The sequence below is a fragment of the Vibrio sp. MM46 genome (assembly GCF_027587135.1).
Lineage (GTDB): Bacteria > Pseudomonadota > Gammaproteobacteria > Enterobacterales > Vibrionaceae > Vibrio > Vibrio harveyi.
The window spans coordinates 115,344-173,014 of record NZ_JAPPTO010000011.1 but is presented as its reverse complement, the minus strand read 5'-3'; the positions used below and the strand labels follow the sequence as shown (position 1 = coordinate 173,014).

Sequence of the window (57,671 nt, the reverse complement as noted above, 5' to 3'; positions counted from 1 at the left end):
CGGATTCATTTATTTAAAAAGAAAAGTGACCAACCCTAAAGCTCGTCATTCTGAACAGCGAGGGACGAGCGTGATTCAGAATCTACCAACAAAAAAGTGCTGTGGCAGAGGTGTTTCCTCTCGCTTCACAGCACTTTGATAGTAGATTCCTGCTCTTGCCTAGGCTCGTCGGAATGACGGGGTCTTTCTTCCCGCGTTAAACAATAAAGCTTGCGCCTTCTTCTGCGCTCGAAACGCTCTGACGAATCACGCTAAAGAAACCACGACCCCATGTCTGTTGCTTGGCTTCAGTATCCATCTCCAACAATTCACGACCCGTAACGTCGCTGAGGTTATTCAGCTCGCCAGTTTGGCAATCAACGCGGATGATGTCGCCATTGCGCACCAAACCAATCGCGCCGCCACGAATTGCTTCTGGAGAAACGTGGATTGCTGATGGAATCTTACCGGATGCACCAGATAGTCGACCGTCCGTCACTAGCGCGACTTTAAAGCCCGCTTTCTGCACGTTGCCGAGGATTGGCATCAGTTTATGTAGCTCTGGCATGCCGTTCGCTGCAGGACCGTTGTGCGTCACGACCACGATGCAATCTTGGTTTAGCTCACCGCGTTTGTACGCCGCTTCCACTTCGTGTTGGCATTGGAATACGATCGCAGGCGCTTCGATGATGCGCTGATCTTCTTTCACCGCAGATACTTTCACTACCGCTTTACCCAAGTTACCGTTGAGTACGCGAGTACCACCGGTGTTTTGGAAAGCTTGCGTTGGCGCAGCAATCACTTCGCTGTCTTGGCTGCCACCACATGGTGTCCAAGTCAGTTTGCCGTCGACTAGGCTTGGTAGCGTCATTTGGTCTTCGAATTCGCCGAATACCGGTTTCACGTCACGATGAAGCAAGCCTGACTCGTTCAAACGATGTAATAGTGCAGGTACGCCACCCGCTTCTTGGAATGCGTTCATATCAGCTGGACCATTCGGGTAAACACGCGCCAATAGTGGCACCACTTCAGATAGATCACTGATGTCTTGCCATGTCAGAATCAAACCTGCTGCACGCGCCACTGCCAACATGTGGATAGTGTGGTTGGTGCTGCCGCCCGATGCCAACAGCGCGATAATGCCGTTGATGAGGCTCTTTTCGGTGACAACTTCAGACAATGGACGGAAGTTGGCTGAACCTGCATTCATTGCCGCAATTTTCAGCGCAGCGTGATCGGTCAGCGCCTTACGTAGCTCAGTATGTGGATGGATGAATGCCGAACCTGGTAGCATCAAACCCATTGCTTCAAACACAAGTTGGTTGGTGTTTGCGGTGCCGTAGAAGGTACACGTACCTGCTGAGTGGTAAGCGCGACACTCCATATCAAGTAGCGCGTCTTTGCCTACTTCGCCCGCTGCGTATTTTTGGCGAACGTCGACTTTCTCTTCATTGCTGATGCCTGTTGCCATCAAACCTGCTGGCACAAATGCCGTTGGTAGGTGTGCGTAAGACAGCGCGCCCATCAATTGTCCCGGTGCGATTTTATCGCAGATACCCAGAAGCAAGGTCGCATCGAATACGTTGTGGCTCAGTGAAAGCGCTGTTGATTGAGCAATTAAGTCACGAGAAAACAGTGACATGTCCATACCCGCTTGACCTTGAGTCACGCCATCACACATTGCCGGAACACAGCCAGCAACTTGCGCAGTGTGACCGTAACCAGACAGCACTTGTTTGATTTGATCAGGGTAGTGTTGGTACGGCTGGTGGGCACTTAACATATCGTTGTAAGCACTGATTAGCGCTACATTCGAATGAGTGAAATCCAGAATGCTTTTCTTTTCTGAAGAACATGATGCCGCAACAGCGTGAGCCAAGTTACCGCAAGACAGACCGACACGACCTTTGCCTGCTTCTGCTTGGACTTCAGTGCGAGCAAGAAACGCTGCACGCGCCTCTTGGCTGCGCTCAACTAAGCGTTGGGTAACGTCTAAAATTACTTGATGAGTCATGCCATTGCCTCGTCTTGCACTAGGATTAACTCAGCGGCATTCGACACAACGTCTTCGATGGTTGCATCAATGCTGACGAAAATGGTGCGAGGCTCATCTTCTGGGCGCTCTAGGGCTTCGAACTGGCTGTTGACCATGTTCTCTTTCATGAAGTGACCTTGGCGAGCACGCATACGCTCAAGGATCAGTTCTTTACTGCCATCTAGGAAAAGGAAGGTCACGTTCTCGTTGCCTTCGCGGATTTGGTCACGATAAATCTTTTTTAGTGCCGAGCAGACAATAATGCCGTGCTCGTTTTTGCTTTCTAAGCTATAAGCAGCGTCGCGGATACGTTCTAGCCAAGGTTTGCGGTCGTCGTCGTTCAGAGGCTGACCTGATGCCATCTTCTGAATGTTTGCTCGTGGGTGAAGATCATCACCATCAATGAATTTACGTCCCAGCTTTTTCGCCAAGTGCTCACCAATTGTGGTTTTGCCACTCGCACAAACGCCCATAACGACGACACTACTACCAGCCATAACTTATCCTCATAACAAATTTGCGCGTGATCTCAATTTTTGAATTCACTTTAAAATATGGGTTTATCTTATTCATGTTATCGGTAACATGTTACCGGTAACTCAAATAAATGTGAACCACAACACAAACAATAATTTTTAAAGGTGAACCCATGGAACAGCTAACCCAAGCTCCAGACCCTACGTTCCTATTAACGATTGCAGTCCTCGCGATTGCGGCGTTACTTGTATTGATTATTAAGCTAAAAGTGCACGCTTTTGCTTCCCTAACTATGGTGAGTTTAGGTACTGCGATTGCGACTGGCGTTTCTTCTGACCAAGTTGTCCCAACCATGATGAGTGGTTTCGGTGGCACACTGGCTTCAGTAGCATTGCTGGTTGGTCTTGGCGCAATGATCGGTAAGATTTTGGAAGTAACTGGCGGTGCGCAAGTGCTGGCAGATACTTTGATTGGACGCTTCGGTAAAGAGCGCGCACCATTTGCATTGGGTGTGGCTTCACTACTGTTCGGTTTCCCAATCTTCTTTGACGCTGGTCTAGTGGTCATGATGCCAATCATCCTAAGTGTGGCAGCACGCTTTGGTGGTTCGCCAATCAAATACGCACTACCAGCAGCGGGTGCGTTTGCAGTAATGCACGGCTTTGTTCCTCCGCACCCTGGTCCTGTTGCAGCAGCAGAATTCCTAGGCGCAAACATTGGTCTACTGCTTGTTGTTGGTATCCTAGTGGCTATCCCAACTTGGTACCTAGGCGCTTACCTATTTGGTCTGTACGCGGGCAAGAAATTCGATATCCCACTATCAAAAGCGTTCTTCAACGGTGAAACACAAGTTGACGAATCTAAGCTGCCAAAATTTGGCACAGTAATGACCATCCTAGTGCTGCCTGTACTGCTAATCTGTTTAGACACAGTACTGAACACGCTAGCAGTTGCGGGTGTGATTGATGGCAAAACAGCACTGGTTGAGTTCCTACGTATGCTAGGTAAAACGCCAGTAGCACTTCTGATTACTCTGCTAGTATCTCTTGCGGTATTCGCGAAAGACTACGGGATGGCAAAACTTGAGAAGCTGTGTGGCGATTCATTGGCTCCGATCTGTGGCGTTATCCTAGTAACAGGTGCGGGCGGCATGTTTGGTGGCGTACTGCGTGCAAGTGGTATCGGTGATGCACTAGCAGACGTTCTGACTGACACAGGTATGCCAGTGATCGTAGCTGCGTTTGTTATCTCTACCTGTCTGCGTGTTGCTCAAGGCTCAGCAACCGTGGCACTAACGACAACTGCAGCACTTATCGCGCCAGTAGTGGCAGCATCAACTGGTTTGAGCGAGCTAGACCTATGCTTTATCGTTATCGCGATTGCAGGTGGTGCAACAGTGCTTTCTCACTTCAACGACTCTGGTTTCTGGCTAGTATCTCGTCTACTAGAGATGGATGAGAAAACAACGCTAAAAACTTGGACGGTAATGGAAACTTTACTTGGTGGTATCGCATTTATTATCGTAGCAACATTAAGCTTTATTCTTTAGAGGTTACCCATGACAACACTTGAACAACGATTAAGAGAAATCAAAATCGTCCCAGTTATCGCAATCAACGATGTAGCACACGCTCTGCCACTGGCAAAAGTGTTGGTAGAAAACGGTTTACCATGTGCGGAAGTGACATTCCGCACTGAAGCGGCGGCTGAGTCGATCCGCATCATGCGTGAAGCGTACCCAGAATTGCTGATTGGTGCTGGTACAGTACTGACAACAGAGCAAGTGGACATCGCGATTGAAGCGGGTGTGGACTTTATCGTGAGCCCTGGTTTCAACCCAACGACAGTGAAATACTGTCAGCAACGCAACGTGACAATCGTACCGGGTGTGAACAACCCAAGCTTGGTTGAGCAAGCAATGGAAATGGGTCTACGTACCCTGAAGTTCTTCCCTGCTGAGCCTTCAGGCGGCGTAAACATGCTTAAAGCACTAACGGCAGTTTACCCAGTGGAATTCATGCCGACAGGTGGTGTAAGTCCATCTAACGTGGAAGATTACCTAGCGCTGAAATCGGTTGTAGCGTGTGGCGGTACCTGGATGGTGCCAACCGCTATGATGGACAACGGCGATTGGGATGGTATTGCTGAATTGGTTCGCGCAGTTAAGTAAAACGCGCAAACGGCTCCGAAATCCCCCCGAACGTTTTAAAACGTGAATAGAAAAAGGGTCATCAAGTAATTGATGACCCTTTTTGTTTATCTGCTTAAATCAACAAAGCGATTCATGCGTGATTAACGCATCGTTGTAAGATACCAACACAAGTGGTTTCTGAACTAAATCTGGAAAGTTATGTGTGATAAGGCTTTTCAGTGTTTTCCAGAAAAACAATATTTTCTTGTTGTTCTGCCCAAAAATTGAGTATTAACAGTATCATTTTTCAGAATGTCACACACATCCTTTAACCTAAATTATACTCATTAAGTTGAGTATTTCTGGCTTGTTTACCTTGTTTTTGAGCATATCATCCCCATAGATTTGTTAGGGATTTATTTATGGAGCTTGTATGACTGTCTCAACAGATTTTAAAACTTTGCTAAATAACCTACAAATTAAAAATAGAGGGCAGATAGGAAAGCGATATCGAAGTATAACCCGTGCTCTAAACCTTAAGTTTCGCGGTAATGACTCCAAAACTTCTTATTCAAAACAAGTTGGTTCTTACGGTCGAAAAAGTGGAATTCATGGGATTTCTGATTTAGATATGCTTTATGAGCTTCACAGTGATGATTGGAAACGTTTTGAACACAATCCATCGTATCTTTTGCAAGTAGTTCGTGGCGCTATACGCGAGGTCTACAAAAAAACAGAAGTTAGAGGTGATGGGCAGGTCGTTGTCGTTACTTTCAAAGATAAGGCTAAATTTGAAATCTGCCCTGTTTTTCGTCAAGACGATGGACGGTATAAATATCCAGACTCTAATAAAGGTGGTTCTTGGCCAAAATGCAATGCAGACGCAGAACTTTTGGCATTTCGGGAGCTTAACACTCTACGTAAAGGGCACCTTCGTCGCTTATCTAAGATGGTACGAGCTTGGAAAGAACGAAATGATGTTTCAATGAGTGGCTTTTTGATTGATACTCTTTGTTATAAGTTTTTTAAAAACAACTCTGATTTTGATGAGAAGAGTTATGCAAGTTATGATCAGTTGTCGCTAGATTTTTTTTCATTTTTGGAAAAGGAAGGAACGCCTGACTACTACAGAGCTTTCGGTAGCATGTCTAAAGTTCCAGTAAAAAAACCTTTCCATCGAGTAGCAAAAGCTGCGCGAGAAATGTGTGAAATTGCTATGCAGGCATCATCAGAAACTGAAATGCGGAAAGAATGGAAAAAAGTGTATGGAAAACCATTCCCTAGCCACTCAGTAAATGAAAACCTTCCTGCGGCTAAGGGGGAACAATTTATTGAACATACCTATCCAGACTCTGAGCTTAAGTATGAAATTTCAATAGAATGCGATGTGAGAAAGGATACGATTACACATAAACTGTCTAGGCTACTTGGCTCAGACTCTCCTTTGAACAAAGGCTTTAATCTGAACTTTCATGTTGATTATCATAATATCCCTGATCCTTTTGAACTGAAGTGGAAGGTTAAGAATGAGGGAGAACAAGCTCTTAAACAAGGTTGTCTAAGAGGAGAAATCACTGATGATGATGGTAGTTTAAGTCGAACAGAATCAACCTCATTCGAGGGTGATCATTATGTTGAATGCTATGCGATTCAGAATAAGAAAGTTGTTGCCCGTGATCGCATTTTGGTTCCAATAGCCTGAGGGTAGAGGTAATCACATTTGAGGTTGGTATGTCACAAATAAATCAAGTTCTTTTAGATCAGATTCGAGAGTGTTATGGACGTGTAGTGTGGACTCATAAAATACATGAAAAGTGTAAAGATATCCTGGATGACAAAAATAACGCAATAAAGCTTGCTCAGATTATTCTTTCAGCGATTACTACAACAGGTATTTTTGCCGCAGTTTTTGGGAACAACACTATGGTTGGATATGCATCAGCAGTCATCTCGTTGTTGTTAACCATTATTAATGCATATGTAAAGAAATATGATCTGGGCGGTCTTTCTCAGCAACACTTAGGTGCAGCGAGTTCTCTTTGGAACATACGTGAATCATACCTTTCCCTAATTACAGATATGCATTCAGGGGTGATTTCTGATGATGAGGTTCGTCAAATTAGAGACTCATTACAAGAGAAGCTAAATAAACTCTATAAAGGCTCACCTTCTACCAATGTTGGAGATGCCTATCAAAAAGCATCTAAAGCGCTTAAAAACAATGAAGAACTGACGTTTAGTGATGAGGAGATAGATATGTTTTTACCTAAGTCACTGCGAAAAATTAGCAAGTAGGTTTTTACATATTGTATGTTGCTATAAACAAACGCTCGAACCGAGCGTTTGTCTATATGTGTACTATTTATTGTGTATGGCTGTGATATTACTTCTTTTAATTCTAGCAATCTCTTCGCATAGTTCAGCCTTCTCATACTCCAAAGCATCCACACGGGCTAATGCTTGAATTAACTTATCATTCAAGTGGTGCTGTGCAGCCGCAAACAGGGCTAGTTTTTCTCGTTCTGCTTCGTACTTGGCTTTGTAGTTATCCTTGATGCGCTTTTGTTCTTTGAGCTTGGAGCGTACAGTCTGGATCTCAGGTTGGACGATTTCACCTTTGCTTTCTGCAATATCAGCTTTGGTTTGTTTAACCTTTTCTACAATCTCAGGGTAGTAATAGCCACTGCCGTTACCTAGATTTGCCTCTTCCTCAACCGCTCTCACACTAAGTTTACGGTGAGCGGGAATACGTTTAGGTTTTCCCTGTTTAATGCGCTCTAGAGCTGCCTCTAATACTAATAGTGTGTTTTCGCTCTTGCTCATAAGTTAGCTACCTTCAAATCAGGTTCAAAAGGAGTAAAGGGCATATCAAAGTCAGCCATGACTTTTTCTGCGGCTCTTATTTGAGTTAGATAGTGGCTATGTTCACTTACCGAAATATCTTCACCAGATTCTATGTAAGCAACCAAGCTACGGTGTTTTTTCTGCCACCACTTCGCTTGCTGTTCATCAATAATGCTACTGCCAGAACCACATTCAATGCAGAATTGTGGTGCAACTACCCCATCCATATCGCAGTCATAACCAGATTTACAATAGCTGTGCATTGAACCATGTAGTGTCAACTTACCATCCTTTACTGCCTTGTAGATAACATCCCATGAACTATAAATGGTCGGCACATCTCCTCGAATTTTCATGATCGCTTTGCCATGAGTGCCTGATAGCGTTTCATCTGAGTGCCATTGTTTAAAGATTTTATTGGCGGTGGTTTCAGCATTAACATCTTCGAGTGCTTGCTGTATTTTAGGGTCGACCTTTAAATCTCGTAGGCTCGCTAGCTTGCCCCCGTTGGTGTACCATTCCGTCATCGAGAGATAGAGGTGTTTAAATTGCTGCTTAAGTGCAACCAGTGTTCCTAAACGATTCTTAACACAATAAAAAGCGAGGGTGCGCCTAAATTGGTGAGTTGACATCGGCCATGGCTTATCAACTGCTACACTTTTCTTTACGCGTTCAAATGAACGTGGATTGGACTCAAGGCACTCTTGATATTCCTCTTTTGTCACAATGAAATCAAAATGATCACAAAAACGCTTCAATCGGTCATTCCAATCAATGATGAGTTTGGGGGCTTTAGAACGAGCTCCTTGATTCACCCATAGGGAGTTTCTATATTTCTCATCAGGATATTCAACCTTCTCTCGCCATCGCTCTGTCAGTGTAGACATTAGCTCTATGGCTACTTTGGATGAGGAAGCTGTGACCCACGTTTCTCGCTTTTCACCTAGTTTGAAGGTGTGTGATTGCAGCATGTGAAAATCGCGCCCCTCAAACGAATCTTTGTAGTAACTGTTGGGGGTTAATTTATCAAGCTCTGAATCACGCATACCGCTAAACCCACCGCAAACAATGTAGCTAGCATTCGTTAAGTGTCCTAAATAGCGTCTAAAATCACTTCCATTTTTAAGAGGAATATTTGGTAGCATTTTGGCCAAGGGTGCAATAATCGTCTGAGCTTTCTGTGGTTGATTATCAGGGATTGCTTTTAAGTATTTACTGCGGTCAAGGCTGCCATCCTTATTCATAAAATAAAAAGTTTGACCTTGTGCTATCTTGTCATCCACTATGCGCTTTCCCTCAAGGTAGTTTTCTTGCAAGGCGTTTTCGGTATCTGCAATCAGCTGTCTGTAAGCATAAGCACTTTCGACTAAGGAGATTGATTTTGCGTAAATGGCATTGCAAAGTCGCTCTGGAATTACAAGAGTTTGTTGTTTTTCTTTATTATTAAATAGCTCAGCTTCTTTTTTTGATCTTCTCGGTGTGATACCTAACTCCAACTTGTGCCATGAGCCATAATTTATTGCTGCGTTAATGGCAATAAATGCGCTCATAATCGTGCTTTGCGCGTAGTCATTGTCTTGTAGAGCGTTTTTAAATCTTGTCCATACCGAGACAGATGAGAGAGCTCTTAGTGACTGATGGTTGTTTTCTGCTAAGAATAGATAAGTCTTACTAATACTGTACAACCGAGAATAAATACTGCTGAAATTAGCGGCTTTTTTCTTTTTCGGGCTTTTATTAAATAGCCAACCAAACGTTATCAGCTTTAGTTCTCGTTGCAGCATAGGGTGACCATCTAGCCCCTCAAAATTTAAATTATTACATTCTTTTCTCCGAGAAAAAGGTAAGCAGTTCCAGTCACTTTGACCAAAGGTAGCAGTGACATTTCCTTCTTTATCCTTACAGATAACAATCTTATCTAGCTCTTCAAACCGCCTCTCATGGTACAGTGTGACCACATCAACATCTTTGACCTTGTGCTCTTCTGGAAAGTCGGGTAAATAGAGTTTAGATGTATCCATTAGTACACCTCATTCGCTGTCTTAGAGATTAGCTGTAAAATAGACTCACTATCATCCCAAATAGGGTGATAGCCATCATCGTCTAGCTTGGTTTCTGCTTGCTTAAGTATTCGTTTACTGATTTGAGGGAGTATGTTTTCTTCTATAAACTTCACGACATATTCAAAGTTTTTTCGGTAGTGACTGGCATCTAAGTGGAGATACAACGACTCTTCGATGCAGGCTTTAAATGAGAGCAAGCACCAAATGTCCGAGGTAGATTGCACAACAACTTGGCTAGGGCAGCCAAAGCAATCTAGAAGGTCAGCACAAGCCAATCGCTCTCCCTCTTTGGCAAGCCCTTTCTTTTTAGCTTTTCTTGTGTACTTTTCTGATTTCTCTCCGAATGGGGAAGCACAACTCCCCCCACTAGGCGTTCTGCTTATCTCAGGAAGGTTGACTTTATTTTCAGCTTCAATCACCAGAACATCGATATCCAAATTTTCTTGTGCTTGCTTGGTATTGACTCCACTTTTAATTTGCTCCTCCCTAATCGACATTACATCCTGCATCATGCCGTTATTTGTCAGCTTATTACCTTGACTGTAATGTTGTTTTCGAGTGGTGGGTGTATTGTTTAGCATGATATCGTTAACCATTTCACCTTGATGATAAGCGGTCAACTGAGAGCCTGTTTCACGAAAACGACTAATAACAGGGCGAAGTTTTCGTGCTTGTTGGTCGGTGAAGGTAAAGTGCTTTTCAACCCATTTTCTCAAGAAGTCTTGCAGTGTTGTATTTTTTATTGGTTGTACTTGCTTAAAGGCAACAGTTTGAAGGAGGGTAGCACTCTCATTTGTGCTGATTATTTTTGATGCATTAAGCAATTTATCGAAAAAGTCTAATGCATATTTTGGAATGCCTAACTCATGGCCTCCCATTTCAACCTGAATGGTCTTAAATGCTCGGCGCTTATAAGCTGGCATGGTGTACCATACTTCACCCATTGCCATTGAAACATTATTGGGTTGCTTTAGCTTGAATAAATTTTCTGAGTTGGTGTATGTGTAATAAGCTAACAAATAAGTTGCCGCACACATCATTTTCGAGATGCCGCCACAGAGATTATATTCCCCACCTTTCCATTTAAATGTCATGGTTGGTTTGCTACGTGAAGTATTGAAGTGCTTGTCGGGGTCTTCTATGAACTGGTCATAGCACTGCTTAAATAGTTGCCTTAAAAAAGGAAGGAGTTGATATAAATCACTGCGGGTATAGGCTTCAAAAGATTCCTTGTCATTGTTGTCGAAAACCACCACGCTTTCAAAATAACTATTTGGTAATTCAAGGTGTTGAATAAATATTGTGGCCATGCTGCTACGTTTTTGAGTATAAGTAGTCCCCTTCATTTTCCCTAGCATAACCTTGGTTTGTAGGTAGCTCATATAGCCTTCTAATGAGCTTTGAGTAAAAGCTGAAACGCTTTGCTTATCACACCATCGAAGATATAGAGAGGTGTCATTGAAGATGGTATAGAGCGTATTAGGGCTTCCTCCTTCTTTAATGGTTTCCTCAAACCGCTCTTTTAACTGAAGGATAAACCCTTTTCGGTCCACAGCTTCAAATTGGCCACTTTGTATTAATTGGTTAGTGGATGGAAACCCTTTAGCCAAAAAGCGATTAAAGTCAGCGTTGTTTTTATTATTTGTTTCAAGGCGAATACAAAGCTCAGGATCCCAACCGCTTAGATAAGAAATATTATTCACCTTCACCTCCTAGCGCTTCGTGCATGATGCTATCAAGGATGCCGAATTTCATCTTGAAGGCGTCCTTGCGTTTCAAGAAGCGTAGATACTTCCAAGTGGTACTTTCATCTTTATGCCCCATCCACCCCATCAGAAGCTCCATACAATCGACAATGGGCAATTGAGCTTCTAGCAAGTCATTCAGGCGATATGTGCCGTAGGTGGCGCGTAAATCGTGGAAACGATGAGTGAATGAAGGATCTGTTTTTTTTATTTCGGCTCTGAACTCAACCCACCGAGCTTCAATGGATTTACCCGTAGCAGGGTTGCCTTGTTGGCTAACAAAAAGTGGTTCGTGACGATCACAACGCTCTAGTATTTCAATGGTCTTCTGGGTGAAGCTGACAGCATCGCTGTGTAATTGTTCTATTTTCTCGTTAAGCCTAGTAACACGCTTAAGGCGGCGTTCTGAAATTCGATACTCATTCAACGATTGGATCAAATCCGATGAAATCTCGACAGTCCGAGTTTTTAAGAACTTGGTTTGTACGCCAGTAGAGCGGGGGCATAACAGAATTTCAAAGCGATGCTCGCTCTCAGCAAGCGGGGTTGCAGTGTCTAGCGCATCTAGAGTTAGGGTTGCCACTTCTTCAACCCGCATTCCTGTATCAATTGCAAGCAAGGCTTGTAGGCGCAACTCTTCAGAAGTTTGTGGAAGGTGTTGAGTTAAAATACCAAGAGCATCAAGGCTTAATGGGGATAGTGGCCTGATGTTTTTACTATCTGCATCCCTCGGAACCTTTATGCGTAAATCACTGGTCTCAACAATGAAAGTTGGGGATATGTGGGCAAGCATCCCACTGTTCTGAACAGAGACAAACTCCATTTTGAATGGAGCTTCCTTCTCATTCTTTACGCGTAGGTAACCATCATGCAGTAGCCACTTATAGTAATTGACGATTTGGTTCATACGAACACTGGCAGTGCTGTGTGCAAGCTCGCCTTGCTTTATTTGCTTGAGCAGGTGAGAGCGGTACAGGTAAGTTGGTTTGAGCCGTTTGACTGGCGGGAATTTATCCCAGCGTAGTCCCTTGTCCTCAAGAAATTGGTAATAGGCACGCAGTGCCTGTGCGCAGGGAGATAGGTCTTCTGCCTTCTTTACTGCCTTGAGATAAAACAGGTAGCTGTTGGCTTCGTGATTGAATACACCATCTTGCGAAAAGAGGGTTGGCAGCGAACCGATATTGTCATTGGAGGGGAGGCAATGGAATGTACCATTATCCAGTTTTTGTAGCTCAGTCTCTTTGAAAACATCGCTGGAGTGTACAAGGTATGTCATAAATCATCCTGAAAAATATCACCGTCCATGTATACAGTATGGACAGTGATTGATTATTTTCCAGATTTGTTTACGTGTGCAAGATGCTTTTCCTACACTAACCCCTCATGGTAACGAACTCTTCAGAGCCTGTTGGGTGGATAGCCACAACAGAGTCGAAGTCTGCTTTGGTTGCGCCCATCTTCATTGCTACGCCGAAGCCTTGAATCATTTCATCAACGGTGAAGCCGATGCCGTGTAGACCAACAACCGTTTCTTCTTCGCCAGCACATACTAGCTTCATCTTACATGGTTGACGGTGCTTAGTAACCGCTGTGTACATCGCAGTAAAGCCAGACGTGTAGACTTTGATGTTGTCTTTGCCGTACTTCTCTTCTGCTTCTTGAGTCGTTAGACCGATAGTGCCGATTGGTGGGTGGCTAAATACCACAGTAGGAACAAGATCGTAGTCCATCTTCGCGTTTGGTTTGTTGTTGAACAGACGCTCAGAAAGTTGACGACCCGCTTTAACAGCCACTGGTGTTAGCTCGATACCACCTTCCATGATGTCACCTACACAGTAGATGCCTTTCACGTTGGTTTCTTGGTATTCGTCTACCTTGATGTAGCCACGATCGTTCGTTGCAACGCCAGTTGATGCTAGGTTGATAGCGTCAGTTGCTGGGTGACGACCGATTGCCCAGATTAGGGTATCAACGTTTTGGCTCTCACCGTTTTCTAGGTGCAGAGTTAGGCTGCCGTCTGCTTCTTTTACTACTTCTTTTGGCACAGAGTGGGTGTGCAGCGTTGGACCTTCTGCGTCCATTACTTCTACTAGTGTTTCGATGATCATTGGATCGAAGCTACGAAGTGGTGATTCTTTACGAACGAATAGGTGCGTTTCTGTGCCAAGTGCATGCAGCACGCCAGCGATTTCTACCGCGATGTAACCTGCACCGATCACTGCAACGCGTTTTGGTTGTTCAGCAAGCTCGAAGAAGCCGTTTGAATCGATGCCGTATTCTGCGCCTGGGATGTTTGGAATCGTTGGACGACCACCTACTGCGATCAGGATGTGATCCGCTGTGTAGTGTTCACCGTTTACTTCAACCGTTTTCTCGTCAACAAACTTAGCAAAGCCTTTGATAACGTTTACTTTGTTGTTGCCAAGAACGCGGTCGTAAGATTGGTGGATACGACCAATGTAAGCCTGACGACTCTCAACCAGTTTGCTCCAGTCGAAACCTTTTACATCTACATCGAAGCCGTAGTCTTCTGCGTACAGGTTCATTGCTTCTGCAACTTGTGCGCCGTGCCACATTACTTTTTTAGGCACACAACCAACGTTTACACAGGTACCGCCAAGGTCTTGAGCTTCGATAAGCGCTACTTTAGCACCGTACATTGCCGCACGGTTTGCTGATGCGATACCGCCGCTGCCGCCGCCGATACAGATATAATCAAAATGAGTCGCCATTACTTTCTCCAAGAGCTTATTAATTTTGTCTGACAACAACTACATTGGGGTGGTGGGTGATGAACTCAACAGCCCAACGGAATTGTTGTTATTTCCATGTCCCTATCATAAATCGAGTCTAGCAATTTCCTAAATGGGAAAAAGTGACATTGCTTATGACAAATAGCGATGAAAGGATAGCAAAGCGGAATAAGGCGCTATTCCGCTTAGTGTTTTTCATGCTTAGGGGAGGGGAAAACCATTAACCGCAGCAGCTTGATGTGCCACAGCCTGACTGGGCTTGCACGTCTTTACCATCCGCAAGATAAGTGTTGGTTAGGTAGAAATCGCTAAACAGCTGCACGAAGTCTTCCGATACCGTCTTCTCTACTAATCCTGATTCTAAGATGTGCTTTTGCCACGCCTGCATTTTTGGCAGACCACAGAAGAAGTCGTAACCAGAGTGCGCTTTGACGATGGCAGCGCGATGCAGAAGCGGCAACCAAGCCACGTCTACATTGCTTAGTTCATCGGATTTAAAGAACTTGGTTTCACCAGACAGCTGGTTTTCTGCTTTTTGGAACGCTTTGCTCAGTTTCTCTGCACGTTCTTCAAAGGTTGCTTGGTCTTTGCTGCTCATCGTGCCGCATTGTGCCAAGTAGTGTTTAGAACCTAGGTAGCTCCAAGCTCGGTCTAGGGCGCGTTGTTCGTTTGTCACGCCTTGCTCTAACGGACCGTATTCGTCTTCGATGTATTCGATGATCGCATCAGACTCAAACAGTGCCGTGCCAGATTCTGTCACCATCACAGGCACTTGACCGTTTGGTGAGATGTCTAGGAACCATTGTGGCTTGTCTTTTAGGTTGATGTATTCAATCTCGTAAGGGATCTGTTTTGCTTCTAGTGCCGCGGTTACGCGTTGAACAAATGGGCAAATTTTAAAACTGATAACTTTAAGCATGGTCATTTCTCTCTATGTTTTAGCTTGTTTACATCCCTAAGACGCAGGCAAAAAAGAAAAGACGAAGCGAAGACGAAAATTTTTTGGAAAATAAATAAAAAAAGCGCAACGAGGTCATCGTTGCGCTTTAAGATTCTGAAATTCAGTGTTTTTTATTCTGGAACGATCCAGTCGACTTTCCAGTGACCCGTTGCTGGCGCGATCGCTTCTTGCAGGAATGGCAGAATTTCTTTCATCTGGCTTTCCAGTTTCCACGGTGGGTTAATCACGATCATGCCCGATGCCGTCATGCCGCGCTCGTTGGTGTCTGGAGATACGCCCAATTCGATTTGCAGAATTTTGCGAATGCCAAGCCCTTCCAAACCTTCAATCATGTCTTCGATGTCATGGCGGTTTACGACTGGGTACCAAATCGCGTAGATGCCCGTTGCCCAACGTTTGTGGCTTTGGTAAATCGCTTGCACGACGTCGCGGTACTCTTTCGCTAGCTCGTATGGTGGGTCAATCAGCACCAAACCACGACGCTCTTGCGGTGGCAGACTGCCTTTTAGACGCTTAAAGCCATCTTCTTTGTAGATGCTCACTTGGCGATCACGATGGAACTCTTGCTCTAGTAGTGGGTGATCGGCTGGGTGCAGCTCAGTCAGAACCATGCGGTCTTGCGGGCGGATTTGCGCACGTGCAACGCGCGGTGAGCCTGGGTAGTAACGCAGGTTCTCACCGTTGTTCAATGTTTTGATTGAATCGATGTAGCTTGCGATCTCTTCAGGGGTGTTTGAGTTATCCCAAATGCGCGCGATGCCTTGTTTGTATTCGCCCGTTTTCTCAGACCATTCGTGAGTCAGATCGTAGCGTCCCACACCCGAGTGGGTATCGTGATAAACAAACGGCTTATCTTTTTGCTTTAGTGCATCAAGAATGAGGCTTTGAACGATGTGTTTTACCACGTCAGCATGGTTGCCAGCGTGGAAGCTGTGGCGGTAACTTAACAAATTAAACTCTCGAAACACTCTTTGACTGAGTGTGGTCTGTGATTTTCGCGATATGGCGGTATTATACTCAAGTAACTTGAAGAAGTAGAACTTCGATTCAAATCAGTATCAGTGATAGGGATTCGCTATTGAAATTTCTTTAAGTCACCCATACTTAGTATGAGTAAACAAATTGAACCTAAGTGGGACTACGTCGCTCCAATAGAGTGCCAAACCGAACTTAGGCATAACAAGACTCAAGGACAGAGTAAGCGCTCTTTGACCCATTCGGTCATTGCTGCATCGAGAAAGGGAACGGAAATCCCCCCATCCATGTTGTCGGCTTGCCTGTGCATTGAGTTCGCCTACTGTTTTGCAAACACCAACAGGTGCTTTGCAAATGCGAATAGGCAAATACAGAGCCAAAACACAAAAGGAATTATTCATGTCTAATCCACTTCTTACGTTTACGGATCTTCCTCCGTTTTCGCAAATCAAACCAGAACACATTAAACCTGCAGTGGAGCAGGCGATTGCGGATTGTCGTGCCAAGATTGACGGGGTACTAAAAGACAACGCAAACCCAAGCTGGACCAGTGTGATCGCGCCTATTGAAGAAGCGGATGACCGCTTGAGCCGCATTTGGTCACCAGTGGGTCACATGAACTCAGTAGTGAACAGCGAAGAACTTCGCGAAGCTTACGAAAGCTGTCTACCAATCCTGTCTGAGTACGGTACTTGGGTTGGTCAGCACAAAGGTCTTTACGAAGCGTACAAAGCGATCAAAGGCAGCGAAGAGTACGCGACACTAACGCGTGCACAGCAGAAGACCATTTCGGATTCACTACGCGACTTCGAGCTTTCGGGCATCGGTCTACCATCAGACGAGCAACATCGCTACGGCGAAATCAGCAAGCGCATGTCTGAGCTGAGCTCAAAATTCTCCAACAACGTGCTGGATGCAACCATGGGTTGGACTAAGCACGTTGCCGACGAAAAAGACCTAGCGGGTATGCCAGAATCTGCACTCGCAGCGGCAAAAGCGGCAGCAGAAGCGAAAGAGCTCGATGGCTACCTAATCACGCTAGATATCCCATCTTACCTACCAGTTATGACGTACTGTGATAACCAAGACCTACGTAAAGAAGTGTACGAAGCGTACGTAACGCGCGCTTCTGACCGTGGTCCAAACGCAGGCAAGTGGGACAACACAGAAATCATCACTGAGCAGCTAAAACTGCGTCATGAAATCTCTCGTATGTTGGGTTTCAACACTTACAGCGAGAAATCTCTGGCAACCAAAATGGCAGAGAATCCAGCGCAAGTTCTTGGCTTCTTGAACGATTTGGCTACCAAAGCGAAGCCACAAGGTGAGCGCGAAATCGAAGAGCTACGCCAGTTTGCTAACGCAGAATTTGGTGTTAGCGAACTAAACGTGTGGGACATTGCGTACTACAGCGAGAAGCAAAAGCAGCACTTGTTCCAAATCTCGGATGAAGAACTGCGTCCTTACTTCCCTGAATCAAAAGCAGTAAGTGGTCTGTTTGAAGTGCTAAACCGCGTGTTTGGTATGACAGTGACAGAGCGTGAAGGCGTGGATACTTGGCACGAATCCGTGCGTTTCTTCGATATCTTCGATGGCGAAGGCACACTGCGCGGCAGCTTCTATCTAGATCTATACGCACGCGAACACAAACGTGGCGGTGCGTGGATGGACGATTGCCGTGGTCGTCGTGTGACGCTATCTGGCGAGCTACAAACACCGGTTGCTTACCTAACGTGTAACTTCAACCGTCCTGTGGGCGACAAGCCTGCACTGTTTACGCACGATGAAGTTGTTACTCTGTTCCACGAGTTTGGTCACGGTATCCACCACATGCTGACGCAAGTAGAAACAGGCGCGGTATCGGGTATCAACGGTGTACCTTGGGATGCGGTTGAGCTACCAAGTCAGTTCCTAGAAAACTGGTGTTGGGAAGAAGACGCGCTGGCGTTTATTTCTGGTCACTATGAGACTGGCGAGCCGCTACCAAAAGCGATGCTAGATAAAATGCTAGCAGCGAAGAACTTCCAGTCGGCGATGGGCATCCTACGTCAGCTAGAGTTCGGCTTGTTCGACTTCACTCTGCACACAGAATACGACCCAGAAGTGGGTGCTCGTGTGCTTGAAACCTTGGCAGAAGTGAAAGAGAAAGTGGCAGTTGTACCAGCGGTAGAGTGGGCGCGTTTCTCACACAGCTTTGGTCACATCTTCGCGGGTGGTTACAGCGCGGGTTACTACAGCTACCTATGGGCAGAAGTGCTGTCTTCAGACGCGTTCTCTCGCTTTGAAGAAGAAGGCATCTTCAACAAAGAAACCGGTCTGAGTTTCTTAAACAACATCCTAGAAATGGGTGGCAGTGAAGAACCAATGGAGCTATTTAAGCGCTTCCGTGGTCGTGAGCCAGAAATCGATGCGCTACTGCGCCATTCTGGTATCGCAGCGTAATCTCGATTGAGAATGAAAATGGGCAGCCAAGTGGCTGCCCATTTTTTTGTTCATAGATTCAACTTTTAGTATCAGATTCAGAGCGTTATGGATTTACGCTGCGATTGATCGGGTTTTGCAGTGAAATCAGCGTCTCGGTGGATTGCACTTCGTCGATCGCTTGAAGCTTATCAATTAATACAAATTGCAGCTCCTCAATCGACTTGCACATCAATTTGACGAATATGTTATACGCGCCAGTGGTGTAGTAAGCTTCTACCACTTCATCGAGGGCATTGAGCTTTTCTAGCGCTGAATGATAGTCGCGCGCGGCATTCAAGTTGATGCCGATAAAGCAACATACGTCATATCCTAGCTTTTTGGTATTGACGATTACCTCAGTACCTTCGATGATGTCTGCCGCTTTCATTTTCTCGATACGAACGTGGATGGTCGCTGGACTGACATTAAACTGTTTTGCCATTTCCGCGTAAGGCTTACGCGCATCTGCCATCAGAGTTTTGAGAATAGCGCGATCGAGATCGTCGAGTTTAGGCAAGCTCGCATTCATACAATTATTTCCGTTGGGTATGAGGTTTAAAGTTCATTTTATACTCACAGCGGACAGGATTCACAAGGTTTACGCAGGGATAACCGCGAGGTAGCTCTGAAGTCATGGAGTTGATGTGCCATTTTTTCTGTTTTGCATAGCGATCATGTTCAGTGCTGTCGCTGCGGCGCAAGAGCAAAAAGTCCTCGTTGTTCACTCTTACCACCAAGGTTTCTTCTGGACGGATTCTATCCAGCGTGGTTTCACCCAGCAGCTTGAGGGGCGACAGCTTGATACGCGCGTGTTGTATCTCGATTCCAAACGCAGTCAAAGCCAGCACTTCTTCAGTCAGCTGGAGTCACTTTACCGTACCAAACTGAGCGAAGAGCATTTCGACGCGATCGTGGTCAGCGATAACAATGCACTTGCTTTGATGCAGCGTTTGTCTTCGGTTATCAAAGATACACCAGTGATTTTCAGTGGTATCAATAACTATCATCCTGCACTGCACCAAGGGTTGAAGGCGACGGGCGTGATTGAAGACGTCGATCTGTCCGCCAACCTCGCCTTAATTGAGCGTTTGCATCCGACCCACAAGCAAATCCTTATTGTCAGTGACCATTCTGTTACTGGGGCGGCACTTCGTGCTCAGATCGAAGACTTTCTTGATGGTAACTCAGCATATCGCGACAAAATCCTTCATTTAGTGCCGGAAACAGTAGATGACTTAAAACAGCAAGTGTCGCAAATGAACATCGATAACGTAGTGCTGTTTTGGACTTACTACCGCGATATCCACGGTAACGTCGCGACCGATAAAGACTGGCGTGATATCAACCAAGCCTCTAATGCGCCGCTGTTCATGGTGCACGATATTGGACTTGGGCACGGTGCGGTTGGCGGTGTGATTCAAACTGGCTATCGGCAAGGTTTTGAAGCTGCGAAGTTGTTGGCGCAAGTGCTGGATAACCCACAGCAACCTTTGCCTGCGATTGTGCGTGCAGAATCGGACATCAAACTCGACTATCAATCGGTTGTGCGTTGGGGTTTAGGCGCAGAACAAGAAGCCTCGTCGGTGTTCTTCAATAAGCCAGTGGAATTTACTGAACGTTACGCCCGAGAAATTAAACTGTTTGGCAGTGTGCTGGTGGCGATGACCATCGTGATTATGCTGCTTAGTTACTACCTGCATCGCATTCGTCGCAGCGAAAGTATTGCTCGCGAGAGCCAGACGATTTTGGAATCGGTGTTTGACCAAAGTATGCAGTACATGGGCATTCTCGACCAACATGGTTTGCTTAAATCCGGTAACGATCGTCTGCAATCGTTACTTAATCATCAGGATATGCGTGTCGATCGTCCGCTTTGGCATCATAAAAACTGGAGCGAAGACGCACGCCAGTTACTTGCCAATTACTTCCAGTCCAGCCATCGCCAAGTCTCCACTTTTGAAACGGAGATCTGGAGTAAAGAACATGGCGCTATGGTGCTGGAAGTGTCCCTCAAACCGTTTTCTCAGCAAGTGGCAAACCAAGAACAATACTTGTTTGAAGCGCGTGACATCACCAGCCGTAAAGCGATGGAAGACAAGCTCTACCAACGTGAATCGAGTTTGCGTAACTACTACGAGCAGCAACCGGTAATGATGGTGACGTTAGATAACAATAACCGCATTCAGGAAGTGAACCGTTTTGCTCAGCAGCTTTTGGGTTATCAACCGTTGGATATGCTGGGGCATCGCCTACGTGAGTTCTATTCGGACGAAAAAGCACTGATCCCGCGCCAAGTGTTATTACAACCGCAGCAAGTGATGCACGGCGTTTGGCGTCGCGAAATCGAATATCGCCATGCTGATGGTCACCGTGTTTGGGTACGTGAAAACATTCGCCCATTAAGAGATTCCGACCAATTGCTGATCGTAGGTGAAGACATCACTGAGACCAAGAAGCTCGCCAAACAGCTAGAGTATCAAGCACGTTACGATTTACTCACTGACACCTACAACCGCAACTACTTCGAGTTAGAGCTGCAAACCGCACTGCGAGAAGTAGAAAGCCACCGTCGGGTCCATGCAATGTTGTATCTCGATCTCGACCAGCTCAAAGTGCTTAACGATACCGTGGGTCACGATGCGGGTGATGCGGCTATTCAGTTCTGTGCCAGCATGTTGGAAGAGGTGCTGCCATACAATGCAGTCTTGGCGCGCATGGGTGGTGATGAATTTGCTGTGTTGTTGAAAGATTGCGATGAGCACGGTGCAATTAACGTTGCCAAGCAGATCATCACGACCTTGAGCGAACAGCTTTTCCGTTGGGAAGACACGCAACTGTTTATGAGCTGCTCAGTGGGCATTCGTATCATTGACCACACTGCCGAAACGCCACAAATGGTCCATGCTCAAGCAGATTCGGCGTGTCACGTTGCCAAAGAGCAGGGGCGCAATCGCTATAACCTATTCAGCTTAGATAACGAAGAGCTGCAACGTCGCCAGTTAGAAATGCAGAGCGTTAATCTAGTGCACGAAGCGCTATCGAGTAAGCGTCTTGAACTGTTTGCTCAGCGCATTGTTAACTTAAGCGGTGAAGGCTCACCATTGTGCTTTGAGATTCTGGTACGTATTCGTGATGCACAGGGCAATTACTTGTCTCCTGGTGTTTTTATCCCAGCCTCTGAGCGCTACAACATCGCGCACTGGATTGATAAACAAGTGATTACCCAAACCCTAGAGTGGTTTGAAGCTCGCCCAGAGATAGTAGAAAAACTCGGTCGCTGCGCGATCAACTTGTCCGGTCAGTCGATGGGGAATCAAGAGTTTATCGACTTCCTGCTAGAGCGTTTGCAGTCGTCCTCGATTCCTTGTGAGAAGATCTGTCTAGAAATTACTGAAACTGCAGCGATGAGCAATATCGACCAAGCGCTCGGCTTCTTCACTCGCGTGCGTACGCTGGGCTGTTTGATTGCATTGGACGATTTTGGTTCTGGCTTGTCTTCTTTCGGCTACTTAAAGCAGCTTCCAGTCGATATCGTGAAAATTGATGGTCTTTTTGTGCGAGATATCAACGTAAACGAGATGGATCGCGTGATGGTGCGTTCAATCAACGACTTAGCCAAGCAGATGGGCAAAGTCACGGTGGCGGAATTTGTTGAGAATGACCAAGTCAGAGAGCTGCTGATCGAGCTTGGTGTCGACTATGGGCAAGGTTATGGCATTGGGCATCCCAAACCTTTGGCTGAGCTGGTTGACGAACTTCAGCAACTTTAACCATCCAGACGAACGTCATCTAACTTCTCCCCAACCTAGCAATTAGAGGCGGGTTGGGTATACACTCAGCGCCAGTTAAACCGATTTTTACTGGAGCCTCCTTTTGCAACTGCAATTGATTTGTGAAGACCCATCTCAACAGTCTCACCTTGATGAACTCGCTGCGCGCTGGCAGCTTTCTCACACTGATGACAGTGACTTTGCCTTAGTCCTAACGACAGAGCGTTTAGAGCTGCGTAAAGTGGATGAGCCAAAGCTGGGTGCAATCTTTGTGGATTTGATTGGTGGTGCAGTAGGGCATCGTCGCAAGTTCGGTGGCGGTAAAGGTCAGGCTATTGCGAAAGCGGCGGGTTTGAACAAAGGCGCAACCCCAACCGTACTGGATGGCACTGCCGGTTTAGGGCGTGATGCGTTCGTATTGGCGTCGTTAGGCTGTAAAGTCCAAATGGTTGAGCGTCACCCAGTGGTCGCTGCATTGTTGGATGACGGTTTGGCACGCGCGAAACACGATCCAGAAATCGGAACTTGGGTATCAGAGCGCATGTCTTTGATTCACGCTTCTAGCCATGATGCGTTGGAGCAATTGGCGCAAGATAAAGACTTCGTTCAGCCAGATGTGGTTTATCTCGACCCGATGTACCCACACCCTGAAAACAAAAAGAAATCGGCATTAGTGAAGAAAGAGATGCGCGTCTTCCAATCTCTAGTTGGTGCAGATCTTGATGCGGATGGCTTGCTTGCTCCAGCAATGGCATTGGCGAGCAAGCGTGTGGTGGTCAAACGCCCTGATTACGCCAACTGGCTTGATGAGCAAAAGCCGAGCATGGCAATCGAAACTAAAAAGAACCGTTTTGATGTGTATGTGAAGGCATCAATGGCGTAATTCAACTAGGGTCTATTGACCTTTTGAGCTGATTTTTGCAGCCGTTTGTGGATTCTTCCTTCTTTATAAACTAAGAAAGAGGCAGAGGCTTTGAAATGTAGTTGCCCTACCTGATAAGCCGATAACGCAGTAGAAAGGAGCCACAAACGCTGCCCAAAGGGTTCGGCTAAAAGCGTTTTACTCTTTGTTGAGAGGATTTTGCTTAGAATAACTAGGCTACAAACCTCTCGCCGCGATTAAAACGCTTTTATCTCGAACAAAATTTAACCGCAAAAGGTCAACAGACCCTAAACACCTGACGACAAAAAACTTCTTCTCACAGCGCCTAATTTGGCGCTGTGTTTGTATCTGGTGTTTGCTCTGCTTATTGATACTTTTCTCTTGCTAATTCGGCATACTGACTGTATATCTAACTAAGAATTATTATTATTTCACTTGTGTGATGTCGTAGAGTAAAACAGTCGAGAATTGGGAAGCTGGAGTAGTAGCATGGCGAAACGTTTATGTAAGATGAGCCGCAAACAGATTGCTGAGAGTTTGGGTGACATTCACCGCTTGGTGGTAGCACCTAAGTTTGTCTGCCGCTCTTGTGCTCGTTCTTCTGCCTCGAAAAACACCTTGTGTAAGCCTGCCGCGATTCCACCTCAAAAGTGTCAAGACAAACCGCTGTCTGAGCAACAGGCTTGTGGTCTATTGGCGGAAGCACTGCCAACCCCATCTCTAACTCAAGATACCCCAATCATCATGGCACCAGAACAAAGCGTAGAGAAAGCCGCGATCGTTAAACGTGTTGTGGAACGAGTGAAAGAGAAGAAACTGGCAGCAAAAGTCGCAGCCGTAACCTCACCCACCAAGTTAGAGGCGCCAGCTATGTTTGATTTGTCAGATAAGAAAGCGCTGAAAAAGGCGAAGAAAGCGGTTAAGAAACATTACAAGCAGCAGAAGAAGTTGCTTAAGTTAGCCAAAAAGCAGCAAAAACTGCTCAAACGCCAGCGCAAGCTTGAAGCGCGTAATGCCAAACTAGAGGTGTTGCTGCCAACGCCACCAAACACGTTGATGAGTACAAGCTCGCAAGCCAAAGTGCATTAATCGAATCAAAAAAACGCTCTCCAGTTGGAGAGCGTTTTTTATTTTTAGGGACTGAATCTGGCTACTTGTTAGCGTAACTCATCTCTACGCGTTTTTTCACCCAAGTTTCGTTAATCCACAGTGATAGCATGATGATCGCACCACCAATGGCAAGTCGCGTCACATCGACATCGCGGTTCCAAATCACGATATTCACAATCAAACCAGCAGGGACAAGCGCGTTGTTCATTACCGCAAGTGCGCCAGCATTCACCATGGTTGCGCCTTTGTTCCACGCAAAGTAACCAAAGCCTGATGCAATCAAACCAAGGTAAGTCAGAATGCCCCATTGTGTTGCTGTGGTTGGCATCTTGTCCAAGTTACCCATTAGAGCAAAAGCGACGGTCGCCACGCACAATGCGCCCAAGTAGAAGTAACCAAATACCGTGTGCTGTGGCAGTTCAACCGACTCGGTTTCCATAATGTATTTATAGCCGACCTGACCGATGGCAAAACACAGGTTCGCTCCTTGTACGACCAAAAAGCCCATCAAGAAGTTTTCATTGATGCCTGCAAACTTAATCCACGCCGCGCCCAGCACTGCAATCGCCGCTGTGACCAAATACCAAGGCGAGAATCGACCTTTCAAGAAGTCATAAATCAAGGTGACGTAAATAGGGGTAAATACGGTGAACAGCAGTACTTCTGGTACAGAAAGGAGTAGGAAAGACTGGTAGTAGAAGCAATACATTAAGCCGAGTTGAAAGCCGCCCACGATCATCAATTTCGCGATCAGAGATTTGCTTACGCCACGGAATTTTAAGAAAGGAATGAAGACTAAGCTCGCCAGCGCAACGCGCATGAAAACAGAGAACCAAGAGTCAACCTGACCGGCAAGGTAAACGCCGATCAGGCTAAATGAGAATGCCCAAAGTAGGGTAACTGCGGATAGATAAGCCATGGATGAGAATCTTTATCAACAACAAATGTGCCCGCAGTCTAACCAAGTTTTAAGGTCACGCCAACGCAAATCAGTCTTTTAGCGGTACGACCAGCATATCGACGGGTGAGCAGTTAATAAGCTGGCGCGTCGACGAAAGAATCTTGCTCCAGAAATCTTGGTGATGACCACAAACCACCAAATCAATATTGTAGTCCTGAATGGTGTCGCACAGCTCGTTACTCAAATCACCGCTACCGACTAACGTATGCGTGATTGGGTACTCTGCGTATTCTTCAAAATTCGCTAACTGTGTACGAGACGCTTCCATCGCTTGGTGTTGCGCCTCCGCCATGTTGATGTCGATAAGCCCGGTGTAAAGCTCGGCGTAATTCACATCGATATGAATGAAAGAGACTTTCGCATCCAGAGGTTTAGCCAGTGACACGGCTTTCTTAATCAACACTTTACTGTCGTCTGAGAGGTCGACTGCCACAAGTACGTGTTTGTAACTCATATTGCTATCTCCTTGATAAGGTCATAGTGTCAGATTAGCACTAAGTCTCAGATAATTTTGCTGAAGTGATCTCATATCAATATCGTAGGTACAAAGTGTTGCCACAGTAATCATGTTATAGTGGCGTTATACCCAAGTGACTTCAAGACGTGGGATTCAGAGCTTTGTCACTGATTCGAGCGCAAGGAAAACATTGCAGCGTAATAGTTCGCTCTTACCAAAATGTTTGACGAAGAGATCGGTTCAGTGACAAGCTCCCAAAGGGCGAGTTATCTTGGCTTGCGAACATTGTTGACGATTATTGATTTAGAACCACTAGATCTTCAAACCGTCGCCTCGCCTGCAAACCAAGCTATTCTCGCTGAACCCACCCATCTTGAGGTTACTTGGGTATATTGCATGCACATAAATAGGAGTTAACATGCTGTCTCAAACTATGGTTGAACAATTGAATGAGCAAATTAACCTAGAATTTTTCTCATCCAATCTATACTTACAAATGAGTGCTTGGTGTGAAGACAAAGGTTTTGAAGGTGCGGCTGAATTTTTACGCGCTCACGCCGTAGAAGAAATGGAGCACATGCAACGTCTTTTCACTTATGTAAGTGAAACTGGCTCAATGCCAATCCTAGGTGCGATTGAAGCACCTAAGCATGACTTTGCTAGCCTTGGCGATGTTTTCCGTGAAACCTACGAACATGAGCAAATGATCACGGAAAAGATCAACAAATTGGCGCATGTTGCATTTACAAGCCAAGACTACTCAACGTTTAACTTCCTACAGTGGTACGTGGCTGAACAGCACGAAGAAGAGAAGTTGTTTAAAGGGATTTTAGATAAGATCGAATTAGTTGGTGAAGACGGTAAAGCATTGTTCTTCATCGATAAAGATCTAGCACAAATGGCAAAAGAAGGTTCATCTTCAATTATGGGTGCTCCAGCTGCATAACGTGTTCCCGACGCGGTAAGCAGCGGGTTAAGGACGAAGCATTGGTCGTCTTTATCTCTTGAGCATCGTTGAAGATGTAGGGAGGAAAAGATGATCAGTGGAGACACAATCTTATTTGCGCTAATGGTAGTAACGGGAGTAAACATGGTCCGTTATCTCACCGCTCTTCGTTCTTTAATTTACATCATGCGTGAAGCGCATCCTTTGCTTTATCAGCAAGTGGATGGCAATGGATTTTTCACCACCCATGGTAACGTCACCAAACAGGTGCGGTTATACCATTACATTAAGAGTAAAGAGTATCACCATCATCATGATGAGATCTTTACTGGCAAATGCGAAAGGGTGCGCGGGTTATTCATTTTATCGACCGCTTTACTTGGTGTGACCCTACTGGCTGCCTTCATTCTTTAAGCCAGCAAGCAGTGCTTGGAATTTAAGCGCTTTTCCCGCTCGACTTTTGTCGTTAGAATAGCGCCCGCAGAAAGCAAGGATGTGCATTACGCACATCCTTTTTTATTTTTGGACTTATATACCCAAACACCTCGAGGTTACTGGGTATAAACCAGTTTAAATAAGTAATTGAGCGTTACCCATGAGTAAGAAATTTGATGTTGTTGTAATCGGCGCAGGTGCGGCGGGTTTGATGTGTGCAGCAGAAGCTGGCAAACGCGGACGCAGTGTGCTCGTGCTGGATCATGCGAAAAAGCCAGGACGTAAAATCCTTATCTCAGGTGGTGGTCGTTGTAACTTCACTAACTACGACGTCTCAGCGAGCAACTACTTATGTCAAAACCCACACTTCGTGAAGTCGGCGTTGTCTCAGTACACCAACTGGGACTTTATCTCGATGGTCAGCAAGCATGGCATCGAGTTTGAAGAGCGCGATCACGGACAGCTGTTCTGTGTTGATGCATTCACTGCAAAAGACATCGTTAAGATGCTGCTAGCAGAATGCGACCTGCCAAACATCCAACAACGCTACCAATGTGATGTACATTCGATCGAGAAAACCGATGTGGGCTTCCGTCTGCATGCTGGTACTGAAAATATCGAATGTGAATCTTTGGTGGTGGCAACGGGTGGTCTGTCGATGCCTAAATTGGGCGCGACGCCATTCGGCTACAAGATTGCTGAACAGTTCGAGATCCCGGTGATTACCACTACAGCAGGTCTGGTGCCGTTTACGCTGCATAAAGAAGACAAAGAAGATTTCGCTGAACTATCGGGCATTGCGATCCCGGCAGAAATCACTGCGCAAGACGGTACTATGTTCAAAGAAGCATTGCTGTTTACTCACCGCGGCTTGTCTGGTCCATCGGTACTGCAGATCTCGTCATTCTGGAAAGCGGGTCAGAAGGTGACGATCAACCTCGTACCAAACGACGATATCGCTGAGCTACTAGAACGCAGCCGCGAGAAGCATCCAAACCAATCGTTGAAGAACACGCTAGCAAAAGTGCTACCAAAGCGTTTGGTTGAAGTGCTGATTGAGCGTAAAGAATTGGCAGACAAACCTCTTAAGCAGTTCAACCAGAAAGAGATGGCAACCATCGTTGAGCGTCTAGAAAACTGGGCAGTCGCACCGAACGGCACAGAAGGTTACCGCACTGCAGAAGTGACCCTCGGCGGCGTAGATACCGATCACCTGTCTTCAAAAACCATGGAATGTAAGAACATCAAAGGTTTGTACTTCATCGGTGAAGTGATGGACGTAACCGGCTGGTTAGGTGGCTATAACTTCCAATGGTGCTGGTCGAGCGGTTTTGTTGCTGGTCAGTGGGTGTAAGAAATAAGAAGCCTAGCTTAATTAGCTAGGCTTTTTTCTTTAAGGCTGAAGTGCCATTACCAGAATACGATGTATAGGATGACGGTGAGTGCGCAAACCAGACCGCCCCATTTTAAAGCCGCTTGAGATGGCGTCATATCTAAGGTTGTATTGGATTTAAACTCGACCCTCTCTTCTTTAAAAATCATGCCATAGACTGTCAGTATTGCGAGTACCGCGATTAGACAGTAAGACATGTTGTAGAGAAAGTGAATGTGAGGGTAGTTCGCTTGCATAAACGCGTAGATGATGGCGTTTGCAACAATACCAATCACACCAGCCCACTTGCCTGATGTTCTATTGATTAAGCCGTAGATAAATACCGCTAAAATACCCGTCGATACATAACCTTGGAATGACTGAATAAAGCCAAAGATTGATTTGAATTCAGCAAGCATAGGTGCGACGACACATCCAATTACTACAAACACACCAATGCAAATACGCCCAAACTTAACATATTCACCTTGCGCTGCTGCTGGACGGATATAGCGTTGATAAACGTCCATTGTGAGCAATGTTGAAGCGGCATTAAGGACAGCTGCGAGGGATGAGATAATTGCTCCCATCAAAGCTGCGATTACGAAACCGAGAACACCCGTATTTTTGGGGATCAACTTAGTGATGAGTAGCCCCATCGCAGAGTCATATTTATATGGGTTGATCGCTTCTTTTACTACGTTTCCCTCTCCTAAACGAGCGACCACTTGTTGGTTATGTTCTAGGATTTCTTCAGCTTTGTTAGGGTGAGAGTTAGCGTATTTACTATCAAGAATAAATACCTTGTTGGTATCGATGTCAGAGACAGCCTGCTCATAACTAGAGAATACACTGCCGCCAGCGTCTAGGTTGGCACTTGCTTCCATATCCGAAGAGAAAAGGTTGAAAGCGATGATGCCTGGTATAACGATAATAAATGGGATGATCAGTTTTAACCCAGCAGCTAAAACTAAACCTTTTTGTCCATCACCAAGAGAAGCGGAACCCAAGATTCTTTGGGTAATGTATTGGTTTAAACCCCAGTAGTAAAAGTTTGGAATCCAGATACCTAGCAGTAATACTGGCCATGGCATTGCTGGTGTATCCATGTGCATTGATTCACTGTTTAGTGCATTGAATTTGGTCAGAACACCAGCATCAGAATTGATGTGGGCTGCATTCCCTGTTGAAGAAACTAATTGAGAAACATCAACTGCACCAAGAGCATCAAACGCGAAATAGGTAATGATCGCTCCGCCCACAATAAGAGCAGTGCCTTGTAATAAGTCCGCCCAAGCACACGCTTTTAGACCACCAAAGGCTACATAGAGTGCAGCCATCCCACCTAGGATCCAGCATGCAAAGGGTAAAGAGACAAAATAGCCGAATTCAGCAAACAGCTTTGTCATCGTTATCGCACCAGCATAAATCACCCCAACTAAGCTAACTCCCACAAGAATTAGAATCATTGATAAGGTCATCGCAAGGCGCGCCCAGTGGTTGTAACGAACTTCTAAAAACTCGGGAATTGTTGTTATGCCGGTTTTAAGGAAATAAGGAAGTAAAACGAAGGCAACGACAACAAGTGTAATTGCAGCGATCCACTCCCAACTTGCTACGGAAAGCCCTTCTAATCCAGCACCTTGCCCGGACATACCTACAAATTGTTCTGCAGAAATATTGGCAGCGATCAGTGAGAAACCAATCAACCACCAACTCAGACCTCGACCTGCAAGAAAATAATCAGCAGCACCGTTATCCGAGTTTGCTCCATTGGTAGCGGGCTTACTTTTTATCATGCCGACGCCAATGACGGCGATCATGAATGCCAGTGCTACAGTTATATCGAGAATACCCATTTTCTATAGACCTTTTGTTTCATTAATTTGTGGAAACGATTTCACCTATAAGTATGTAATCCTTGTGATTATTATTATTTTTAACGTAGAGTCGTCTATTATTGTTTTGTTTTATGGTGGTATCGTTTACACAAGAATCTATTTTTTTATAAAACGTATTACGAGGTAAAAACGTATTAGCTGTGATTTTGATCACTTGTCATGGGGGGCTTATGTGATCGTGTCAGGCAAGTTAAATAATTGATTGTGATGAATAATGAGAACTTATTTTGTGCGTAAGGGAAACAACCAGATAGGCAATACACGGTGACAGAATAGGGGGATAGAGACAAAAACCGAGCGCAGTGCTCGGTCTTTTTTATGTAAACAACTTCTCTGCGCGTACTGGGGCGCTAAAGCGGAAGCCTTGTCCGTAGATGCAGCCGCGCTCGAATAGGTATTGGGCTTGCTCGTCGGTTTCGATGCCTTCTGCGACCACTTTCAATGACAGGGTTTGTCCCATCGCGATGATGGCATTCACGATCGCATTGCTGTCGGTGTTGCTTGGAACATCGCTTACGAAAGAGCGGTCGATCTTCAATTTGTTGATTGGCAAACCTTTGAGGTAAGACAGTGACGAGTAACCGGTACCAAAGTCATCAAGAGAGATCTCAATGCCAAGCTCGCGCAGCAAGTTGAGTGATGCGATGGCTTGTTGTGGGTCAATCAGCAAGAAGCTTTCGGTGATTTCTAGCTCTAGACGGTGCGCCGGGAATTCAGTCTCTTTTAGAATCACCCCAAGTTTACTGATGAAGTCCGATTGTTGTAGCTGAAGAGCCGATACGTTTACCGCGAGCTTGCCAAATTCAATGCCGTTATCTAACCATGCGCGACCTTGCAAACAAGCTTGCTCCAAGACCCATTTACCAATGCTTTGAATCAAGCCCGTTTTCTCTGCAATCGGGATAAAGTCCGCTGGAGAAATCATCCCAAGATCGGGATGTTGCCAACGCAGCAGGGCTTCTACGCCCACCAGTTCGTTTGCACTTAAGTTGTATTGCGGTTGGTACGCTAAATGAAGTTGGTTTTTCTCAATCGCTTCATGCAAAGCAGACTGCATACGCACGTGAGACACGGATTTATCGGTCAAATCTGGCGAGTAGAACGCGTAGCCGTTACGACCATTTTTCTTCGCCAAATACATGGCGGTATCGGCGTTCTTTAGCAAGGTTTCGCTGTCTTGTCCGTCTTGTGGGTAACGCGCCACACCTACGCTGGTGGAGATGCGTAAAGATTCGTTCTTGCTGACTTCAAAAGGACGGTTGAACAGGCAGAGTATGTCCTCAATGGTGTCGATCAGCTGCGAATCCGATTCGATATTCGGCAAGATAATGACAAATTCATCGCCACCAATACGTGCCACATGAGCGCGTAAGTGCAGCACATCTTGCAGACGTTCAGCGAGCTTAGTCAGCAGTTGGTCACCACAGAAGTGTCCCATGCTGTCGTTGATATGCTTGAAGTGGTCGATATCGAGGAACAGAGTCGCAAACGCGTGTTGATGTTTCTGACCGTTCTCAATGTGTTGTTCTAGCAAGCTGATCAAATGGGTACGGTTAGGAAGGTTGGTCAATGGATCGTAAAACGCCATGCGTTGCAGCTTTTCTTCGTGCGCTTTACGTACCGAGATGTCTTCGAACACACAGATGTAGTTGATCAGGTGGTTCTTATCGTCCATCACCGCACTGATGGTGGCGAGCTGTGGGTAAATGCTGCCATCTTTTTTACGGTTGATGAACTCGCCTTTCCACTGACCTTTGCTTTCTAGCTGACGCCACAACTGCTGATAAAACTCGCGGTCGTGATGCCCAGAACGCAAGATATTTGGGTTCTTACCGATCACTTCTTCTGCTGTATAACCGGTGATGTGGGTGAAGGCGCTGTTCACATCAAGAATGTTGGCTTTGCGGTCGGTGATCACCATCCCTTCGTGGGAGTTATCGAAGATTTTCGATGCCAATGACAACTGAGTTTCTACCATTTTTCGACGAGTGACGTTGCGTGTCATACCCAAAATACCAATCAGCTCTCCGGTTTGATTGCGGATTGGCGATTTGATGGTCTCCAACCAGGTTGGGTTGTTGTTGTCATCAATGAGAGTGCACTCTTCCACCGTGTTTTGGCTGCCTGTAGCGATCACCAACTGGTCGGTATCAATGAACTTTTTCGCTCGACGGCTACTGAACAACTCGAAGTCATTCTTGCCGACGATTTCACTGCCGGTCATTTTCCAAGAGTCTTCAACGCTGCGGTTGGTCATCGCGTAGCGACCATCAGTGCTCTTTATCCACGTGTGATCTTCTAAGCAATCAATGAATTCTTGTAGAGATGGCAGTAACTCTGGCAATTGAACATCGTGACGCTGCTGCTCTTTATGGTAAGTCTGAGCGACATCAAAGCCGACGCGTCCTGCCAACGCGCTTAACCATCCAGAAATGACAGTATCTTGATCGGTTGGATGAACCAATGCGAATGCAGCAAACAGCTCACCGCTCGGCAACCATATCGGGCAGTAACTCAAGGTTTGGTTTTGAAAGGGCGTTTGCTCAACAACAAGCTGAGGATAGATAAAGTGCTCAGTGGCTGGATCGAGAATCGCGACTATTTCACGATGATGTTGCGGCGATGTCGCCACCTCACTCAAGCGCCATTGGCGAGTGTAGCTGAAAGTATAAAGCTGACCGTGCGCCTGTGTGGCATCACAGCATTGTTGCAGAGCCTGTTTCCAGTCTGTCATCAATGCAGGGGAGATAGCGAAGCGAAACATAGTTAATAAAGCATCCTGAGCGCCCTTGGATTTATGTTGTTAACATCTAATTAGACGTTCATATCGGGCTTTGGCTATATCGTATCCAAAGCCCGAACAAATCCAAGCAAGGAACACTTCATTAATCGAGTAAACTGTTAGCTAGCTCTCTTTTTTATAAATCGCGTCTCATTTTTGCAATGGTTTCGGACGTCATCATTGAACGGTGTTCGCCTGTTTTTGCTTTTTGCCGAACTTCACTTGTTGAATCACCAAGCCACTGATGATCAGCACTAAGCCAATCAAAGTGGATGGGTGAATCTCTTCACCAATGATGGTCGCAAGCAGCATGAGCGAGATGAATGGTGAAGCAAAAATCAGGTTGCTGATGCGTGCGGTGTTCTCGGTGAGTTTGAGTGCCGTTAGCCACAACACGAAGGTTACGCCCATCTCAAACAGACCAACATAAGTCACTGCAGCCCAACCTTTCACTGTGATTTGGCTCCAGTCTGCGCCTTCATAAATGCTTAAGCCAATCGCAAACGGAATCGCAACCAGAAAGCCCAATAGCACGCCCACCACAGGGTCGGCTTTGTTTTTGGTGTTGAGAATCCAGTAACTTGCCCAAAGCAATGTGGAAAGTAGCGCTAACCCCACACCAAGCGGACTTTCGAATTCCATTCCGAGCACGTTGCCTTTGGTGGCAATCACGATGACGCCTAAATAACTAAAACCACAAGCAATCCAGTCTTTATTGCGGATCTTCTGACCCAAGAAAACCGCCGCCATCAAGGTGAGCGTGATCGCCCAACTGTAGTTGATCGCCTGCGCTTGGGAGGCTGGCAATAAGTCGTATGCTTTAAACAAGATGAGGTAGTACGCCAGTGGGTTAATCAATCCGAGCAGTAAGTAGTACCAAGGATTGGCAAGAAACGTTGAACTGAGCTGATTCAGCTTGCCCTGCACGCCACATACCACGATGAGCGCGATGGCTGAGACAATACTCGCCATGGTCAGCATCTGAATCGGTGAGAATTCCGCCAAAGTCAATTTAAATGCGGTCGCTACTGTTGACCAAAGTAATACCGCTGATAGCCCAAATCCTAGGGCGCGACGCTCGTTCATGATGCCTCTGTGTGATGATGTACCGCTCATCGCTGTTGGTTTGAGCAGGTGTGAGTATGTTGTACGGAGCGCCTAGTGTATGCGAGGATTTTTCATCCAACAAACTGGACATTTATCCAGTATGTAAATACCATTATTAGAGATAAAAAACACAGGCTAACTCGCTATTATGCAATGGATTCTTGAGCATCAATCTCTCATTCTGTCTTCTCTTTTTACCGCGACTATCAGCGGTGTTGCAGTGGGTTGGTGGGTTAAACAACGCTTTGCCACACAAACTCAATTGCTCGAACAACAGCTCTCTTCTGAAAAACAGCTTCATCAACAACAACTTGAACAAGTAAAGCAAAGTCTCGCTGAAGCACAGCAAGAATTGGATGAGCTTGATGACGAGCGCGATAAAGCGGCTTTCGAGGTGCGCCAAACTCACGGTAAATTGATGGCGGCGATGGAAAAACTGCGCTATTTCGAAGCAGTGAAGCAAGAGCGTCAGCAGTATTTTGATGAGCTAGGGCAGATGCGAGAGCATAAATCGCGTCTTGAAACCCAGCTTGGTGAGCAGCAAGCGCGCCACGAGCAAATTAACCAAGCCAATGCAGAAAAACTGCAAATTCTTGAACAAGCAGAAGTGCGTTTGAAGCAGCAATTTGAACACCTAGCGAATCAGTTGTTTGAAGAGAAAACCGCCAAAGTCGATATGCAAAACCGTCAGAGCTTGGAAGGTTTGCTGTCTCCACTTAAAGAGCAACTGGAAGGGTTCAAAAAACAAGTTAACGACAGCTTTAGCCAAGAAGCCAAAGAGCGTCACACCTTGGTGCATGAGTTGAAGAACCTGCAACGCTTGAACGAGCACATGACCCGAGAAGCGGTCAATCTGACTCAAGCTCTGAAAGGTGACAACAAGCAGCAGGGCAACTGGGGTGAAGTGGTTCTGGCTCGTGTATTGGCAGAATCTGGTTTGCGTGAAGGGCACGAGTACCAAACTCAGGTGAGCTTGCAAAACGAAGCGGGCAAACGCTATCAACCTGATGTGATTGTTCACTTACCGCAAAACAAACAAGTGGTGGTCGATTCGAAAATGGCGCTGGTGGCGTACGAGCGCTACTTCAACGCAGAGAACGACATTCAACGAGAGCAGGCGCTGAGCGATCACCTAGCCGCGCTGCGTGCGCACATCAAAGGCTTGAGTCTTAAGGATTACCATCAGCTAAAAGGCATCCAGAGCTTAGACTACGTATTGATGTTTATTCCGGTAGAGCCTGCATTCCAAGTTGCGATTCAAGCCGACCCAAGCTTGGTTAAAGATGCGATGGAACAAAACATTATTTTGGTTAGCCCTACCACTTTGCTGGTGGCGCTACGTACGATAGATAACTTGTGGCGTAACGAACGCCAAAATGAAAATGCCCAATTGATCGCGGAGCGTGCGGCAAAATTGTACGACAAACTACGCTTGTTCATTGATGACATGGAAGGGCTGGGCGGCGCATTAGACAAAGCCAACCAAACGTACCAAGGGGCAATGAACAAACTAGCGACAGGGCGTGGCAACGTGATTCGTCAGGCTGAAAGCTTTAAGCAACTAGGAGTGGAAGTAAAACGTCCAATCTCGCCAGATCTTGCTCAGTTGGCGCAGACAGAGTCATTTTCGGAAAATGCTTCTTTAGTAGAAAGACATCCGGCTGAGGATAAAGTAAACTAATCGCCCGCAGTACAGTGGGCGACCCTATTTGTTATCAACCGCCCCGAAGTGAGAAAGTGCTGCCCAAGAGGAATCAGAATGACGGACACAAGTGTGCAATCAAATACAGCGTTAGATAACGACACTACCCACTTTGGTTTTACCACAGTGGCAAAAGACGAAAAAGTGACCAAAGTTGCCGAAGTTTTCCACTCAGTGGCAGCAAAATACGACATCATGAATGACTTGATGTCAGGTGGCGTTCATCGCCTTTGGAAGCGTTTTACTATTGATTGCAGTGGCGCTCGTCCGGGACAACGCGTTCTCGATCTAGGTGGTGGTACTGGCGACCTGACGGCGAAATTCTCGCGCATTGTTGGCGACCAAGGTCACGTGATCCTAGCGGACATCAACAACTCAATGCTGAATGTAGGTCGTGACAAACTGCGCGACAACGGCATTGTGGGTAACGTGCATTACGTTCAAGCGAACGCAGAAGAACTGCCGTTCCCAGATGATTACTTTGACGTAATTACTATCAGCTTCTGTCTACGTAACGTCACCGATAAAGACAAAGCGCTGCGCTCTATGTTCCGCGTATTGAAGCCAGGTGGTCGTCTGTTGGTGCTTGAGTTCTCAAAACCAATCCTAGAGCCACTATCAAAAGTGTACGACGCGTACTCATTCCACCTATTGCCAAAAATGGGTGAGCTAGTGGCGAACGACGCAGACAGCTACCGTTACCTAGCAGAATCTATCCGCATGCACCCAGACCAAGACACGCTGGAAGGCATGATGAAAGAAGCGGGCTTTGAAAACACCAAATACTACAACCTAACGGGTGGTATTGTGGCGCTGCACCGCGGCTACAAATTCTAAGGATAAGCGGTATGCCATTTGAACCTCTTATCACTGCCGTTATTGAAACGACACTAAATACGCTGATTAAAGACGATCCTGAATTGGGTCGTCGTTTGTCACGTCTTAAAGGTCAGGTGATTCAAATTCATCTGAAAGAAATCAATAAGACACTGACGTTCATCTTCAGCCAGCAAATCGATGTTTTGGGTAATTACGAAGGTCAGCCAGATTGTTATCTGTCGTTGAATCTAAGCGTACTGCCTGAGTTGCGCGATCAAGCCAACATCACCCGCCTTATCAAACAAGACAAACTTGAACTTGAAGGTGACATCCAATTGGCACAGAAATTCTCTCAATTGATGGTGGATTGCAAACCTGATATCGAAGAGTGGCTGTCTCGCGTGACAGGTGATGTCGTGGCACATACTTTTGTGCAAGGCACCAAAAACGTCGGCGGTTTCTTTGCTTCTCAAGCAGAAAAACACCAGCGTCATTTTGCTCAAGTGGTAACAGAAGAGTGGAAACTGGCGCCAGCACCGCTAGAAATTGCCCACTTCTGTGACCAAGTGGATGACGTTCGTAGCCAAGCTTCTCGCGTTGAAGCACGTCTAAACGCATTACTAAACAAGTTCGATTCGGATAAGCCTGCGCTGGAGAACTCATGACGCCAGCAGAAATAAAGCGCTTATACCACATCATTAAAGTTCAGCTGGAATATGGCTTGGATGAGTTGTTGCCTGATCATCAACTGACCAAAGCGCCGCTTTTGATGCGCAAAAGCCTATTCTGGATGAAGAACAAGCACCCAGAAAAACCACTGGGTGAACGCCTTCGTCTCGCTCTGCAAGAACTTGGTCCGGTTTGGATTAAGTTCGGTCAGATGATGTCGACTCGCCGTGACCTTTTCCCTCCGCATATCGCTGATCCTCTTGCACTTTTGCAAGACCAAGTTGCGCCATTTGATGGGCAGTTAGCGAAAGAACAAATGGAACTCGCTCTGGGCGGTCCATTAGAAAACTGGTTTACTGAATTTGATATCAAACCGTTAGCGTCTGCGTCGATTGCTCAGGTGCATACTGCTCGATTAAAAGACACTAACCAAGAAGTGGTATTAAAGGTCATCCGTCCAGATATTCGTCCGGTCATTGATTCAGATCTAAAACTGATGCACCGAATGGCGCGTATAGTCGCCGGAGCGATGCCTGAAGCACGTCGTTTGAAACCAGTTGAAGTGGTTCGCGAGTACGAAAAAACCTTACTTGATGAACTCGATTTGCGTCGTGAAGCGGCGAACGCGATTCAACTGCGTCGCAACTTCGAAGGCAGTGAAGAGCTTTACGTACCAGAAGTTTTTCCTGACTTTAGTAATGAAACTGTCATGGTTTCTGAGCGAATATATGGCATCCAAGTCTCTGATATTGAAGGCTTGGAAGCGAATGGCACCAATATGAAATTGCTCGCGGAACGCGGTGTGAGTGTGTTCTTCACTCAGGTGTTTCGAGACAGCTTTTTCCATGCCGACATGCACCCGGGCAACGTGTTCGTTAAACCGGAGCATCCAGAGAATCCGATGTGGATTGGGCTGGATTGCGGGATCGTTGGTACACTTAATAGTGAAGACAAACGCTATCTGGCGGAAAACTTCCTCGCTTTCTTCAATCGTGACTACCGCCGCGTAGCGGAGTTGCACGTTGATTCGGGGTGGGTACCTGCCGATACCAATGTCGATGAATTTGAATTTGCGATTCGCATTGTGTGTGAGCCAATCTTTGCTAAACCACTGTGTGAAATCTCTTTCGGTCACGTACTTTTGAACCTGTTCAACACTGCGCGTCGATTCAATATGGAAGTGCAGCCGCAGCTTGTATTGCTACAAAAAACGCTGTTGTACGTCGAAGGACTGGGTCGCCAGTTGTACCCGCAACTAGATTTGTGGGAGACCGCGAAACCGTTCCTTGAAGAATGGATGATGAACCAAGTCGGTCCGCAAGCTTTAGTGAATGCCATTAAAGACCGCGCGCCGTTTTGGGCAGAGAAGTTACCGGAACTGCCGGAGCTGCTTTACGATAGCCTTAAACAAGGTAAAGCCATGAATCAACGCATGGATCAGCTTTACCAAGGTTACCGTCACAGCAAGCGTCAGCAGGCGACAGGAAAGTTTTTATTTGGCGTTGGAGCCACTTTAGTCGTATGCTCGGCAATATTGGTGGATAACGCTTATGAGCAGCTATCGATCGCTAGCGGTATCGCAGGGGTCACATTTTGGTTGCTTAGTTGGCGAGCTTATCGTCGATAGACGTTAAACTCTTGAAATAATTTTGTTTAAAGACCCGAGGTAAAAAGAATGGGTGGTATCAGTGTTTGGCAACTTCTAATCATTGCTGTAATTGTTGTATTGCTATTCGGAACTAAGAAACTACGCGGTATCGGTGGCGATCTGGGTGGTGCCGTTAAGGGCTTCAAAAAAGCAATGAGCGAAGATGAGCCTGCGAAGAAAGACGACAAAGACGCAGACTTCGAGCCAAAAAGTCTAGAAGAGCAGCAAAAGAAAGAAGCAGCTCCTGAATCGAAAAAAGACAAAGAGCAGGCGTAAAACGTGTTTGATATCGGTTTTTGGGAACTGGTATTAATATCTGTTGTTGGTCTGGTTGTTCTTGGTCCAGAGCGTTTGCCACATGCCATCCGCAGTGTCTCTCGTTTTGTCGGAGCAGCGAAGAGTATGGCAAATAGCGTCAAAGACGAGTTGTCACACGAGCTGAAAGTTCAAGAACTGCAAGAAAACTTGCGCAAAGCTGAGCAAATGGGGATGGATGATCTATCTCCTGAGCTGAAATCTTCGGTCGAAGAATTGAAGAAAGCGGCGCAATCTGTAAACCGCCCTTACGCGGAGCCAACCAAATCAGAAGCGGAGCCTAAACAAGAGGCACCAGCGACTGAAACCGTTGAGAAAGCGGAAGAGATTAAGGTTACAGCGGCAGATAAGAAAGCCGAATAGTCTCATTAGGAGGAGCTACTAGTGATTGGTAGCTCCTTTTTGATCAGGTTTTAAAAAAGAGGTTTGCCATGTCTACCGTCGAGCAGACACAACCTTTAATTAGTCATTTATTAGAACTTCGCAACCGACTGCTTAAAGCCATTGCTGCAGTACTGGTGGTGTTTGTTGGACTAATTTACTTCTCTAACCACATCTACGAGTTTGTTTCAGCGCCTTTGGTAGAACGCCTACCTGAAGGTGCAACGATGATCGCAACCGATGTGGCTTCACCGTTTTTCACACCTTTGAAGCTAACCTTGATTGCTTCGGTGTTTATTGCGGTGCCGTTTATCTTGTACCAAGTATGGGCCTTTGTAGCGCCAGGTTTGTACAAGCATGAACGTCGATTGATCATGCCATTGCTGTTCTCTAGCTCACTGTTGTTCTACTGCGGTGTTGCCTTTGCTTACTTCGTGGTATTCCCACTGGTGTTTGGCTTCTTTACCGCTATCTCTCTTGGTGGGGTAGAGTTCGCAACCGACATCTCAAGTTACCTCGACTTTGTGCTGGCGCTGTTTATGGCGTTTGGTATCGCGTTTGAAGTGCCTGTAGCGATCATCTTGCTATGTTGGACTGGCGCGACCACACCACAAGATCTGAAAGAGAAGCGCCCATACATCATCGTGTGTGCGTTTATTGTCGGTATGTTACTCACGCCGCCGGATATGATCTCGCAAACTCTACTGGCAATCCCTATGTGTTTGCTGTTTGAGGTGGGTTTGTTCTTCGCGCGTTTCTACACACGTAAAGATGAAGAAGAGCAAGTGGAAGAGTAAAGTCACTACAACTCCACCATTCAGTATTAAAAAAGCGGCTCATGGAGCCGCTTTTTGGTATCTACAGTTTATCGAAGCTTGATTTCGTGACCGCATTTAGAGCAGACATATACTTCTTTAATTCCAATCAATTTTTGAAACCAACTGCGTTGTTGACGTTGTAAATACACTCCGTGATTACACATTGCGAATCCTATCTTTTTTATTTTATAAGCCGGCGGGCATTTTATGTGAAATCATGTACATAATTCAATGGGACTAACTATATAGTTAAGAGCACAACTATATGATTATGAAATAATTGGTTTGTAGCACTAAACCTTTAAATCGCCGCCGCGTCTACAAACCAAGTCAGTCTCGCTGAACCTAGCATCTCGAGGTTACTTGGGTATACCAAGACTATGTAATTTTGCGGATGTATCCGCACCTTGAGCAGATGTATACCTCTTTGATGCCCATTAGCTTTTGCAATAGGGTGCGTTTTTGACGCTGTAAGTAAATACCGTGCTGGCAAGTGTTCATGAGCAGCCCATATCATTGAATATATGGGCAATAGTTTAGGGAGAGAAGCGCTTATATCTCAATAGCATGTTACTTATATATTTAAGGTTAATGTATTGAATTATAACGAAATGTTTTATTTTAATTTATGTAAGTACTTACATCACTTCAGGCTAAACAACTCTTCTGCGTTTTTGGTCGTCAGAGCATCAATCGCTTCAAGGCTTTCTCCGCGTAGTTCCGCCACGCGCGCCGCCACTAAAGAAGTGTAAGCTGGTTCGTTACGTTTCCCACGATGTGGAACAGGGGCAAGGTACGGGCAGTCTGTTTCTAGAATCACCCAGTTCATATCCAGATGCGGGATAACCTTATCCATACCGCCGTTTTTGAAGGTTGATACTCCGCCCAGACCTAAGTGGAACCCAAGCTCGTTGATTGCCTGTGCTTCTTCTACGCTGCCACCAAAACAATGGAATACACCACGCAAGCGACCATCTTGTTCTTGACGAAGTAAGGTCAGTGTTTCTTCAATTGAATCACGAGTGTGGATAACGACAGGCAAATCCATCTCTTTAGCCCAGTTTAACTGAGTCACAAACGCCATCTCCTGCTCTGCTCGGAAGGTTTTATCCCAGTACAGATCGATACCGATTTCACCCACTGCAATAAAGTTATGCTTTTCAAACCAGTCACGAATGATTGCCAGTGTTTGCTCAACATTGCCATCGACGTAACATGGATGCAGCCCCATCATTGAACGACAAATCTCAGGATAAGCCGCTTCGGTTTTTAGCATCGGCTCAATAGACTCAAGATCGATGTTCGGCAGCAGAATTTTATCAATGCCTTGTTCTAAAGCGCGCTTCACCACCTCGTCGCGGTCGTTATCAAATTCGCTAGCGTAAATATGAGCGTGAGTATCGATCATGGTTGGTCTCTATGGTTTATCGGTGTATGGAATTAGTGAGAAGTATACTTGAGTGTGAGTGCGGGGTCATTTTCGGTTTTTTTCATGCCGTTTTTCCATATTGCTGCTCGCAAGGTGTATCAAGAGTGATATGATTTTGCCACCAGATGATTTGATCATCGTAACCTTCCAGACAAGGAGAAAGTGGTGTCTGTATCAATTCAAGGTCCATTCCCTGCACGCCGTATGCGTCGTATGCGTAAGCACGATTTTAGTCGTCGTTTGATGGCTGAAAACCAAGTTTCAGTAAACGATTTGATTTACCCAATGTTCATTCTGATGGGTAAAGATCGTCGTGAAAGTGTTGAATCGATGCCGGGTGTAGAACGTTTGTCGATTGATTTAATGCTAGAAGAAGCACAATACCTAGCAAACCTAGGCGTACCAGCAATCGCGCTTTTCCCTGTCGTAAACCAAGACGCTAAAAGCTTATGTGCTGCTGAAGCTTACAACCCTGAAGGTTTGGTTCAGCGCGCAGTACGTGCATTAAAAGAGCACGTACCTCAAATCGGAGTGATCACAGATGTGGCACTTGACCCGTTCACTACTCACGGTCAAGACGGCATCATCGATGAAGATGGCTACGTGATGAATGATGAGACAACCGAAGTACTTGTAAAACAAGCGCTGTCTCACGCAGAAGCGGGTGCAGACGTGGTTGCACCATCAGACATGATGGATGGTCGTATAGGTAAAATCCGTGAAGCACTAGAAGAAGCGGGTCACATCCATACTCAAATCATGGCTTACTCTGCGAAATACGCATCAAACTACTACGGTCCATTCCGTGATGCAGTTGGTTCATCAGCGAACCTAAAAGGTGGCAACAAGAAAAACTACCAAATGGACCCTGCGAATACGGATGAAGCGCTACATGAAGTGGCTCTTGATATCAATGAAGGCGCTGACATGGTGATGGTTAAGCCAGGTATGCCTTACCTTGATGTGGTTCGTCGTGTTAAGACTGAGCTTCAAGTTCCAACGTTCGCTTACCAAGTTTCTGGTGAGTACGCGATGCATAAAGCAGCCATCATGAATGGTTGGCTAAAAGAGCGCGAGACCGTGATGGAATCTCTGCTTTGCTTCAAACGTGCAGGCGCGGATGGCATCCTGACTTACTTCGCGAAAGATGTAGCAGAGTGGTTAGCGGAAGAAAATGCACAAGCTGCAGAGCACCTAGTAAAGACTCAAGAAGCGACAGACGAGTAATTATCGCTCAATGAGAAAAACCAGACCGACAATTGTTGTCGGTCTGAATATACCCAAGTACCCTCAAGACGGAATACACACGGCTTGAAGTTACTTGGGTATATTTATTTCTGGAGAGTAAGACAATGACAATGCTGATTCGTGAAGGCACGCTGGAAGAAGCGATCCAAGTGGTGGCTCGTGTTACTGAGTTTGCACGTGGTGAGACGGTTGAATCCATGGCAGAGCGTCTTGGGGATAAAAAAAGCTTAATCTTAGTCGCTGAGAAAGCAGGAGCTATCCTTGGCTTTAAAATCGGCTATGAGTTAGATGATTACACCTTTTACAGCTGGTTTGGTGGCGTTGCGCCAGAAGCGCGCAATGAGGGTGTGGCTCAGATGTTATTGGAAGCGCAAGAAGAATGGGTCGCAGAGCAGGGCTACAAAACGTTAAAAGTGAAATCACGCAATCAATTTCCTGCCATGCTTCGTTTGTTGCTAAGAAATGACTATATCATTGAAAAATTTGAAGAAAAAACCAACTTGCGTGAGTCTCGAGTCCACTTCATTAAGGCGCTATAAAAAATAAATGAGATTTTTTCTCATTTAGGTATTGACTGTTAAATGAGAATCATTATTATTAAACCTGTCTTAGGGAATGAGGAAAGTTCACAAGGACGTTGAGTTGCTAATTAACTGAGTGTTGAGAAGGTAATGAAACATTTTCCCCAGAACTTGCACGAATTCTTTTTGACACGACATTGCTCACATTGCTTCCAGTGTAATTTATAGCTTCTTGGTTAAGCTGCCATATAAATGGAAATAGCTTCACCACTTCTGCTAGGCGACCCAATTGGGTCGCTTTTTTCTTTTCTGAGATTTCTAATTGACGCCTCTATTGGCAACTTTTCCACATGTCATGATCATTTTAGGATCGTTGATCTTCTCGCCTGTTGGTATTTATTTTTATTAAAAACAATGCCTTACGTTGGTGTTTTGTTGGTTTTATTTCCGTTGGATAACCAGTGGATAATTTCTATAAACAGAGTTATCCACAAGAAGGTGCAAATTTCGTGAATAACATCGGAAAATTTCCGCGACCTTGATCGAGCGAACAAGATAGATTCGGATCAGCAGTCATGGCATTCTAAGCAGATCTATTAAGTACTGATTTGGATACAGACAATTATGGCAAGTATTCCTGAAAATCCGTTGATTCTGATCGACGGCTCTTCTTACCTATATCGCGCTTTTCACGCTTACCCAGGCACGATGAGTAACGGTGAAATCCCAACTAACGCAGTTTACGGTGTAGTGAACATGTTACGCAGCATGATGCGTCAGTTTGCTTCTGATCGTATCGCAGTGGTTTTCGATGCGAAGGGTAAAACCTTCCGTGACGATATGTACCCGGAATACAAAGCGAATCGTCCACCAATGCCGGACGACCTTCGTTGCCAGATCGAACCTCTGCATAACGTTATTCGTGCGATGGGCCTGCCATTGATCTGTATTCCAGGCGTAGAAGCCGATGACGTGATTGGTACTCTGGCTTATCAAGCATCGCAACAAGGCATGCCTGTTTTGATCAGTACTGGCGATAAAGATATGGCGCAGTTGGTGGATGATAACGTTACGTTGATCAACACCATGACGAATGTTGTGATGGATCGCGAAGGCGTGGTTGAGAAGTTTGGTATCCCACCAGAATTGATCATCGACTACCTAGCGTTGATGGGCGATAAAGTCGATAACATTCCTGGCGTTCCAGGTGTGGGTGATAAAACGGCAACTGCTTTGCTACAAGGCATTGGCGGTCTGACAAAGCTGTATGAAAACCTCGACGATATTGCAGCGCTTGGCTTCCGTGGTTCAAAAACCATGGCTAAGAAGCTAGTCGACAACAAAGACAACGCAATGCTGTCTTACGAACTAGCGACCATCAAGCTGGATGTAGAGCTGGAAGAGACGCCAGAATCATTGCTAAAAGCAGAACCAAGCACAGATGAACTGATCAAACTGTACGGTCAGTTGACGTTCAAGTCTTGGTTGAATGAGCTATTAGAAGGCGGCACAGGTGTAGTAGAAGCGGATGAATCAACCGGTGCTGCGCGTGGTGGTTCTGCTTCATCTAAAGCAGACATGGACACTTCAGCAGTAAAAATCGATCGTAGCCAGTACGAAACCATCCTAGATGAAGCTTCATTTAATGCTTGGTTAGACAAACTAAAAGCGTCTGAATTATTTGCGTTTGATACCGAAACCGACAGCCTAGATTACATGGTGGCAAACTTGGTTGGTTTGTCATTTGCAACAGATGAAGGTATTGCGGCTTATGTACCAGTGGCTCACGACTACCTAGATGCGCCGCAGCAGCTGGATCGTGATTGGGTACTGGCACAGCTAAAGCCGATTCTTGAAGATGAGGCTCAGGCTAAAGTCGGTCAAAACCTAAAATACGATGCGTCTGTGCTGGCTCGCTACGGCATCGAGATGAAAGGCATCAAGCATGACACCATGTTGGCGTCTTACGTCTACAACAGTGTAGGCGGCAAACATGATATGGACAGCTTGGCACTGCGCTTCCTACAGCACAGCTGCATTTCATTCGAGCAAATCGCAGGTAAAGGTAAAAACCAACTGACCTTCAACCAAATCGATCTGGATGAAGCTTCACCATATGCTGCAGAAGATGCGGACGTGACACTTCGTCTACATAACCGTTTGTTTGCTAACATCGAGCAAGATGAAAAGCTAAAAACCGTATACGAAGAAATCGAAATGCCTCTCGTGCCTGTGCTGTCTCGCATTGAACGTACTGGTGTATTGATTGATGACATGAAGCTTAGCGCGCAATCTGTAGAAATTGCTGCACGTCTGGACGAGCTTGAGCAGAAAGCCTATGAGATTGCAGAACAAGAGTTCAACATGAACTCACCGAAGCAGCTGCAAGCACTTCTGTTTGAAAAAATGGGTCTACCAGTTATCAAGAAGACGCCATCAGGCACACCTTCTACTAATGAAGAAGTGCTGCAAGAGCTGGCTCTGGATTACCCACTACCAAAACTGATTTTGGAATACCGTGGTCTGGCGAAGCTAAAATCAACGTACACCGATAAGTTGCCGAAGATGATCAACCCATCAACGGGTCGTGTGCATACTTCTTACCACCAAGCGGTGACCGCAACGGGCCGTCTATCTTCAACCGATCCTAACTTGCAGAACATCCCTATTCGTAATGAAGAAGGTCGTCGTATTCGTCAGGCATTCGTTGCCCCTACGGGTTACAAGATTCTGGCAGTCGACTACTCTCAGATTGAATTGCGTATTATGGCGCACCTATCAGGTGACCAAGCACTGCTTGATGCGTTCCGAGACGGCAAAGATATCCACGCAGCAACGGCAGCAGAAATCATGGGCGTTTCTATTGAAGACGTTTCAAGTGAGCAACGTCGCCGTGCGAAAGCGGTTAACTTCGGTCTAATCTACGGCATGAGTGCGTTTGGCTTGGCGAAGCAACTGGGTATTCCTCGTGGTGAAGCACAAGCGTACATGGACAAGTACTTCGAGCGCTATCCAGGCGTGATGCAGTACATGGAAGACACGCGCAGTGCGGCTTCAGAGCAAGGCTTCGTCGAGACCATTTTTGGTCGCCGTCTACACCTTCCTGAAATTCAATCTCGTAACGGCATGCGTCGTAAGGCGGCAGAACGTGCAGCGATCAATGCACCGATGCAAGGTACCGCTGCGGACATCATCAAGAAAGCGATGTTGTTAGTTGATCAGTGGATTCAAGAAGAAGGCAACGGTCGAGTGAAACTTCTGATGCAAGTACACGATGAACTGGTATTTGAAGTTGAAGAGTCGTCTTTGTCCGAAATTGAAAGTAAAGTACAGAATTTGATGGAATCTGCAGCAGAGCTGAAAGTGCCTCTAGTGGCAGAAGCAGGTCACGGTGACAACTGGGATCAAGCACACTAGTCATTTTTAAGCCAATTTAGCCCATTTAGCATGAGCCAGCGCACAAACGCTGGCTTTTTTGTGTCATTAAAAAAGCAAATCAGATCTGAGATTTAATGTTGCTTAATAAAACTTTCATGAAAAAAAACTACAAAAGTTCTTTGCAAATCTGACCAATTGTTGTACATTATCTCTCGTAGGGTACAGAGGTAAGATGTTCTATCTTTCAGACCTTTTGTTTCACGTTATTGGATTAGGCTGATTCAGCCGCCCCAGTCAGTTTTTGACTGGGGCGTTTTTTATTGGGTGAAAGAAAAATTTTCTTTTTGATCAGTAAGTTAAGCTAAACCCTCAAAAACCTTCTTTTTTGACCTCTCTAAGCCACTGCAAAATCTCGATTTTTCCTTTAAATTTATTGCGTTATTCATGCTGTAAATTTACGCCAGTCACACTATTATTTTTTCTTGAAAGAAACTAAGTTACGTCTTTTTGATACTTCGTTTAACTTAACTATCTGAATGTTAAGACTATTGGATGGTTTGGGTGGGGATATTTGTCGGTGAGCAGGAAATAAGATTGCTTTTTAACCTATTGAAATCGAATCTCAGTTCAGTAATGCTTCGCCACATAACAATAATTACCAATTTTTCTCTCCCGTTATCCCTGCCAGGAAGGTGGGGATTTTTATTGCCTGAAATTCACGTTTTTAGATGACAGATAAACAAAAGCCCCACCAAAAGGCAGGGCTGTGTCGAAAAAATTTAACAAATTTTGTTAATTATTCTTCGCCGCTCTCTGGAGCGCCTTGCTCGTCTTCTTCAATCAAGTGTGCAAATGCTGGTGCAAACCAAGTGTCCAGTTTGGCACGTAGCTGATCGACACCTAGACCTTTCAGTGAAGAGAACACATCAACCGATACGTCACCACCAAATGTTTCCACTTGCTTGCGGATTTTCAGTAGCGTTTGTTTGCGAGCACCGCTTTTCAGTTTGTCTGCTTTAGTCAGAAGAACTTGAACAGGGATGCGGCTGTCGATTGCCCAGAAAATCATTTGTTGGTCGAGATCTTTCATTGGGTGACGGATGTCCATCAGAACCACCAAGCCTTTTAGGCACTCGCGTTTCTGTAGGTATTCACCTAATGATTTTTGCCATTTGTTCTTCATCTCAACAGGTACTTGAGCGAAGCCATATCCTGGCAAATCGACAATGTGACAACCTTCTTCCACTTTGAAAAGGTTGATCAATTGAGTACGACCTGGTGTCTTTGATGTCTTTGCTAAGCTTTTTTGGTTAGTAAGACGGTTAAGTGCACTCGATTTACCAGCGTTTGAGCGTCCTGCAAACGCAATTTCGACACCTTCGTCCTCAGGTAAGTGACGAATATCGGGTGCGCTGGTGATGAAATGCGTGTTTTGGTAATGAATTTTTACGCTCACTGTTAACTCCATCTCGACTTTGTGTAGTCGATTGATTACTTTTTTGTGAAATTGTGTAGAATAACCGTGCTCGGCATAAGGTCGCCTATTGTACCATGAGTGTACGCGGTATGTTCACATTCCGTGGTACTGGAAGCTTGATAATTATAATGGAATGTCATGAAGAAATTAGCGCTAATTTTGAGTCTTTTAGCCAGTTGCTCAGTATGGGCCCAAGGTAATATTGAAGCTGGTAAAGCAAAATCACAAACTTGTGTCGCCTGTCACGGAGCGGACGGTAACAGTGCAATCGCAATGTACCCGAAACTTGCAGGCCAACACGCTAAGTATCTTGAGAAGCAGTTAAAAGATCTAAAACTAGGTATGACTAGTGGTGGTAAGCAAGGTCGTTACGACCCTGTGATGAGTGGTATGGCAATGCCACTGAGCGATGAAGACATCGCTGATCTGTCTGCATACTATGCCTCTCTACCAATCTCAGAGAGTTCAACACCAGAAGATGTTGTTGACAAAGGTAAAGTACTTTACACCGCTGGTAACGCAGAACGCGGTCTAACCGCATGTATCGCATGTCACGGTCCTCGTGGTAACGGCACTGAGCTTTCAGGTTTCCCTAAAATTTCTGGTCAGCACTCTGACTACATCAAAGCTCAGCTAGAAAAGTTCCGTGATGGTAACCGTGGTAACGATATGAACGCCATGATGCGTGACATCGCGAAAAAAATGACAGACGAAGACATCGAAGTTCTGTCGAAATACGTTGGCGGTCTGCACTAAACCCCTACATAGTTCGAGCACAGTTATACAAATATGCCCTAGCTTTTTTGCTGGGGCATTTTTGTTAGTGATCTTGATCACATATGGATTTTCATTCACAAGTGATAGTTAGCTCGGTGCTTTGTGAGACATTTGCCATACTTGTTCGATACTATTTCTCATCTTGTTCTTTAAGTTATTGATAGATTAGACTATTTATTTTTGACCAAAAAATCCTATCAATAATTCTTTTCAATGACTTGTCGGTTTTTATCCAGTCCGTAAAGTAGAGGCTGTTCACAAGGAGTGAATGACAGGAATTTAGACCATGGATATAAGGTCTCCAAGGACGCAAACGAAGGACGTTTGATAGTCGGAAAAGGGACTTAGGTAGGCAAGGAGCCTATCAGATATGGATGGTCATCTAGTCTAACGGTTAAGACAGCGAAACGGATCAAGCTCAGGAAGTAGCTCAGTAGACAGGAAGTAAACGGATAGCCAAAACTCATCAGGAAGATGAAGAACAACACTTTTTGGCAAGGAAAGCTCGAAAAACAAAAGGATTCTTGGTGCACCAAATGAGTGCAACACAGTTTCGCCACTATTGGTGGCATTCAGAAAGCGACAGTCTCACTGTCGCTTTTTTTATACCTTCAATTCCGATAAAAACTTTTTTAACAAAAACTGCTGAAAAAGTATCCAGTAACACTCCAATCTGAGTCCACTTTCTGGTATGTTTCGCATCCCTGTTTGAGGAAGTCAGCATGCACACCTGTCCTTTATGCCAGAATCAGCGCACTCACCACTTTTTTGAAGATAAGCAACGCGAGTATCTTCAATGTGAGCAGTGCAGTTTGGTATTCGTCAATCCAGACCAACGTTTGGATGCGGAAACTGAAAAAGCTCACTATGATCTGCATGAGAACAATCCTGAAGATATGGGATATCGCCGTTTTTTGGCACGAATTGCTGACCCAATCGCAGAGCGAATTTCACCACAATCGAACGGAATCGACTTTGGTTGTGGTCCGGGCCCTACGCTTTCCTTAATGCTAGAAGAAGCGGGGCACAACATGGCGTTGTACGATCTTTACTATCACCCAGATACTTGTGTGTTGGAAAAGCAGTACGATTTCATGACAGCAACAGAGGTGATCGAACACCTCTACCACCCAGATATGGTGTGGAAGCAATGGTTGAATTTAGTTAAGCCAGGTGGCTGGATAGGCCTGATGACGAAAATGGTCATCGATGTAGAAGCCTTTCGGACATGGCACTATAAGAACGATCCGACGCATGTGGTGTTCTTTAGCCGTGATACGTTCCAGTTCCTAGCAGAGCGGGATAAGCTCGAACTCGAATTTATTGGTAATGATGTAATTTTACTGAGGAAGACCCAGTAATGAGCCGTAAAAAGAAATCAAGAAAGCCAGGTGCCTCTGGCGCACCTGAGTTTGTAGTAACTCGTAACCGTACAGAATCAGATGTAGAAGGTCGTCTACGTAAGCGCGCGAAAAAGCGTAAAGGCTTGAAGACTGGTAGCCGCAACTCTGATGCGGAAGAGCAGAAGAAACAAGCCGCAGCGCAAAAACGCGATCCTCGCTTAGGCAGCAAGAAGAAGATTCCTCTGATTGTTGAGCCAGCGAAGAAGCAAACGAAACAAGAGCGTCGTCTATCTGCTGAGCAAGAGCTAGAGATGCTAGAAAACGATGCGCAATTGAACGTGTTGTTGGATCGTATCGAAGCGGGTGAGAACCTAGGTACTGGTTTACAGAAATATGTAGACGAGAAGCTAGATCGCATCGAGAAGCTAATGGATCAACTAGGTCTACTAGAGCCGGAAGAAGACGACGAAGACTTTACTGCGCCAGCAGTAAAAGGGTCTCGTAGCGACGACGATCTACTTGCAGACTTCGACGATATCAACTTCGACGACTACAAAGGATAAGTAATCCATGAACGTAACCTTATTAGCGATTGCGGGTGCAGTGATTATTATCGCGCTGGCTTCTTATGCAGGTTACCTTCTGCTTCAATTGAAAAAGCAAAAGGAATTGCAGCTGAAGCATCAAAAATTGGCGATCGATAAGCGTAACGCCAACATTTTTGAGAACGTGCATACCTTGTGTCAGGCGGGCATCCAAGGGCAATGTGACTTGTCGGAAATCAGTATTCGTGTTTACAACATCATGGATTATGTCCAAGGTGAAGACCGTATCGATTTTGATGCCACATACCCTGCGCTTTCTGAGTTGTACCATACCGTGAAAGATATGGCGCGCGGCGAAGATCGCCAGCAGCTTGCCAAAAAAGAACGTATGCAACAGAACCTGACGCGTCACAAAGCTGAACAGCGCTTAACGGACGCGATCATCGAAGAGCTCAAAGTGTTGCAAAAAGACGTTCAGCCACTGAATAACCAAATCAATATTCAGATGATCTAATTGGTGCCCCCGATGGTTTCCTTATAACCAATGGGGGTATCGTGATCACGCTAGCACTTCTTTGGTTTTATACTTAAAAAGCCGACAGCGACTACCGTAGTTGTCATCGTCGTATGGCAAAATAACGGTTTCTGAATATCGGGCGACGGCTTTCGTCTCCCTAGCATTTAACGGAAAGTACCACCATGTCGAATCAACACACTGAATCGAAACAGCAAATCGTCTGGGATCAAGCGGTATTGGATAAGTACAACTACTCTGGCCCGCGCTACACGTCGTACCCGACAGCACTGGAGTTTCATGAAGCGTTTACCATTTCGGACTACGATATGGCATGCACTCAGTACCCAGATCGTCCGCTATCTCTGTACGTTCACATTCCGTTTTGTCATAAGCTTTGCTACTACTGTGGCTGTAATAAAGTCATTACTCGCCATTCGCATAAGGCTGACGAATACTTGGATGTACTTGAGCACGAGATTCGTCAACGCGCGTCACTATTGGGTGAACGCCAGGTGACTCAATTGCACTTTGGTGGTGGTACACCAACTTTCCTATCTGAAAAGCAAATCACGCGTGTGATGAACTTGCTACGCCAAGAGTTTACGTTTAGTGCGGATGCGGAAATCAGTATTGAAGTTGACCCACGTGAAATCGAGCTCACTATGCTGGATCACTTGCGTGGTGAAGGCTTCAACCGTCTGAGCATTGGCGTGCAGGATTTCAATAAAGAAGTTCAACAGCTCGTGAACCGTGAGCAAGATGAAGCATTTATCTTTGCGATGGTTGCTCGCGCAAAAGAACTTGGTTTCCGCTCAACCAACCTTGATTTGATTTATGGTTTACCGAAGCAAACTAAGGCATCTTTTGCGAAGACACTAGAGCAAGTGTTAGAAATGCAGCCAGGTCGTTTGTCTGTGTTTAACTATGCGCACATGCCACAACTGTTTGCTGCGCAGCGTAAGATCAAAGACGAAGATTTGCCAAAAGCGGAAGAGAAGATGGCGATTCTGCAAGACACCATCGCTACGCTAACAGGTGCTGGTTACCAGTTCATCGGTATGGACCACTTTGCTATGCCAGATGATGAGCTTGCTGTTGCTCAACGTGAAGGCATCTTGCACCGCAACTTCCAAGGTTACACGACGCAAGGTGAATGTGACTTGGTAGGCTTTGGTGTTTCTGCAATTTCAATGATTGGTGATGCCTACGCACAAAACCAAAAAGAATTGAAAAAGTACTACGCACAAGTGAATGAATCTCGCCACGCGCTGTGGAAAGGTGTATCACTGGATGCGGATGATTTGCTACGTCGTGAAGTGATCAAACAGCTTATCTGTAACTTTAAGCTGGATAAGAAGGCGATTGAGTCTGAATTTGGCGTTAAGTTTGAGCAATACTTCAAAGAAGACCTAGAGCTACTACAAACCTTCATTAATGACGAGTTAGTGGAAGTGGATGACCGTGAAATTCGCGTTACGCTTCGTGGTCGTCTGTTGATCCGTAACATCTGCATGAGCTTCGATAAATACCTAAGAGCGAAAGCGCGTCAGCAGCAATTCTCGCGCGTTATCTAATCTTTAGCCGATTCTAGATATAAAAAAATGCCAGCAAATGCTGGCATTTTTTTATGTTTTTGCGGCAATTAAGCGCGATCTTTCACTTTTTCTTTCAGTTCAGTTTTTTCTGCATCTGATAGGAAAGCGATGTCTAGAGCGTTGATTTGCGCTTGGCGAATCTGTTCTTGAGTTAGGCCTGCTGCTGGTGCCGCCACTTCGTATTCGTAAGGCAGTTCAATACCTTCCACTGCTGGATCGTCCGTGTTTAGACACGCAAGTACGCCGTGATCTAGGAACTGTTTCAGTGGGTGGTTTGCTAATGATTCAACAGTGCTAGTTTGGAAGTTTGACGTTAGGCACGATTCAATACCAATACGGTTTTCTGCAAGGTAATCCATCAGTTTAGGATCGTGGATTGCTTTCACACCGTGACCGATACGTGTCGCTCCAAGCTCTTGAATAGCTTGCCACATGCTTTCTGCGCCAGCCGCTTCACCTGCGTGCACCGTTACATTCAGACCTGCGTCGCGCACTTGTTTGAAGTGAGACACAAAACGGTCACCTGGTTGACCAAGCTCATCACCAGCAAGGTCAACGGCAACCATGTGGTCTTTTTGGCTAAGGATTGCATCAAGCTCTTGCTGACACGCATCAGTACCGAAAGTACGGCTCATGATACCGATTAGGTTTGCCTTGATACCGAAATCACGCATACCCGCTTGCACGCCATCAACTACTGCTTCTACTACGCCTGCGACTGGTAGTTTGTGTTTCATCGCCATGTAGTATGGAGAGAAACGCAGTTCTGCGTAATCAATTTGCGCGTTTAGTGCGTCTTCAACGTTTTCGTAAGCAACGCGGCGACACGCATCTAGATCACCCAACACTGCTACGCCCCAATCAAGCTTAGAAAGGAAAGCAACAAGAGATGGCTCAGCTTCAACAATTTGAACGTGTGGTGTTAGTGATTCGATGTCGTAAGCAGGTAGCGCAATACCAAATTGCTGACCAAGCTCAAGAATAGTCTTAGTACGAATGTTGCCGTCAAGGTGACGGTGCAAATCAGTTAGGGGAAGATTCTTAGTTATCATTATGGCGATCCGGGTTTGTTGTGAACAGGAACTCAGCCCAAACATTATCAATGACAATACATGGGGAAGATTTGCAGTTAAGTATAAATAACAGTTAGGCAAGTTGTCAGTAGAGGATGACTAGGAAATCAACGATTTCAGCTGTTTTCTACTTCATGTTAACCAAATGTGTTGGCCATTCTTCCATCGGCATTGGGCGACTGTAGTAGAAACCCTGAACCTGATTACAGCCAAGTGAACTGAGCAGTTGTGCTTGCGCAGCCGTTTCCACGCCTTCTGCTACTACATTGGTCTTCATGCCTTTGGTGATGTTGATGATCGCTGATACAACAGAGCTGTCGAGGTTCTCTTTAGTGAGGCGATTAATAAAGGTGCGATCTATCTTCAAGCAGGTAAACGGTAATGCGTGTAAGTAAGCCAGAGATGAGTAACCTGTGCCGAAGTCATCAATAGCAATACCTAGTCCCATTTCTCGCAGTTTGAGCAAATTATCCAGTGTCGTTGGTGCGCTGTCGATGATGCGCGACTCGGTGATCTCCAGCGTCACATTGGTGGCAGGCAGACCCGTTGTTCGCAGCACTTTCGCGACGGATTCAACAAAGTTAGGGCTTGAAAGCTGATGAACCGACACATTAACGTGTAATTGGAAGTCTTCAGGCCAACGTCTACTGTCGATTGCTTTACGAGTATCACTACACGCTTGGAATAAGATTTGTTGACCAATGGTCTTGATCATGCCGCTTTCTTCGGCGATTGGGATGAAATCTAACGGAGATACCATTCCTGAATCACTGTGCCAGCGTGCGAGTGCTTCGGCGCCACAAATGTTGCCTGATGCAAGATCAATAATAGGTTGGTAGAAAGGCACAAATTCACGGTTATCGATGCCTGTTTGAATCTTAGCGATCATCTGAGTTCGGAATTTAGACGCGCTCGCCATTTCAGGGCTGTAGTGGCAGACGCTGGTGCGAGAATCTTGTTTCGCGTAACTCAACGCAATACTGGCATTACGCAGCCATAAAGACATTGTCTGATCGGGCTGAGTGCGTACGACGCCAATAGAAACTTTAATGACGACCGTTTCACCATCAAGAACAAATGGTGCTGCCAACAGTTGGTGTAAACGGCGCTCAACTAAGCTGATGTCGCTATCACTGTTTGTGTTGGGCATGAATACGGCAAACTCATCACCACCGATGCGCGCTAGTGTCGCTTCATCTTGCAGTTGCTGTTTAAGGCGTTCAGCGATGTGTATCAGAAGCTTATCGCCGTTGTGATGACCAACACTGTCATTGATATCTCTAAATTTGTTGATCCCAATAAGATACAAACTCCCTTGCCCTGAGTGAGGTAAGCTGTCACTCACTTCTATTAGCCCTTGGCGGCTATACAGGCGGGTTAGAGAATCAAACTCAAGTTGTTCACGCAGTGCTTTAAAGGACGCTTTGAGGTTGCTTGCCATCTCGTTAAACGCTTGCACCAGAATAGTCGTCTCGTACACATAACCAGGACGAGGCATAGTGCTATCCCAATCGCCTTTCGCAAGGTGTTGGGCTGCTGTCGCTGTGGCATTGATGGGGCGAGTAACTCGGCTGAAGATAAGCATGCTAATGACGATGCCAACCAAGCTAACGAAAATACCCACCATCCAGCTTCTTTGCTGGTTCTTTGGTAGGGTGCCAAGCAGTTCTGTCTCAGAGATCGAAGTGCCAATAAACCAAGTTAAACCGTTAGCATCATGATATGGCGTGACTCGGCTAAAGGTGCGCTGACCGTTGAAGTCGAACTCAAAAGTATAGGGCTTATCGCTGTAGCTTAGGTTTTTGCCACTGACGCGAGCCGCGCTCATCTGAATGACTGGATCTGCGCTTTCTGAAGCGAATAAGCGCTGACCTTTATCTGAGAACTTTGTCCCCCAAGAAATCACACTACCTTGTCCAGAGTGCGCCACTAAGCGTTGCTCTTGGTCCATGATGTAAACCGAGGCATTCGTATCTTGCTTAAGCTTTTGCAAAAATAAGTTAAACGTATTGATGCGCACATCGGTTACCAACACACCAGCAAACTCACCCATTTCATAGATAGGCGTCATCGCTGACAGAGTGATGTCTTGACGTTCGTCGGCATTAGCATAGATGCTCGACCAACGAGGTTTGTTGTCTTGAGCGATGGGTTGGTACCAAGGACGAGTGCGAGGATCGTAAGGCTCGATGATGGTGCGAATGTCATCACTGATGGTTTCACTACCGTAAATTACTAAGTTGCCATTGGTTCGATGGTCTTGAAGCATCAGTGTATAGGCGCCATCAGATTCACGACGAAAACCTGTAAAGTCCCCAGATTCTGAACCGAATGCAATGACATCTAACTGTGGGATCGAATGATACAAATCCTTAAAGGCACTTAACAGATAGTCTTGGATTTCTTTGGTGTCGTGCGGGCGATAAAGATTGTGGTAACTAACGTTGTGACCAAGCGCAGTCACTGCAGTGAAAGGCTTGCGCAGGTAATCATTCAGATGATCGTGAACACTCTCTGTTAATACAGAAAGCTGTTTGTCACTGATGTCGGTAACAACCTCTTCATAGCTCTGTTTCTGGACGTAGACAATCACACTGATAGCCAGCAAAAAAATCATCACAAAAGGGATGAGTACAGCGGTGCGTAGTGTAATTTGAGTCGTTGCGTTTGACATTGCCTAGCCATATAAGGGGTGTCGTACCATAATTGTACTGATGCTTAGGTTATCAAGCGAGAGCAAAAGTGTGCGCTTGATAACCTTTTGTCAAACTCGTTGCCGATTAAGGTCAGTACAGTTCTTTCAATTTTCTGGTTAGGGTATTGCGTCCCCAACCTAATACTTTAGCGGCATCTTGCTTATGACCTTTAGTATGTTCTAATGCGGCTTCCAATAAAATGCGCTCAAATTCTGGTAAAGCGTAGGAAAGCAGTTCTTTATCCCCAGCTTCTAGCGCATGGCGTGCCCAATCCGCCAATTGTTCTTGCCAACTGCCGCTGGTGGTTTCAGTGATGATTTTCTTTTCTTCCAGCAATTCGGCAGGCAAATCGCTAGGTAGCACCTCACTTCCGCTGGCCATAACGGTTAACCAGCGACAGATGTTTTCCAGTTGGCGAACGTTACCCGGCCAATCAAGGCGATTAAGAATTTCCACCGAAGATGGATGCAGGGTTTTGGTTTCAACACCGAGTTCATCAGCCGCTCGAACGAGGAAGTGTTGGGTGAGTTTTTCAATGTCTTGCTTACGTTCTCTCAGTGCGGGGATTTG

General features: G+C 45.7%; 47 protein-coding genes (1 of these 47 only partly in view). 27 read left to right on the top strand and 20 right to left on the bottom strand.

The window, feature by feature from the left end; genetic code table 11:
- Positions 1-196: 196 nt before the first annotated feature.
- Both edd and OH459_RS14380 read right to left on the bottom strand, forming a co-directional pair.
- Entirely contained in the window at positions 197-1,993 is a 1,797-nt protein-coding gene (gene edd / locus OH459_RS14385; protein ID WP_269987330.1) for a phosphogluconate dehydratase, read from the bottom strand.
- A complete protein-coding gene (locus OH459_RS14380; protein WP_005449047.1) occupies positions 1,990-2,511 on the bottom strand; it encodes a gluconokinase in 522 nt (173 codons plus the stop codon). Before OH459_RS14380 ends, edd begins: the two co-directional genes overlap by 4 nt.
- Positions 2,512-2,663: 152 nt before the next feature.
- Between OH459_RS14380 and OH459_RS14375 the strand changes: the two genes are divergently transcribed.
- The 4 genes from OH459_RS14375 (at position 2,664) to OH459_RS14360 (ending at position 6,917) form a co-directional block, all read left to right on the top strand.
- Entirely contained in the window at positions 2,664-4,040 is a 1,377-nt protein-coding gene (locus OH459_RS14375; protein ID WP_005434597.1) for a GntP family permease, read from the top strand.
- 9 nt (positions 4,041-4,049) lie between these two features.
- On the top strand, positions 4,050-4,661 hold the full coding sequence (locus OH459_RS14370) for a bifunctional 4-hydroxy-2-oxoglutarate aldolase/2-dehydro-3-deoxy-phosphogluconate aldolase (protein WP_045413945.1): 612 nt from the start codon (positions 4,050-4,052) through the stop codon (positions 4,659-4,661).
- Between the two features lie 394 nt (positions 4,662-5,055).
- A complete protein-coding gene (locus tag OH459_RS14365) occupies positions 5,056-6,324 on the top strand; it encodes an SMODS domain-containing nucleotidyltransferase (protein ID WP_269987324.1) in 1,269 nt (422 codons plus the stop codon).
- 29 nt (positions 6,325-6,353) lie between these two features.
- Positions 6,354-6,917, top strand: a complete 564-nt coding sequence (locus tag OH459_RS14360; protein WP_194566405.1) for an SLATT domain-containing protein — start codon at positions 6,354-6,356, stop codon at positions 6,915-6,917.
- 63 nt (positions 6,918-6,980) lie between these two features.
- Here the strand turns inward: OH459_RS14360 and OH459_RS14355 are convergent, their stop codons facing one another.
- The 7 genes from OH459_RS14355 to OH459_RS14325 form a co-directional block, all read right to left on the bottom strand.
- On the bottom strand, positions 6,981-7,445 hold the full coding sequence (locus OH459_RS14355; protein WP_058667310.1) for a hypothetical protein: 465 nt from the start codon (positions 7,443-7,445) through the stop codon (positions 6,981-6,983).
- The gene (locus tag OH459_RS14350; RefSeq protein WP_269987323.1) at positions 7,442-9,487 is read right to left on the bottom strand and encodes a hypothetical protein; all 2,046 of its coding nucleotides are present in this window, start codon (positions 9,485-9,487) and stop codon (positions 7,442-7,444) included. Before OH459_RS14350 ends, OH459_RS14355 begins: the two co-directional genes overlap by 4 nt.
- Entirely contained in the window at positions 9,487-11,232 is a 1,746-nt protein-coding gene (locus OH459_RS14345) for a hypothetical protein (RefSeq protein WP_269987322.1), read from the bottom strand. Before OH459_RS14345 ends, OH459_RS14350 begins: the two co-directional genes overlap by 1 nt.
- The gene (locus OH459_RS14340) at positions 11,225-12,550 is read right to left on the bottom strand and encodes a tyrosine-type recombinase/integrase (protein ID WP_269987321.1); all 1,326 of its coding nucleotides are present in this window, start codon (positions 12,548-12,550) and stop codon (positions 11,225-11,227) included. The genes OH459_RS14345 and OH459_RS14340 overlap by 8 nt, the downstream gene beginning before the upstream one ends.
- A 97-nt stretch (positions 12,551-12,647) precedes the next feature.
- Complete coding sequence (gene gorA, locus OH459_RS14335; RefSeq protein ID WP_269987320.1) at positions 12,648-14,006, bottom strand: glutathione-disulfide reductase; 1,359 nt, start codon at positions 14,004-14,006, stop codon at positions 12,648-12,650.
- A 241-nt stretch (positions 14,007-14,247) separates the two neighbouring features.
- Entirely contained in the window at positions 14,248-14,952 is a 705-nt protein-coding gene (locus OH459_RS14330) for a glutathione S-transferase family protein (RefSeq protein WP_269987319.1), read from the bottom strand.
- 146 nt (positions 14,953-15,098) lie between these two features.
- Positions 15,099-15,938, bottom strand: a complete 840-nt coding sequence (locus tag OH459_RS14325) for a 23S rRNA (adenine(2030)-N(6))-methyltransferase RlmJ (RefSeq protein ID WP_269987318.1) — start codon at positions 15,936-15,938, stop codon at positions 15,099-15,101.
- 424 nt (positions 15,939-16,362) lie between these two features.
- Between OH459_RS14325 and prlC the strand changes: the two genes are divergently transcribed.
- Entirely contained in the window at positions 16,363-18,405 is a 2,043-nt protein-coding gene (prlC, locus tag OH459_RS14320; RefSeq protein WP_258455663.1) for an oligopeptidase A, read from the top strand.
- An 85-nt stretch (positions 18,406-18,490) separates the two neighbouring features.
- Here prlC and asnC read toward each other — a convergent pair whose 3' ends face one another.
- Positions 18,491-18,955, bottom strand: a complete 465-nt coding sequence (asnC, locus tag OH459_RS14315) for a transcriptional regulator AsnC (RefSeq protein ID WP_005430014.1) — start codon at positions 18,953-18,955, stop codon at positions 18,491-18,493.
- 115 nt (positions 18,956-19,070) lie between these two features.
- Here asnC and OH459_RS14310 point away from each other — a divergent pair, with 115 nt between their 5' ends.
- From OH459_RS14310 to OH459_RS14300, 3 genes are all read left to right on the top strand, one after another.
- Positions 19,071-22,196, top strand: coding sequence for an EAL domain-containing protein (locus OH459_RS14310; RefSeq protein ID WP_269987317.1), 3,126 nt, complete (start codon positions 19,071-19,073; stop codon positions 22,194-22,196).
- Positions 22,197-22,299: 103 nt separating this feature from the next.
- A complete protein-coding gene (locus OH459_RS14305; protein WP_009705451.1) occupies positions 22,300-23,079 on the top strand; it encodes a class I SAM-dependent methyltransferase in 780 nt (259 codons plus the stop codon).
- Positions 23,080-23,568: 489 nt separating this feature from the next.
- Positions 23,569-24,168 (top strand): hypothetical protein, encoded by a 600-nt coding sequence (locus OH459_RS14300; protein ID WP_269987316.1) that lies wholly within the window; start codon positions 23,569-23,571, stop codon positions 24,166-24,168.
- Between the two features lie 61 nt (positions 24,169-24,229).
- Here OH459_RS14300 and OH459_RS14295 read toward each other — a convergent pair whose 3' ends face one another.
- Positions 24,230-25,108, bottom strand: a complete 879-nt coding sequence (locus OH459_RS14295; protein ID WP_005434580.1) for a carboxylate/amino acid/amine transporter — start codon at positions 25,106-25,108, stop codon at positions 24,230-24,232.
- Positions 25,109-25,178: 70 nt separating this feature from the next.
- The gene (gene uspA, locus OH459_RS14290; protein ID WP_005434578.1) at positions 25,179-25,604 is read right to left on the bottom strand and encodes a universal stress protein UspA; all 426 of its coding nucleotides are present in this window, start codon (positions 25,602-25,604) and stop codon (positions 25,179-25,181) included.
- A 421-nt stretch (positions 25,605-26,025) separates the two neighbouring features.
- On the opposite strand from uspA, the gene ftnA reads away from it, so the two are divergent.
- The 3 genes from ftnA (at position 26,026) to OH459_RS14275 (ending at position 28,342) form a co-directional block, all read left to right on the top strand.
- Positions 26,026-26,553 carry a non-heme ferritin gene (gene ftnA / locus OH459_RS14285; protein WP_005434576.1) on the top strand — a complete coding sequence of 176 codons (528 nt, stop codon included), beginning with the start codon at positions 26,026-26,028 and terminating at the stop codon, positions 26,551-26,553.
- Positions 26,554-26,643: 90 nt separating this feature from the next.
- On the top strand, positions 26,644-26,967 hold the full coding sequence (gene uspB / locus OH459_RS14280; RefSeq protein ID WP_005448571.1) for a universal stress protein UspB: 324 nt from the start codon (positions 26,644-26,646) through the stop codon (positions 26,965-26,967).
- A gap of 181 nt (positions 26,968-27,148) precedes the next feature.
- On the top strand, positions 27,149-28,342 hold the full coding sequence (locus OH459_RS14275; protein ID WP_269987315.1) for an NAD(P)/FAD-dependent oxidoreductase: 1,194 nt from the start codon (positions 27,149-27,151) through the stop codon (positions 28,340-28,342).
- 56 nt (positions 28,343-28,398) lie between these two features.
- Here the strand turns inward: OH459_RS14275 and OH459_RS14270 are convergent, their stop codons facing one another.
- The 3 genes from OH459_RS14270 to OH459_RS14260 all read right to left on the bottom strand — a co-directional run bounded on the left by OH459_RS14270 (position 28,399) and on the right by OH459_RS14260 (position 34,129).
- Positions 28,399-30,219, bottom strand: coding sequence for a sodium:solute symporter family transporter (locus tag OH459_RS14270; protein WP_256893348.1), 1,821 nt, complete (start codon positions 30,217-30,219; stop codon positions 28,399-28,401).
- 358 nt (positions 30,220-30,577) lie between these two features.
- Positions 30,578-33,025 (bottom strand): sensor domain-containing protein, encoded by a 2,448-nt coding sequence (locus OH459_RS14265; RefSeq protein WP_269987314.1) that lies wholly within the window; start codon positions 33,023-33,025, stop codon positions 30,578-30,580.
- Between the two features lie 195 nt (positions 33,026-33,220).
- Complete coding sequence (locus OH459_RS14260) at positions 33,221-34,129, bottom strand: DMT family transporter (RefSeq protein ID WP_269987312.1); 909 nt, start codon at positions 34,127-34,129, stop codon at positions 33,221-33,223.
- A 169-nt stretch (positions 34,130-34,298) separates the two neighbouring features.
- Here OH459_RS14260 and rmuC point away from each other — a divergent pair, with 169 nt between their 5' ends.
- From rmuC to tatC, 7 genes are all read left to right on the top strand, one after another.
- Complete coding sequence (gene rmuC / locus OH459_RS14255; protein ID WP_005434560.1) at positions 34,299-35,831, top strand: DNA recombination protein RmuC; 1,533 nt, start codon at positions 34,299-34,301, stop codon at positions 35,829-35,831.
- A gap of 78 nt (positions 35,832-35,909) precedes the next feature.
- Positions 35,910-36,689 (top strand): bifunctional demethylmenaquinone methyltransferase/2-methoxy-6-polyprenyl-1,4-benzoquinol methylase UbiE, encoded by a 780-nt coding sequence (ubiE, locus tag OH459_RS14250; RefSeq protein ID WP_005429980.1) that lies wholly within the window; start codon positions 35,910-35,912, stop codon positions 36,687-36,689.
- Between the two features lie 11 nt (positions 36,690-36,700).
- Positions 36,701-37,336, top strand: coding sequence for a ubiquinone biosynthesis accessory factor UbiJ (locus tag OH459_RS14245; protein ID WP_239911939.1), 636 nt, complete (start codon positions 36,701-36,703; stop codon positions 37,334-37,336).
- Positions 37,333-38,967 (top strand): ubiquinone biosynthesis regulatory protein kinase UbiB, encoded by a 1,635-nt coding sequence (ubiB, locus tag OH459_RS14240; protein ID WP_005434553.1) that lies wholly within the window; start codon positions 37,333-37,335, stop codon positions 38,965-38,967. Before OH459_RS14245 ends, ubiB begins: the two co-directional genes overlap by 4 nt.
- A gap of 48 nt (positions 38,968-39,015) precedes the next feature.
- The gene (tatA, locus tag OH459_RS14235) at positions 39,016-39,264 is read left to right on the top strand and encodes a Sec-independent protein translocase subunit TatA (RefSeq protein WP_005429959.1); all 249 of its coding nucleotides are present in this window, start codon (positions 39,016-39,018) and stop codon (positions 39,262-39,264) included.
- Between the two features lie 3 nt (positions 39,265-39,267).
- Positions 39,268-39,666, top strand: a complete 399-nt coding sequence (gene tatB / locus OH459_RS14230; protein WP_005430029.1) for a Sec-independent protein translocase protein TatB — start codon at positions 39,268-39,270, stop codon at positions 39,664-39,666.
- A 68-nt stretch (positions 39,667-39,734) separates the two neighbouring features.
- The gene (gene tatC, locus OH459_RS14225) at positions 39,735-40,481 is read left to right on the top strand and encodes a twin-arginine translocase subunit TatC (protein ID WP_005448551.1); all 747 of its coding nucleotides are present in this window, start codon (positions 39,735-39,737) and stop codon (positions 40,479-40,481) included.
- A 664-nt stretch (positions 40,482-41,145) separates the two neighbouring features.
- Here tatC and OH459_RS14220 read toward each other — a convergent pair.
- A complete protein-coding gene (locus OH459_RS14220; protein WP_029788970.1) occupies positions 41,146-41,910 on the bottom strand; it encodes a TatD family hydrolase in 765 nt (254 codons plus the stop codon).
- Between the two features lie 186 nt (positions 41,911-42,096).
- Here OH459_RS14220 and hemB point away from each other — a divergent pair, with 186 nt between their 5' ends.
- The 4 genes from hemB (at position 42,097) to OH459_RS28315 (ending at position 47,358) form a co-directional block, all read left to right on the top strand.
- Complete coding sequence (hemB, locus tag OH459_RS14215; protein ID WP_005448548.1) at positions 42,097-43,158, top strand: porphobilinogen synthase; 1,062 nt, start codon at positions 42,097-42,099, stop codon at positions 43,156-43,158.
- A 125-nt stretch (positions 43,159-43,283) separates the two neighbouring features.
- Positions 43,284-43,718, top strand: a complete 435-nt coding sequence (locus OH459_RS14210) for a GNAT family N-acetyltransferase (protein ID WP_009701602.1) — start codon at positions 43,284-43,286, stop codon at positions 43,716-43,718.
- 606 nt (positions 43,719-44,324) lie between these two features.
- A complete protein-coding gene (gene polA / locus OH459_RS14205; RefSeq protein ID WP_050914424.1) occupies positions 44,325-47,117 on the top strand; it encodes a DNA polymerase I in 2,793 nt (930 codons plus the stop codon).
- A 193-nt stretch (positions 47,118-47,310) separates the two neighbouring features.
- Positions 47,311-47,358 (top strand): hypothetical protein, encoded by a 48-nt coding sequence (locus tag OH459_RS28315; RefSeq protein WP_438356636.1) that lies wholly within the window; start codon positions 47,311-47,313, stop codon positions 47,356-47,358.
- Between the two features lie 516 nt (positions 47,359-47,874).
- Here the strand turns inward: OH459_RS28315 and yihA are convergent.
- Complete coding sequence (gene yihA, locus OH459_RS14200; RefSeq protein ID WP_009698995.1) at positions 47,875-48,534, bottom strand: ribosome biogenesis GTP-binding protein YihA/YsxC; 660 nt, start codon at positions 48,532-48,534, stop codon at positions 47,875-47,877.
- 159 nt (positions 48,535-48,693) lie between these two features.
- On the opposite strand from yihA, the gene OH459_RS14195 reads away from it, so the two are divergent.
- From OH459_RS14195 to hemN, 5 genes are all read left to right on the top strand, one after another.
- Positions 48,694-49,311: a c-type cytochrome gene (locus OH459_RS14195; RefSeq protein ID WP_005448544.1), complete on the top strand. Its 618-nt coding sequence runs from the start codon at positions 48,694-48,696 to the stop codon at positions 49,309-49,311.
- Positions 49,312-50,054: 743 nt separating this feature from the next.
- Positions 50,055-50,693, top strand: a complete 639-nt coding sequence (locus tag OH459_RS14190; RefSeq protein ID WP_005448542.1) for a class I SAM-dependent methyltransferase — start codon at positions 50,055-50,057, stop codon at positions 50,691-50,693.
- The gene (yihI, locus tag OH459_RS14185; protein WP_269987299.1) at positions 50,693-51,238 is read left to right on the top strand and encodes a Der GTPase-activating protein YihI; all 546 of its coding nucleotides are present in this window, start codon (positions 50,693-50,695) and stop codon (positions 51,236-51,238) included. Before OH459_RS14190 ends, yihI begins: the two co-directional genes overlap by 1 nt.
- A 7-nt stretch (positions 51,239-51,245) precedes the next feature.
- Positions 51,246-51,734, top strand: coding sequence for a DUF2489 domain-containing protein (locus OH459_RS14180; RefSeq protein WP_269987297.1), 489 nt, complete (start codon positions 51,246-51,248; stop codon positions 51,732-51,734).
- 185 nt (positions 51,735-51,919) lie between these two features.
- Positions 51,920-53,311: an oxygen-independent coproporphyrinogen III oxidase gene (gene hemN, locus OH459_RS14175; protein ID WP_005448537.1), complete on the top strand. Its 1,392-nt coding sequence runs from the start codon at positions 51,920-51,922 to the stop codon at positions 53,309-53,311.
- A gap of 68 nt (positions 53,312-53,379) precedes the next feature.
- Here the strand turns inward: hemN and add are convergent, their stop codons facing one another.
- From add to glnG, 3 genes are all read right to left on the bottom strand, one after another.
- Entirely contained in the window at positions 53,380-54,384 is a 1,005-nt protein-coding gene (gene add, locus OH459_RS14170; RefSeq protein ID WP_269987294.1) for an adenosine deaminase, read from the bottom strand.
- A gap of 148 nt (positions 54,385-54,532) precedes the next feature.
- Positions 54,533-57,079, bottom strand: coding sequence for a bifunctional diguanylate cyclase/phosphodiesterase (locus tag OH459_RS14165; RefSeq protein ID WP_009698990.1), 2,547 nt, complete (start codon positions 57,077-57,079; stop codon positions 54,533-54,535).
- A 112-nt stretch (positions 57,080-57,191) separates the two neighbouring features.
- A protein-coding gene (gene glnG, locus OH459_RS14160; RefSeq protein ID WP_005448532.1) for a nitrogen regulation protein NR(I) crosses the window boundary here: on the bottom strand, positions 57,192-57,671 show its final stretch. Its footprint extends 924 nt past the window's final position; only the last 480 of its 1,404 coding nucleotides appear in the window; the start codon falls outside the window, past its right edge — the gene reads right to left on this strand; the stop codon is at positions 57,192-57,194.

What these genes read in the sequence shown, in the direction of transcription:
- edd (WP_269987330.1), bottom strand. Translation starts at nt 1,993, where the DNA reads ATGACTCATCAAGTAATTTTAGACGTTACCCAACGCTTAGTTGAGCGC.
- OH459_RS14380 (WP_005449047.1), bottom strand. Translation starts at nt 2,511, where the DNA reads ATGGCTGGTAGTAGTGTCGTCGTTATGGGCGTTTGTGCGAGTGGCAAA.
- OH459_RS14375 (WP_005434597.1), top strand. Translation starts at nt 2,664, where the DNA reads ATGGAACAGCTAACCCAAGCTCCAGACCCTACGTTCCTATTAACGATT.
- OH459_RS14370 (WP_045413945.1), top strand. Translation starts at nt 4,050, where the DNA reads ATGACAACACTTGAACAACGATTAAGAGAAATCAAAATCGTCCCAGTT.
- OH459_RS14365 (WP_269987324.1), top strand. Translation starts at nt 5,056, where the DNA reads ATGACTGTCTCAACAGATTTTAAAACTTTGCTAAATAACCTACAAATT.
- OH459_RS14360 (WP_194566405.1), top strand. Translation starts at nt 6,354, where the DNA reads ATGTCACAAATAAATCAAGTTCTTTTAGATCAGATTCGAGAGTGTTAT.
- OH459_RS14355 (WP_058667310.1), bottom strand. Translation starts at nt 7,445, where the DNA reads ATGAGCAAGAGCGAAAACACACTATTAGTATTAGAGGCAGCTCTAGAG.
- OH459_RS14350 (WP_269987323.1), bottom strand. Translation starts at nt 9,487, where the DNA reads ATGGATACATCTAAACTCTATTTACCCGACTTTCCAGAAGAGCACAAG.
- OH459_RS14340 (WP_269987321.1), bottom strand. Translation starts at nt 12,550, where the DNA reads ATGACATACCTTGTACACTCCAGCGATGTTTTCAAAGAGACTGAGCTA.
- gorA (WP_269987320.1), bottom strand. Translation starts at nt 14,006, where the DNA reads ATGGCGACTCATTTTGATTATATCTGTATCGGCGGCGGCAGCGGCGGT.
- OH459_RS14330 (WP_269987319.1), bottom strand. Translation starts at nt 14,952, where the DNA reads ATGACCATGCTTAAAGTTATCAGTTTTAAAATTTGCCCATTTGTTCAA.
- prlC (WP_258455663.1), top strand. Translation starts at nt 16,363, where the DNA reads ATGTCTAATCCACTTCTTACGTTTACGGATCTTCCTCCGTTTTCGCAA.
- asnC (WP_005430014.1), bottom strand. Translation starts at nt 18,955, where the DNA reads ATGAATGCGAGCTTGCCTAAACTCGACGATCTCGATCGCGCTATTCTC.
- OH459_RS14300 (WP_269987316.1), top strand. Translation starts at nt 23,569, where the DNA reads ATGGCGAAACGTTTATGTAAGATGAGCCGCAAACAGATTGCTGAGAGT.
- OH459_RS14295 (WP_005434580.1), bottom strand. Translation starts at nt 25,108, where the DNA reads ATGGCTTATCTATCCGCAGTTACCCTACTTTGGGCATTCTCATTTAGC.
- uspA (WP_005434578.1), bottom strand. Translation starts at nt 25,604, where the DNA reads ATGAGTTACAAACACGTACTTGTGGCAGTCGACCTCTCAGACGACAGT.
- ftnA (WP_005434576.1), top strand. Translation starts at nt 26,026, where the DNA reads ATGCTGTCTCAAACTATGGTTGAACAATTGAATGAGCAAATTAACCTA.
- uspB (WP_005448571.1), top strand. Translation starts at nt 26,644, where the DNA reads ATGATCAGTGGAGACACAATCTTATTTGCGCTAATGGTAGTAACGGGA.
- OH459_RS14275 (WP_269987315.1), top strand. Translation starts at nt 27,149, where the DNA reads ATGAGTAAGAAATTTGATGTTGTTGTAATCGGCGCAGGTGCGGCGGGT.
- OH459_RS14270 (WP_256893348.1), bottom strand. Translation starts at nt 30,219, where the DNA reads ATGGGTATTCTCGATATAACTGTAGCACTGGCATTCATGATCGCCGTC.
- OH459_RS14265 (WP_269987314.1), bottom strand. Translation starts at nt 33,025, where the DNA reads ATGTTTCGCTTCGCTATCTCCCCTGCATTGATGACAGACTGGAAACAG.
- OH459_RS14260 (WP_269987312.1), bottom strand. Translation starts at nt 34,129, where the DNA reads ATGAACGAGCGTCGCGCCCTAGGATTTGGGCTATCAGCGGTATTACTT.
- rmuC (WP_005434560.1), top strand. Translation starts at nt 34,299, where the DNA reads ATGCAATGGATTCTTGAGCATCAATCTCTCATTCTGTCTTCTCTTTTT.
- ubiE (WP_005429980.1), top strand. Translation starts at nt 35,910, where the DNA reads ATGACGGACACAAGTGTGCAATCAAATACAGCGTTAGATAACGACACT.
- OH459_RS14245 (WP_239911939.1), top strand. Translation starts at nt 36,701, where the DNA reads ATGCCATTTGAACCTCTTATCACTGCCGTTATTGAAACGACACTAAAT.
- ubiB (WP_005434553.1), top strand. Translation starts at nt 37,333, where the DNA reads ATGACGCCAGCAGAAATAAAGCGCTTATACCACATCATTAAAGTTCAG.
- tatA (WP_005429959.1), top strand. Translation starts at nt 39,016, where the DNA reads ATGGGTGGTATCAGTGTTTGGCAACTTCTAATCATTGCTGTAATTGTT.
- tatC (WP_005448551.1), top strand. Translation starts at nt 39,735, where the DNA reads ATGTCTACCGTCGAGCAGACACAACCTTTAATTAGTCATTTATTAGAA.
- OH459_RS14220 (WP_029788970.1), bottom strand. Translation starts at nt 41,910, where the DNA reads ATGATCGATACTCACGCTCATATTTACGCTAGCGAATTTGATAACGAC.
- OH459_RS14210 (WP_009701602.1), top strand. Translation starts at nt 43,284, where the DNA reads ATGACAATGCTGATTCGTGAAGGCACGCTGGAAGAAGCGATCCAAGTG.
- polA (WP_050914424.1), top strand. Translation starts at nt 44,325, where the DNA reads ATGGCAAGTATTCCTGAAAATCCGTTGATTCTGATCGACGGCTCTTCT.
- OH459_RS14195 (WP_005448544.1), top strand. Translation starts at nt 48,694, where the DNA reads ATGAAGAAATTAGCGCTAATTTTGAGTCTTTTAGCCAGTTGCTCAGTA.
- OH459_RS14190 (WP_005448542.1), top strand. Translation starts at nt 50,055, where the DNA reads ATGCACACCTGTCCTTTATGCCAGAATCAGCGCACTCACCACTTTTTT.
- yihI (WP_269987299.1), top strand. Translation starts at nt 50,693, where the DNA reads ATGAGCCGTAAAAAGAAATCAAGAAAGCCAGGTGCCTCTGGCGCACCT.
- OH459_RS14180 (WP_269987297.1), top strand. Translation starts at nt 51,246, where the DNA reads ATGAACGTAACCTTATTAGCGATTGCGGGTGCAGTGATTATTATCGCG.
- hemN (WP_005448537.1), top strand. Translation starts at nt 51,920, where the DNA reads ATGTCGAATCAACACACTGAATCGAAACAGCAAATCGTCTGGGATCAA.
- add (WP_269987294.1), bottom strand. Translation starts at nt 54,384, where the DNA reads ATGATAACTAAGAATCTTCCCCTAACTGATTTGCACCGTCACCTTGAC.
- OH459_RS14165 (WP_009698990.1), bottom strand. Translation starts at nt 57,079, where the DNA reads ATGTCAAACGCAACGACTCAAATTACACTACGCACCGCTGTACTCATC.